The organism is Halomonas sp. ND22Bw (assembly GCF_003011945.1).
Lineage (GTDB): Bacteria > Pseudomonadota > Gammaproteobacteria > Pseudomonadales > Halomonadaceae > Halomonas > Halomonas halophila.
Genome location: NZ_PXWD01000018.1, coordinates 1 through 47,594 on the forward strand (window position 1 = coordinate 1; position 47,594 = coordinate 47,594).

Annotated in this window: 47 protein-coding genes and 1 rRNA gene; 30 read left to right on the forward strand and 18 right to left on the reverse strand. The window is 68.7% G+C overall.

Annotated features, from left to right (window positions below; translation table 11 throughout):
- Window positions 1-129: 129 nt before the first annotated feature.
- The 4 genes from rrf (at window position 130) to rlmM (ending at window position 4,046) form a co-directional block, all read left to right on the forward strand.
- Window positions 130-244: ribosomal RNA gene (gene rrf / locus CVH10_RS16000) — 5S ribosomal RNA — on the forward strand.
- A 517-nt stretch (window positions 245-761) separates the two neighbouring features.
- Complete coding sequence (locus CVH10_RS16005) at window positions 762-2,339, forward strand: BCCT family transporter (protein ID WP_106489225.1); 1,578 nt, start codon at window positions 762-764, stop codon at window positions 2,337-2,339.
- Between the two features lie 139 nt (window positions 2,340-2,478).
- A complete protein-coding gene (locus CVH10_RS16010) occupies window positions 2,479-2,931 on the forward strand; it encodes a DUF2721 domain-containing protein (RefSeq protein WP_035593072.1) in 453 nt (150 codons plus the stop codon).
- Between the two features lie 47 nt (window positions 2,932-2,978).
- Window positions 2,979-4,046 carry a 23S rRNA (cytidine(2498)-2'-O)-methyltransferase RlmM gene (gene rlmM / locus CVH10_RS16015; protein WP_106489226.1) on the forward strand — a complete coding sequence of 356 codons (1,068 nt, stop codon included), beginning with the start codon at window positions 2,979-2,981 and terminating at the stop codon, window positions 4,044-4,046.
- A gap of 4 nt (window positions 4,047-4,050) precedes the next feature.
- On the opposite strand, the gene CVH10_RS16020 is transcribed toward rlmM, so the two are convergent.
- Window positions 4,051-4,338: an antibiotic biosynthesis monooxygenase gene (locus tag CVH10_RS16020; protein WP_035593068.1), complete on the reverse strand. Its 288-nt coding sequence runs from the start codon at window positions 4,336-4,338 to the stop codon at window positions 4,051-4,053.
- 45 nt (window positions 4,339-4,383) lie between these two features.
- Between CVH10_RS16020 and tusA the strand changes: the two genes are divergently transcribed.
- Entirely contained in the window at window positions 4,384-4,635 is a 252-nt protein-coding gene (gene tusA / locus CVH10_RS16025) for a sulfurtransferase TusA (protein WP_035593066.1), read from the forward strand.
- 28 nt (window positions 4,636-4,663) lie between these two features.
- Here tusA and CVH10_RS16030 read toward each other — a convergent pair whose 3' ends face one another.
- From CVH10_RS16030 to CVH10_RS16040, 3 genes are all read right to left on the reverse strand, one after another.
- Window positions 4,664-5,380 (reverse strand): hypothetical protein, encoded by a 717-nt coding sequence (locus tag CVH10_RS16030; protein ID WP_046077826.1) that lies wholly within the window; start codon window positions 5,378-5,380, stop codon window positions 4,664-4,666.
- Window positions 5,381-5,498: 118 nt separating this feature from the next.
- The gene (locus tag CVH10_RS16035) at window positions 5,499-6,530 is read right to left on the reverse strand and encodes a DUF3080 family protein (protein WP_106489227.1); all 1,032 of its coding nucleotides are present in this window, start codon (window positions 6,528-6,530) and stop codon (window positions 5,499-5,501) included.
- Window positions 6,502-7,950, reverse strand: coding sequence for an MATE family efflux transporter (locus CVH10_RS16040; RefSeq protein WP_106489228.1), 1,449 nt, complete (start codon window positions 7,948-7,950; stop codon window positions 6,502-6,504). Before CVH10_RS16040 ends, CVH10_RS16035 begins: the two co-directional genes overlap by 29 nt.
- Before the next feature lie 270 nt (window positions 7,951-8,220).
- Between CVH10_RS16040 and CVH10_RS16045 the strand changes: the two genes are divergently transcribed.
- Together CVH10_RS16045 and CVH10_RS16050 are read left to right on the forward strand one after the other, a co-directional pair.
- Window positions 8,221-9,645 carry an FAD-binding oxidoreductase gene (locus tag CVH10_RS16045; RefSeq protein ID WP_219924717.1) on the forward strand — a complete coding sequence of 475 codons (1,425 nt, stop codon included), beginning with the start codon at window positions 8,221-8,223 and terminating at the stop codon, window positions 9,643-9,645.
- Window positions 9,646-9,779: 134 nt separating this feature from the next.
- Complete coding sequence (locus CVH10_RS16050; protein ID WP_106489229.1) at window positions 9,780-10,370, forward strand: elongation factor P hydroxylase; 591 nt, start codon at window positions 9,780-9,782, stop codon at window positions 10,368-10,370.
- A gap of 16 nt (window positions 10,371-10,386) precedes the next feature.
- Here the strand turns inward: CVH10_RS16050 and CVH10_RS16055 are convergent, their stop codons facing one another.
- Both CVH10_RS16055 and CVH10_RS16060 read right to left on the reverse strand, forming a co-directional pair.
- Window positions 10,387-10,869 (reverse strand): hypothetical protein, encoded by a 483-nt coding sequence (locus CVH10_RS16055; protein WP_035593054.1) that lies wholly within the window; start codon window positions 10,867-10,869, stop codon window positions 10,387-10,389.
- On the reverse strand, window positions 10,862-11,743 hold the full coding sequence (locus tag CVH10_RS16060) for a TatD family hydrolase (RefSeq protein ID WP_106489230.1): 882 nt from the start codon (window positions 11,741-11,743) through the stop codon (window positions 10,862-10,864). The genes CVH10_RS16055 and CVH10_RS16060 overlap by 8 nt, the downstream gene beginning before the upstream one ends.
- 136 nt (window positions 11,744-11,879) lie before the next feature.
- On the opposite strand from CVH10_RS16060, the gene CVH10_RS16065 reads away from it, so the two are divergent.
- Window positions 11,880-13,826 carry an ATP-binding cassette domain-containing protein gene (locus CVH10_RS16065; protein WP_106489231.1) on the forward strand — a complete coding sequence of 649 codons (1,947 nt, stop codon included), beginning with the start codon at window positions 11,880-11,882 and terminating at the stop codon, window positions 13,824-13,826.
- Between the two features lie 307 nt (window positions 13,827-14,133).
- Here CVH10_RS16065 and CVH10_RS16070 read toward each other — a convergent pair whose 3' ends face one another.
- Window positions 14,134-14,586: a universal stress protein gene (locus tag CVH10_RS16070; RefSeq protein WP_035595945.1), complete on the reverse strand. Its 453-nt coding sequence runs from the start codon at window positions 14,584-14,586 to the stop codon at window positions 14,134-14,136.
- A gap of 106 nt (window positions 14,587-14,692) precedes the next feature.
- Here CVH10_RS16070 and CVH10_RS16075 point away from each other — a divergent pair, with 106 nt between their 5' ends.
- Complete coding sequence (locus tag CVH10_RS16075; protein ID WP_035595943.1) at window positions 14,693-15,223, forward strand: hypothetical protein; 531 nt, start codon at window positions 14,693-14,695, stop codon at window positions 15,221-15,223.
- Window positions 15,224-15,281: 58 nt separating this feature from the next.
- On the opposite strand, the gene slyA is transcribed toward CVH10_RS16075, so the two are convergent.
- Both slyA and CVH10_RS16085 read right to left on the reverse strand, forming a co-directional pair.
- Window positions 15,282-15,722: a transcriptional regulator SlyA gene (gene slyA, locus CVH10_RS16080; protein ID WP_035595941.1), complete on the reverse strand. Its 441-nt coding sequence runs from the start codon at window positions 15,720-15,722 to the stop codon at window positions 15,282-15,284.
- A 72-nt stretch (window positions 15,723-15,794) separates the two neighbouring features.
- Complete coding sequence (locus tag CVH10_RS16085) at window positions 15,795-16,955, reverse strand: DUF5924 family protein (RefSeq protein WP_106489232.1); 1,161 nt, start codon at window positions 16,953-16,955, stop codon at window positions 15,795-15,797.
- Between the two features lie 146 nt (window positions 16,956-17,101).
- Between CVH10_RS16085 and fadB the strand changes: the two genes are divergently transcribed.
- Window positions 17,102-19,279 carry a fatty acid oxidation complex subunit alpha FadB gene (gene fadB / locus CVH10_RS16090; protein ID WP_106489233.1) on the forward strand — a complete coding sequence of 726 codons (2,178 nt, stop codon included), beginning with the start codon at window positions 17,102-17,104 and terminating at the stop codon, window positions 19,277-19,279.
- 20 nt (window positions 19,280-19,299) lie between these two features.
- Window positions 19,300-20,478, forward strand: a complete 1,179-nt coding sequence (gene fadA, locus CVH10_RS16095; RefSeq protein WP_106489234.1) for an acetyl-CoA C-acyltransferase FadA — start codon at window positions 19,300-19,302, stop codon at window positions 20,476-20,478.
- Window positions 20,479-20,549: 71 nt separating this feature from the next.
- Here the strand turns inward: fadA and CVH10_RS16100 are convergent, their stop codons facing one another.
- A complete protein-coding gene (locus tag CVH10_RS16100; RefSeq protein ID WP_016853931.1) occupies window positions 20,550-21,221 on the reverse strand; it encodes a GntR family transcriptional regulator in 672 nt (223 codons plus the stop codon).
- 134 nt (window positions 21,222-21,355) lie between these two features.
- Here CVH10_RS16100 and CVH10_RS16105 point away from each other — a divergent pair, with 134 nt between their 5' ends.
- Both CVH10_RS16105 and CVH10_RS16110 read left to right on the forward strand, forming a co-directional pair.
- On the forward strand, window positions 21,356-22,723 hold the full coding sequence (locus CVH10_RS16105) for a malonyl-CoA decarboxylase (RefSeq protein ID WP_181244429.1): 1,368 nt from the start codon (window positions 21,356-21,358) through the stop codon (window positions 22,721-22,723).
- Window positions 22,724-22,760: 37 nt separating this feature from the next.
- Window positions 22,761-24,311 (forward strand): malonyl-CoA synthase, encoded by a 1,551-nt coding sequence (locus CVH10_RS16110; protein ID WP_106489236.1) that lies wholly within the window; start codon window positions 22,761-22,763, stop codon window positions 24,309-24,311.
- 38 nt (window positions 24,312-24,349) lie between these two features.
- On the opposite strand, the gene CVH10_RS16115 is transcribed toward CVH10_RS16110, so the two are convergent.
- Complete coding sequence (locus tag CVH10_RS16115; RefSeq protein WP_106489237.1) at window positions 24,350-24,811, reverse strand: flavodoxin family protein; 462 nt, start codon at window positions 24,809-24,811, stop codon at window positions 24,350-24,352.
- 123 nt (window positions 24,812-24,934) lie between these two features.
- Between CVH10_RS16115 and CVH10_RS16120 the strand changes: the two genes are divergently transcribed.
- Window positions 24,935-25,411: a YbhB/YbcL family Raf kinase inhibitor-like protein gene (locus CVH10_RS16120; RefSeq protein ID WP_106489238.1), complete on the forward strand. Its 477-nt coding sequence runs from the start codon at window positions 24,935-24,937 to the stop codon at window positions 25,409-25,411.
- Between the two features lie 54 nt (window positions 25,412-25,465).
- On the opposite strand, the gene CVH10_RS16125 is transcribed toward CVH10_RS16120, so the two are convergent.
- Entirely contained in the window at window positions 25,466-26,365 is a 900-nt protein-coding gene (locus CVH10_RS16125) for a LysR family transcriptional regulator (protein WP_106489239.1), read from the reverse strand.
- A gap of 103 nt (window positions 26,366-26,468) precedes the next feature.
- Between CVH10_RS16125 and CVH10_RS16130 the strand changes: the two genes are divergently transcribed.
- The 6 genes from CVH10_RS16130 (at window position 26,469) to CVH10_RS16155 (ending at window position 34,020) form a co-directional block, all read left to right on the forward strand.
- Entirely contained in the window at window positions 26,469-27,353 is an 885-nt protein-coding gene (locus CVH10_RS16130) for a hypothetical protein (protein WP_106489240.1), read from the forward strand.
- Window positions 27,354-27,442: 89 nt separating this feature from the next.
- The gene (locus CVH10_RS16135) at window positions 27,443-28,726 is read left to right on the forward strand and encodes a Xaa-Pro peptidase family protein (protein ID WP_106489241.1); all 1,284 of its coding nucleotides are present in this window, start codon (window positions 27,443-27,445) and stop codon (window positions 28,724-28,726) included.
- A 217-nt stretch (window positions 28,727-28,943) separates the two neighbouring features.
- The gene (locus CVH10_RS16140) at window positions 28,944-30,434 is read left to right on the forward strand and encodes a CoA-acylating methylmalonate-semialdehyde dehydrogenase (RefSeq protein ID WP_106489242.1); all 1,491 of its coding nucleotides are present in this window, start codon (window positions 28,944-28,946) and stop codon (window positions 30,432-30,434) included.
- A gap of 198 nt (window positions 30,435-30,632) precedes the next feature.
- A complete protein-coding gene (locus tag CVH10_RS16145; protein ID WP_106489243.1) occupies window positions 30,633-32,216 on the forward strand; it encodes a thymidine phosphorylase family protein in 1,584 nt (527 codons plus the stop codon).
- A gap of 19 nt (window positions 32,217-32,235) precedes the next feature.
- Entirely contained in the window at window positions 32,236-33,153 is a 918-nt protein-coding gene (locus CVH10_RS16150; protein WP_106489244.1) for a ribose-phosphate diphosphokinase, read from the forward strand.
- A gap of 240 nt (window positions 33,154-33,393) precedes the next feature.
- Window positions 33,394-34,020 (forward strand): cell division protein ZipA C-terminal FtsZ-binding domain-containing protein, encoded by a 627-nt coding sequence (locus tag CVH10_RS16155; RefSeq protein ID WP_106489245.1) that lies wholly within the window; start codon window positions 33,394-33,396, stop codon window positions 34,018-34,020.
- 30 nt (window positions 34,021-34,050) lie between these two features.
- Here the strand turns inward: CVH10_RS16155 and CVH10_RS16160 are convergent, their stop codons facing one another.
- A complete protein-coding gene (locus CVH10_RS16160; protein WP_106489246.1) occupies window positions 34,051-34,989 on the reverse strand; it encodes a zinc metalloprotease HtpX in 939 nt (312 codons plus the stop codon).
- A gap of 377 nt (window positions 34,990-35,366) precedes the next feature.
- On the opposite strand from CVH10_RS16160, the gene CVH10_RS16165 reads away from it, so the two are divergent.
- The 4 genes from CVH10_RS16165 to CVH10_RS16180 all read left to right on the forward strand — a co-directional run bounded on the left by CVH10_RS16165 (window position 35,367) and on the right by CVH10_RS16180 (window position 37,422).
- On the forward strand, window positions 35,367-35,942 hold the full coding sequence (locus CVH10_RS16165; RefSeq protein WP_106489247.1) for a RimK/LysX family protein: 576 nt from the start codon (window positions 35,367-35,369) through the stop codon (window positions 35,940-35,942).
- 186 nt (window positions 35,943-36,128) lie between these two features.
- The gene (locus CVH10_RS16170) at window positions 36,129-36,605 is read left to right on the forward strand and encodes an O-methyltransferase (protein ID WP_369335831.1); all 477 of its coding nucleotides are present in this window, start codon (window positions 36,129-36,131) and stop codon (window positions 36,603-36,605) included.
- A 31-nt stretch (window positions 36,606-36,636) separates the two neighbouring features.
- Complete coding sequence (locus CVH10_RS16175) at window positions 36,637-37,002, forward strand: thiol-disulfide oxidoreductase DCC family protein (protein ID WP_106489249.1); 366 nt, start codon at window positions 36,637-36,639, stop codon at window positions 37,000-37,002.
- Window positions 37,003-37,023: 21 nt separating this feature from the next.
- Window positions 37,024-37,422, forward strand: a complete 399-nt coding sequence (locus tag CVH10_RS16180; protein WP_035595913.1) for an MAPEG family protein — start codon at window positions 37,024-37,026, stop codon at window positions 37,420-37,422.
- Between the two features lie 19 nt (window positions 37,423-37,441).
- On the opposite strand, the gene CVH10_RS16185 is transcribed toward CVH10_RS16180, so the two are convergent.
- The 3 genes from CVH10_RS16185 to CVH10_RS16195 all read right to left on the reverse strand — a co-directional run bounded on the left by CVH10_RS16185 (window position 37,442) and on the right by CVH10_RS16195 (window position 42,227).
- Window positions 37,442-38,023, reverse strand: coding sequence for an NADPH-dependent FMN reductase (locus CVH10_RS16185; RefSeq protein WP_035595910.1), 582 nt, complete (start codon window positions 38,021-38,023; stop codon window positions 37,442-37,444).
- Window positions 38,024-38,078: 55 nt separating this feature from the next.
- The gene (locus tag CVH10_RS16190; RefSeq protein ID WP_219924718.1) at window positions 38,079-40,502 is read right to left on the reverse strand and encodes a tetratricopeptide repeat protein; all 2,424 of its coding nucleotides are present in this window, start codon (window positions 40,500-40,502) and stop codon (window positions 38,079-38,081) included.
- A 135-nt stretch (window positions 40,503-40,637) separates the two neighbouring features.
- A complete protein-coding gene (locus CVH10_RS16195) occupies window positions 40,638-42,227 on the reverse strand; it encodes an arylsulfatase (protein ID WP_219924719.1) in 1,590 nt (529 codons plus the stop codon).
- Window positions 42,228-42,598: 371 nt separating this feature from the next.
- Here CVH10_RS16195 and CVH10_RS16200 point away from each other — a divergent pair, with 371 nt between their 5' ends.
- Entirely contained in the window at window positions 42,599-43,036 is a 438-nt protein-coding gene (locus CVH10_RS16200) for a nucleoside deaminase (RefSeq protein WP_035595908.1), read from the forward strand.
- A complete protein-coding gene (locus CVH10_RS16205; protein ID WP_369335832.1) occupies window positions 43,033-43,365 on the forward strand; it encodes an antibiotic biosynthesis monooxygenase in 333 nt (110 codons plus the stop codon). Before CVH10_RS16200 ends, CVH10_RS16205 begins: the two co-directional genes overlap by 4 nt.
- Before the next feature lie 7 nt (window positions 43,366-43,372).
- On the opposite strand, the gene CVH10_RS16210 is transcribed toward CVH10_RS16205, so the two are convergent.
- On the reverse strand, window positions 43,373-43,576 hold the full coding sequence (locus CVH10_RS16210) for a putative motility protein (RefSeq protein WP_035595906.1): 204 nt from the start codon (window positions 43,574-43,576) through the stop codon (window positions 43,373-43,375).
- A 131-nt stretch (window positions 43,577-43,707) separates the two neighbouring features.
- Here CVH10_RS16210 and CVH10_RS16215 point away from each other — a divergent pair, with 131 nt between their 5' ends.
- Window positions 43,708-44,046 carry a zinc ribbon domain-containing protein YjdM gene (locus CVH10_RS16215; RefSeq protein ID WP_035595904.1) on the forward strand — a complete coding sequence of 113 codons (339 nt, stop codon included), beginning with the start codon at window positions 43,708-43,710 and terminating at the stop codon, window positions 44,044-44,046.
- A 40-nt stretch (window positions 44,047-44,086) separates the two neighbouring features.
- Here CVH10_RS16215 and CVH10_RS16220 read toward each other — a convergent pair whose 3' ends face one another.
- Window positions 44,087-44,992: a complex I NDUFA9 subunit family protein gene (locus CVH10_RS16220; RefSeq protein WP_106489251.1), complete on the reverse strand. Its 906-nt coding sequence runs from the start codon at window positions 44,990-44,992 to the stop codon at window positions 44,087-44,089.
- 197 nt (window positions 44,993-45,189) lie between these two features.
- Between CVH10_RS16220 and CVH10_RS16225 the strand changes: the two genes are divergently transcribed.
- The 3 genes from CVH10_RS16225 to CVH10_RS16235 form a co-directional block, all read left to right on the forward strand.
- Window positions 45,190-45,993: a FadR/GntR family transcriptional regulator gene (locus CVH10_RS16225; RefSeq protein ID WP_035595947.1), complete on the forward strand. Its 804-nt coding sequence runs from the start codon at window positions 45,190-45,192 to the stop codon at window positions 45,991-45,993.
- Window positions 45,990-47,009, forward strand: a complete 1,020-nt coding sequence (locus CVH10_RS16230; RefSeq protein ID WP_035595900.1) for a TRAP transporter substrate-binding protein — start codon at window positions 45,990-45,992, stop codon at window positions 47,007-47,009. Before CVH10_RS16225 ends, CVH10_RS16230 begins: the two co-directional genes overlap by 4 nt.
- Before the next feature lie 82 nt (window positions 47,010-47,091).
- Window positions 47,092-47,594, forward strand: a 503-nt coding sequence (locus CVH10_RS16235; protein ID WP_106489252.1) for a TRAP transporter small permease subunit, incomplete at its 3' end; no start/stop codon positions are given.

The window sequence follows — 47,594 nt, forward strand, 5'->3', positions numbered from 1 at the left end:
TTGAGCTAACCGATACTAATGGCCCGTGAGGCTTGACCATATAACACCCAAGTGGTCTGTGACTGACAACAGACGACAGCGGATACGCGAGAGACGATCTCGTCAGCATGATTCGCATTGCCTTTTTCGCCTGACGACCATAGCGTGCGGGAACCACCTGATCCCATGCCGAACTCAGCAGTGAAACCGCTCAGCGCCGATGGTAGTGTGGGAGTTCCCATGCGAGAGTAGGTCATCGTCAGGCACTTATACCGGAAAAGCCCCGACCTCAGATGAGGTTGGGGCTTTTCTCATTGGCGTCACGGCATCGCGTTTCGTTCAATGGTAGAGGTGCTAGGGGCAAGGGGAGTTCCCATGGAGAGTCGCGAGAGCCGCCCTGGCCATCGTCAGGCACTTATACCGAGAAAACCCCGAGCCCCAAAGGCTCGGGGTTTTTCTTATTGTCCCGTTTGCTCCGATGAGCGCTCCCCGCCTTTCCGCCGTACTGCCAAACGCATGTCGGCGCCGAGATATTGCCTCTTCACCGGAAAGGCCGTCGACATCCCGATTCATCGCCATATGGCATCAGCGTCTTCGCGGGCGGCGATACCGCTATCCACAGCCCCACCGGTCCAAGACGGGGCCAAACGTTCCACAAGCTCTTTTTCGATACATGTCCTTCGCTGAGAAGGCGTCTATCGCGCTTTCGGCATGACTGCCGACATACCCTGTTTCGATACACCACAAAGGAGAGAGCGGCCCACTTCGGCCGACAGCATTGCATGAGTGAATCTCAAGCCTACGCGACGAGTTCCACGCCTTCCGCCGTCAGGCGGCTGGGAGATCCGGTCGTGCTCGGCGTCAGCATCGGCTTCATCCTGGGCTTCATCGCCCTGTCGCTGTATGACGTCAACATGGTGGCCGACGGCATCGCCGCCGGTTTCGCCTGGACCGCCAGCACGCTGGGCAGCTATTTCCAATGGCTGCTGCTGCTGACCTTCCTGGTGGCGATGGGGCTGGTCTTTTCACCGGCGGCCAGCGCCAAGGTCGGTAACCTGGACGCGCCCGAGATGAGCACCTTCAAGTGGCTGTCGATCATCATGTGCACGCTGCTGGCCGGGGGCGGAGTGTTCTTCGCCGCTGGCGAACCGGTCTATCACTTCGTGGTCACGCCACCGGCCTTCGACACCGAGGCCGGCACCGCCGAGGCCATCGCCGGCGCTCTGGCGCAGTCCTTCATGCACTGGGGCTTTCTGGGCTGGGCGGTGCTGGGCTCGCTGACCGCCGTGGTCCTGGCCCATGCTCACTACGTGCGCGGCCTGCCCCTGCAGCCACGCACCCTGCTGACGCCTGTGCTCGGCGAGCGTGTGATGCGTGGCTGGTTCGGCGGCGTGGTGGATGGCCTGTGCGTGATCGCCGTGGTAGCGGGCACCGTGGGGCCGATCGGCTTCCTGGCGACCCAGGTGAGCTTCGGCCTGCACGAGCTGTTCGGGCTGCCGGAAGGCTATGGCACCCAGCTGGTGATCCTGATCGGGCTGGGCGCGGTCTACGTGAGTTCGGCCATGACCGGCGTCCATCGCGGCATCCAGTGGCTGAGCCGGTTCAACGTGATCCTGGCGCTGGTCATCGCGGCGGTCATCTTCCTGTTCGGTCCGACCCGGTTCCTGGTCAACGCCTTCACCCAGGGCTTTGGCGAGTATCTGAATGCGTTCTTCCCCATGGCCACCATGACCACCCAGACCGCACCGGCCTGGTGGATGCAGTGGTGGACGGTGTTTTTCTTCGCCTGGTTCATCGGCTACGGCCCGCTGATGGCGATCTTCGTGGCGCGCATCTCGCGCGGCCGCACCATCCGGCAGATGATCCTGGCCGTGGCCGTGATGGCACCCATCGCCACCACGATCTGGTTCACCCTGCTGGGGGGCTCGGGGATTCACTACCAGCTCACCGGAGCCATCGACCTCACCTCGGCGCTCAACGACTTTCAGTTCGACGTCGCCACCCTGACCGTGGCCCAGGCCTTGCCGGGCGGATCGCTGATGGCGCTGGCGATTCTGGTGCTGACGACCATCTTCGTCGCCACTACCGGCGATTCCATGAGCTACGCGATCTCGGTGGTCGGCGCCGGGCATGATGCGCCGAACGTCTTCGTGCGGGCCTTCTGGGGCATCGCCATGGCGCTGATGGCGGCGATTCTGCTGTACATGGGAGCCGGTCAGATCAGCGCGCTGCAGCAATTCATCGTCATCACCGCGATTCCGGTCTCGCTGGTGCTGCTGCCCTCGCTGTGGACGGGCCCCCAGGCGGCCATGGCCATGGCGAGGGAGCAGGGCATCGTCGCCGACCCGCGGCGTACCTGACGCTCGACGACACGCCTGCCGCCAGACGCATCGGCCCCCGCGCATCATCGCTCGGGGGCCGATTCGCTTTCAGGGGTCGGCCATGCGCCCTGGATGCCGTATAATGCGACTAAAGTCTAATAATGATGGAGTTCGTTTCTTGACGCTGACCACACCGGCCCTGCTGTTTCCGGCCATTTCCCTGCTGCTGCTGGCCTATACCAATCGCTTCCTGACCCTGGCACAGCTGATTCGCAAGCTCGCCGAGGAGGATCGGGATACCCACCATGAGGTGGCCGCCCGTCAGATCCTGATGCTGCGCAAGCGCATCACCCTGACCAAACGCATGCAGATGGCAGGGGTGTCGAGTTTCCTGCTGTGCACACTGTCGATGTTCGCGCTGTTCCTGTCGCTCACCCTGCTGGGCATGGTGCTGTTCGGCATCAGCCTGATCACGCTCTCGGTCTCGTTGTGCTTCTCCCTGTGGGAGGTGAAGATCTCGACCAATGCCCTGAACGTTCAGCTCCAGGACCTGGAAGTCCTCAATCGTCATCGCGCCTCCGGCGCGGCCGGCAAGCGTGACGACAGCGACGATACGCCGCGCGACTTGTGAGTCCAGCAGGGGCCCGGCTAGACTGTCGGGCCTTCACAGGAGGCCCCATGATCCCCCAGCAGTTGCTGTTCTATTGCCGCCCCGGCTTCGAGTCCGACCTGGCCGCCGAGATCGCCACCAAGGCGGCCGCCCTCGGCTGGCAGGGCTACCCCCTGGCCCAGCCGCAGTCCGGTCATGTCCGCTTCGTGCTGACCGACGAACGTCCCGCCAACGCCCTGCATCGCGACCTGCCGCTGGCGTCGCTGGTCTTTGCCCGCCAGAGCCTGGTGGCGCTGGCGCCGCTGGAGGGGCTGTCCCGGGAGGATCGCCTCTCGCCGATCATCGAGCAGGTGGTGGCCAGCGGCTGGAACTTCGAGTCGCTGTGGCAGGAAACGCCTGACACCAACGACGCCAAGGCGCTGGCCGGGCTGATCAAGGCGCTTCAGCGTCCGCTGGAATCGATCCTCAAGAAGCGCGGCGCCCTGCGCCGCAAGGCGGGCGGTCGACGCCTGCATCTGCTGTGGACCGACGGCGACCGGGTGCAGCTGGGCATGAGCTTCCCCGGTAACCGCAGCGAGCAGCCGGGTGGCATCCGCCGCCTGCGCTTTCCCCACGATGCGCCCAGCCGCTCGACCCTCAAGCTCGAGGAGGCCTGGCACGAGTTCGTGCCGCGGGACCAGTGGGAGACGCGCCTGGCCGAGGGCATGCAGGCGGCGGATCTCGGCGCGGCACCGGGCGGCTGGACCTGGCAGCTGGTGCAGCGCGGCATGCAGGTCTATGCCATCGACAACGGCCCCATGGACCGCGGTCTGATGGCGACCGGACTGGTCGAGCACCTGCGCGAGGACGGTTTCGTCTGGGCCCCGCCGATGCGTCTGGACTGGCTGGTCTGTGACATCGTCGACAAACCGGCGAGGGTGATCGACATGGTCGAGCGCTGGCTGGTGAAGCGCTGGTGTCGCGAGGCGGTGTTCAACCTGAAGCTGCCGATGAAGCGGCGCTGGGAGGCGGTGTCGGAGGGACTGGCCCGTCTCGATCGCTCACTGGCGGAGGCAGGGGTGCGCGCCGAGATCGCGTGCCGCCACCTCTATCACGATCGCGAAGAGGTGACGGTCCACGTCCGGCTGCTCAACTGAGGCGTCAGTAGCTGAGGGTATAGAGGCGAATGCGTTCCTCCTCGGTGAGCAGCGGGTAGAGGTCCTGCATGACCCGGGCGCGCTGTTCGCTGTCGCGCCACTCCTGCCAGGCGCGCAGGTCGCGCCACTTGGTGATCACCATACGCCTGTCCTCATGGCCCATCTCGACCAGGCTTTCGCCGCCGCCAAAGCCCGGGGCGCCTAGCACCTGACGCATGGCTTCGCGGGCGACCTGCTCGTATTCTTCCTCCAGCCCGGGCATGATACGGCGCTCGATAATGATCTTGATCATCCCGCTATTCTCCCTTTCATTCCGTATTACGAGGCGAGGTCATCGATGGTTGATTCCCCGGACTCCCTGCCAACCTGCCAGGCCGAACTGGACACCACCGGGCTCTACTGCCCCGAGCCCATCATGCTGATGCACAACAAGGTGCGGGACATGGCGTCGGGCGAGGTGCTCAAGGTGGTGGCCAGCGATCCGGCAACCACCCGGGACGTACCCAAGTTCTGCAGCTTCCTGGGCCACGAGCTGCTGGCCCAGGAAGAGCGCGACGGCCACTATCTCTACTACATCCGCCTGGGCTGATCGTTCGGATCGAGCCCCGACGCTGCCCTCACGTCTCGTCGCCGCGCTCCGGCGTGTCGGGCATCACCATCAGCGCCAGGGCTTCCAGCGTCTCCGGGTCCTCGCGCCGGATGCGATTGGCGATCTGACGTTGAAAGAAGTAGACCACCTGATGGCGGCTGTGGCCGGGATACAGACAGGCATCGCCCGGCAAGATCGGGGTCGTCTCGACGTAGCGTTCGTCGGCCAGCAGGGCCTCCACGGCGCCGTCGCTGTAGAGTCGCCAGCCGAACACCTGCTTGAGCTGCCAGGGCGTGTCCCCCTCGTCCATGCACAGGGCATGGGTGCCCTGGGTCTCGGGCAGCTGCTGGATCAGCGTCGGTGATTCGGTTTCTTCATAGTCGAAGTAGGCGGCGGCCTGCTCGAGCTCCAGCACCTTGTGCTCCGGCGGCAGCTCGAACAGCTCTTCGGTTTCCGGGTCCCGGTAGCCGATGAAGTGGCCATGTTCCGGGTCGTCGAGCGCCTGGCAGGGCGTCAGGCGCTCCATCCAGGGCACGAGGCCGACGACGTCTCCGTCGTCACGCAGTCCCCAGGCGAGCAGGGGCATGCCGTAGTAGGCCTCGGGTTCGTCGGGCAGTTGGTACACCATCTCCAGGCCATCGAGCTCGGGCGCGAGGCGAATCAGGCGCTTGCGAGCCTGCTGGCGTTGGCGCATGGTCTCCAGGTCGATGACCCGGGCGGGGCGAGATGACAGCGGGATACCCATGAAGTCCCTCCAGCGGCGGCTTGATCACGGCATTGGCCCTCGGGCCGGTCGGCAGCGCACGACGTCACTGTCATCCCATCAATAGCACAGACCGATGACCGAGGTTAAGCCCCGGTGGTCAGCGGCAGCGTCGTGCCAGCTCGGCGCGCAGCGCCTGGTGATGCCGGCGAGCCGCCTGCAGGGCGGGCCAGGGCGCTCCGGGCGTTTCCCGCGACAGCCAGCGCTCCCGGTAGCGTTCGATGGCCGGGCGTGGCGCCACCTTCTGGGCCTCCAGCAGGCGTTGAATGGCCGTGAGCCAGTGTCGGGAGGCCTGCGTCAGGCTATCGAGCCAGCTTGTCAGGGAACGAGGCATCGATGCCTCGAAGGCACCGGCCGCCGGGGCAGGGCAGTGGTCGTCGGCCAGTGCCGTCTCCAGCAGGTCGGAGCCTTCCGTCAGGCGTCGTTCCGCGAGCATCAGGGCGCGCAGCAGCTCGGCGGTCAACGGCCGGTCACGCAGCGTCTTGAGATGCCCTTCCAGGGTGGCGGAATCCGGCACCCAGTCGCGATCGAACTGGTGCAGGGTGGTCTCGCGCAGGTAGGCAAGTGCCGGCAGCTGGGCATCGACCTCGTCCAGAGACTCCGGCGGCAGCGGCGAGCTGGCCCGGGAGAAACTGTCGATCCACTCCTCCGAGGCGAACAGGGCGTTCCAGCTGGCCCGGGGCAGCTGCCCGGTCTTGAGCCGGGTGAGCCGCTCCAGCCGGGCCCGGTGGTCGTCGCCGAGCGTTTGTGGCACCTCGGTGTTCCAGCAGCCGCTCAGGCGGCGCCACAGAGCCAGCTCGTAGAGCCAGCGCTGGCTGGGGGCGGCCACCTTGCCCAGCTGGTTGTTGCGTTCGGCGACCAGGTTGGCGATATGGCAGCCGCGCAGGGCGAAGACGTCGAGCATCCCCTCGCGGGTCTCGGGGATCTCGAACAATCGCGCCTCGGGGCCGGGGAAGTCGCCGATATTGTCGGGCGCGGTGCGCTCCGGCGGCGGCAGATCGAGCGACTCGGCCAGCCCCCGCTGGTAGTCGGCGAGCCGCGTCTCGGCGGGCCCTTCGCCGCAGCCGGCGAGGGCCACAAGGCCGATCAGCAGCGCGCCGAGGCTAGGCCGGTCGGGGCGTGGAATCCTCATCGATGACTGCCTTGCTCCGTCGTCTCAGGCGTTCGCCCAGCAGCATGGCGGCGACCGTCAGCCCGGCCACCAGCCCGATCCAGTAACCATAGACCCCGAGCGGCTCCACCAGACCGAACAGGCCATGGTCGCCGAGCCAGTGGCCGCCGCCGAGACCGACCAGCCAGAAGGCGACCAGGGTGATCACCATGATGATCCTGGTGTCCTTGTAGCCACGCAGCGCGCCGGCCAGGTTGGCCTGCAGCGAGTCCGAGATCTGGTAGATCATGGCCAGGCCCACCAGCGACAGGGTCAGCCGCGCGACGGCCGGGTCGTGGGTGTAGAGGCCGATCACCGGCTCGGCGGTGAACCACAGCAGCAGACAGTTGAACAGCGCCACCGCGAGGGCGATCAGCATGCCATTCCATGCCACCAGGCGCGCGGCCTCGGGACGTCCCTGACCCAGGACGTTGCCGACCCGCACCGTCAATGCCATGCCCAGCGACAGCGGCAGCATGAACAGCAGGCCGGTGTAGTTCAGGGCCACCTGGTGCGCCGCCACCACGACCTCGCCGAGGCTGGCGATGAACAGCGCGATCAGCGTGAACAGCGTCACCTCCATGAAGATCGCCAGGCCGATCGGCACGCCCACGTAGAGCAGCTCCAGGATCGACCGCCACCGCGGTGGCGTCGGCGAGTGCCACAGCTCGACGTCGCCATAGGCTCGGCTGCGCCGGGTGTAGGCGACCATGGCCAGGCACATCACCCACATCGACAGCGCGGTGGCGATGCCGCAGCCCACCGCCCCCAGTGCCGGCAGGGCCGTGATCGGTGCCGGCAGCCAGCCGCCCAGCAGGGCTTCGAGCCCCGGGCCACCGTAGATCAGCAGGTAGTTGCTGGGGACGTTGACGGCGAGCCCCAGCAGGCTGATCCACAGCGCCGGGCGGGTATGGTTCATGCCGTCGGAGAAGGCGCGTAACGCCATGAACAGCCCCACCGCCGGCAGCCCCAGGGCCACGGCGCCCAGATAGCCCGCGGCTCGCTCGGCGACCGCCTCGGGCACCTCCATCAGGTGAAATACCGGCATCACCGCCGTCCACAGGAGCACCGCCGCGATCACGCCCATCACCAGGCCGATCCACAGCGCCTGGTGCACCTGCAGGCGAATGCCGTCCCGGCGTTCGGCGCCGAGCAGCTGCGCTACCACCGGGGTCAGGCCCATGAGGGTGCCGGTCATCAGCAGCATCAGCGGCATCCACAGGCTGGAACCCACCGAGACGGCGGCCAGGTCGGTGGCGCTGAGCCGCCCGGTCATCATCACGTCCACCGTGCTCATGGCGGCCTGGGCGAGCTGGGCGCCGCAGATCGGCAGCGCCAGGCGAATCAGCGGGCGGGTTTCCGTGCGTGTGGTGGCGAGCAGCCGAGGAATGAACTGGGCCAAGAATCATGCTCCATGGAAAGGTCGGCTCCGTGCTCCATGCAATCGGGGAGAGCGCGCTAGTCTAGCAGCCCCCTCGGCACCTCGCCGCCGCGGCGTAGAGGCGTAGAGGCGTAGAGGCGTCGCCATGCTCCTTGCGGCGATCGGGGCTATACCTAGAGAAGAGGCGCGTGAAGGAAAGAGGGACACGAAGCAGCGGAGGATAAAAGGTAAGGGGCCGTCAACACGGCCGTCATCCACCATCCGCAGGCGCGAGACGCCGGGAGGTGCGAGATGTCAGATCACGATATGGCGGCGTCGGGGCCAGTCGAGCCGGCGCACATCGAAGCCGCCGCCGAGGCGCTGGCGTCGCGCGTGCGGGGGCGTCTGATTCGCCCCGGCGACGCGAGCTACGAGCAGGCGCGGCACGTCTACAACGCCCAGCACGATCGCCATCCGGCGCTGATCGTTCAGGCGGCGGATAAGGCCGACGTGACGGCCACGCTGGCGGCCGTCCGCGACACTGGGATGGCGCTGGCGGTGCGTGGAGGTGGCCACAGTGTGGCGGGATACGGCACCTGCGACGCTGGTCTGGTGCTCGACCTCGGCGGCCTGAACGACTGCCGGGTCGATCCCGAGGCGCGCACCCTGCGCGCCGGCGGCGGCGCGACCTGGGCCGATCTCAACCGGGCCGCGGCGGCCTTCGGCTTGGCGACGCCGGGCGGCATCGTGTCCACCACCGGCATCGCCGGGCTGACGCTGGGTGGCGGGCTCGGCTATCTGAACCGGCGCTTCGGCCTCGCCTGCGACAACCTGATCGCCGCCGATGTCGTCACCGCGGACGGCGAATGCCTGACCTGCCGCGAGGACGCCCATGCCGATCTGTTCTGGGCGCTGCGCGGCGGCGGCGGGAACTTTGGCGTGGTGACGGCCTTCGAGTATCGCCTGCACGAGGTGCCGGACATCCTCGGTGGCCCGACCTTCTATCCGCTCGACGGTGAGGTGATCCGCCGCTACCGGGAGCGGATCTGTGAGGCACCCGAGGCCCTGGGCGCGCTGCTGGCCATCACGCCGGGGCCGCCGCTGCCGTTTCTGCCCGAAGACTGGCACGGTCGGCCGATGGCGGCGGTGCTGAGCTGCTGGAGCGGGCCGGAGGCGGAAGACGCCCGGATCGGCGAGTGGCTGGCCGACCTCGGCGAGATTCAGGGGCAGGCGCTGCGGCGCATGCCGTACCCGACCATCAACACCCTGCTCGACGAGCTGCTGCCGCCGGGGCTGCATCATTACTGGAAGGGATGCTTCTCCGGGCCGCCCACGGACGAGGCGATCGCGGTGCACCTGGACTTCGGGGCCCGGCTGCCCAGCGCGGAAACGGCGACCCTGCTGTTCCCCCTCGACGGGGCCAGCGGCCGGGTCGAGGCCGGGGCCACCGCCTTCGCCTATCGCGATGCCGGCTTCGCCACGGCACTGGGCCCGAGCTGGTCCGACCCCGCAGACAGCGAGCGCAACATCGCCTGGGGGCGGGACTACTATCGTGCCCTGCGGCCCTACACCGACGGCGGCGGCTACGTGAACTTCATGGCCGACGACGACGGCCATCGGGTCGCCGACAACTATCGCCAGCACTACGACCGTCTGGCCCGCCTCAAGGCCCGCGTCGACCCCGGCAACCTGTTTCGGTTGAACCACAACATCCCGCCGGCCGACCGGGTCGCATGAGGGGAAATGGCGGCCGCGAGAGATGGGTGAAGGCGAAGCGCACGCAGCATGGCAGGCACCTGACCTGGCGGTTTTCGCCGCCGGGCCGGCCTCGCTATACTGTGCCGCCCATTCACGACCCCGCCGGAGCCCGCGTGAGCCACCGCCTCGAGGATGTCATCGCCCTGTTCGACGGCCTCTTCCTGCCCGCCTGCAACACCCGTCTGGTGCGCGGCGGCGACGAGCCGCTGTACCTGCCCGCCGATGCCGAGACGCCCTGGCATCGGGTGATCTTCGCCCGCGGCTTCTACGCCAGCGCGCTGCACGAGATCAGCCACTGGTGCATCGCCGGCGCGCGGCGCCGCGAGCTCGAGGACTACGGCTACTGGTACCTGCCCGACGGCCGCGACGCCGACCAGCAGCGCGACTTCGAGGCGGTGGAGGTGGCGCCCCAGGCGCTGGAGAGTCTGTTCGCCGCCGCCTGCGGCCATCGCTTCCAGGTCAGCGTGGACAACCTGGGCGAGGTGGAGGTCGACCGGGAAGGCTTCGCCGAGCGGGTCGCGGCGCGGGCGGCGCGCTACGAGCGGGAAGGCCTGCCGGCCCGGGCCGAGGCCTTTCGCACCGCGCTGTCGGTCTTCTACGGCCAGGGCTGGGAGGAAGGCGAGGGCGCGACGCTTGAGGCGGCGCTGGCGGCGGGCCGGGCGTGTCTCGAATGCCGGGAAGCGGCCGCCGCCGCGCCCGCCTGACGGTCTCGTCGCTGTCTCAGAGCTCGGCGTTGCCGAGCCGCTGATGCAGCGTCAGCATCACCTGGATCTCCTCCTCGGGGCGCAGCGGTTCGAGCCCCAGCTCGCCGAACAGCTCGCCGCGGGCGCGGGACCAGTCGCCGGGCGCCAGCTCGGCATAGAGGCTCTCGGCCGGGGCCAGCTCGACGAACGGGTCCAGCCCGTAGGTCTCGAACAGCCGCGACAGCGCCGCCTCGTCGTCGCCGACGCCGGCGGTGTAGAGGGTGGCGTTGAAGTGGTCGGTCTCCAGCTCGCGGATCACGTCCAGCGGGCTCACGCCCATGCTGGAGAGCTCCTCCAGGCTGTAGGCGCCCAGCGAGACCAGCTCGTCGTCCAGCCACTCGTCGTCGGGCTGTATCAGGGTGTGCTTGACGCGGCCATCGGGCAGGGTCCAGGCGATGGACAGCGGCAGGTCGCCGTCGTCGCCGGTCTCGATGGCGATGAACGCAGGCAGATCATCCATTCTGTTGCCCCTCCTCGCGGGCAGGCTCGTCGAGGCCGAAGAAGGCCCGGGCGGTGGCGGTGGTGGTGCGGGCCAGGTCGGCTTCCGTGTCGCCGCGCCAGTGGGCGATCTCGCGCACGATCCAGGGCAGCAGCGCCGGCTCGTGGCGTCTGCCCTTGAGTTTGGCAGGTAAATTGCGCGGCAGCAGGTAGGGGCAGTCGGTTTCCACCATCAGCCGCTCGGCGGGAATCGCCCCCACCAGCTCGCGCAGGTGATGGCCGCGGCGCTCGTCGCACAGCCAGCCGGTCAGGCCGATGTGCAGGTCGAGGTCCAGGTAGCCGTAAAGGGTGTCGCGGTCGGCGGTGAAGCAGTGCACCACCGCCTTCGAGATGTCGTCGCGCCAGGCGTGCAGCATCTCGCGCATGCGCGGCCCGGCGTCGCGCTCGTGGAGGAACAGCGGCAGGCCGCTCTCGGCGGCGAGCGTGAGCTGCGCCTCGAAGGCGTGCTGCTGCTCGGCCGGCGTCGAGAAGTTGCGATTGAAGTCCAGGCCGCATTCGCCCACCGACACGACCTCCGGCTGGCGGTGGAGCTCGCGCATCGCGGTCTCGAGCTCGGCGTTCCAGCGGCTGGCATCATGAGGATGCACCCCGGCGGTGGCATACAGCCCCGGGTAGCGGCGGGCCAGGGCCACGGCCTGCTCGGCGTGCTCGCGGTCGGTGCCGGTGAGGATCAGGGTGTCGACGCCGGCGGCGCGAGCGCGCTGGATCGTCGCCTCGAGGTCGCGGGCGAAGCTCTCGTGGGTCAGGTTGGCGCCGATGTCCACCAGCGGGGCCGGCGAACGGAATCTCAGCGCCTCGGGCAGCGCGTCGTCGAAGGGGGGCGTGGCGTCGGCCAAGGCGAAGCTCTCCTCTGGGCGGTTCGTCTAGCGCGCGGGAAACGGGCGCGCATTGTACCCGTGGAGGGTGGGGTGGGGCCACGTCGGGGCGGGCATACGTTACACTGGCGGCTTGATCGAACGATGAGGTGAATGCGTGACCCTGCTACGTCTGGAACAGCTGCAACTGGCCTACGGCACCCATGTGCTTCTCGACGGCGCCGATCTGGTGCTGGAGAAGGGCGAGCGTCTGGCGCTGGTGGGCCGCAACGGAACCGGCAAGTCGACCCTGCTCAAGCTGGTGTCGGGCGAGAACCTGCCCGACGGCGGCGCCATCTGGCGCGCGCCCGGCCTCAAGATCGGCGTGCTCGCCCAGGACCTGCCCGCCGCCTCCGGCGAGACCATCTTCGACGTGGTCGCCCAGGGCCTGCCCGAGGCCGGCGAGCTGCTGTCCGAATATCACCATCTGGTGCAGCAGGCCGAGCCCGACATGGCGCGCATGGCCCAGCTGCAGACCCGCCTCGAGGCCATCGACGGCTGGTCGTTCCACCAGCGCATCGACGTGGTGCTGACGCGCCTGGGGCTGCCGGCGGATGCCGCCATGGCGGATCTCTCCGGCGGCTGGCGGCGGCGTGTGGCGCTGGCGCGGGCGCTGGTGGTCGAGCCCGACCTGCTGCTGCTCGACGAGCCCACCAACCACCTGGATCTCGACACCATCGCCTGGCTGGAGGAGCAGCTGTCCGCCTTCAACGGCGCGGTGCTGTTCATCACCCACGACCGCGCCTTCCTGTCGCGGCTGGCCACCAACATCCTCGAGCTCGACCGCGGCCGCCTGGGGCGCTATCCCGGCGACTACGCCAGGTACCAGGAGCAGAAGACCCACGAACTCGAGGTCGAGGCCCGCGAGAACGCCGAGTTCGACAAGAAGCTGGCCCAGGAAGAGGCGTGGATCCGCCAGGGCATCAAGGCTCGCCGGACCCGCAACGAGGGCCGCGTGCGCGCCCTGCAGCAGATGCGTCGCGACCGCGGCGAGCGTCGCGAGCGCCAGGGCCGCGCCAGCCTCTCGGTGGACACCGGCGAGCGCAGTGGCAAGCGGGTGGTGGAGCTGTCTCACGTCACCCAGTACTACGACGGCGAGGCGGTCATTCGCGACCTCAACCTCGAGATTCAGCGTGGCGACCGCATCGGCCTGATCGGCCGCAACGGCGCCGGCAAGACGACCCTGCTCAAGATCCTGCTTGGCGAGCTCGAGCCCAGCGAGGGGCAGGTGCGGATGGGCACCAAGCTGCAGGTGGCCTACTTCGACCAGCTGCGCGCCGGCCTCGAGCCGGAGAAGACCGTCTACGACAACGTCGCCCAGGGCAGTGACCGGCTCACCGTGGGCGGCCGTGATCGCCACGTGATGAGCTACCTGCAGGACTTCCTGTTTACCCCGGAGCGCGTGCGCCAGCCGGTCAAGGCGCTGTCCGGCGGCGAGTCCAACCGCCTGCTGCTGGCCAAGCTGTTCACCCAGCCGGCCAACGTGCTGGTGCTCGACGAGCCGACCAACGACCTGGACGTGGAGACCCTGGAGCTGCTCGAGGAGCTGCTGCTCGACTTCGACGGCACTCTGCTGCTGGTGTCCCACGACCGCGCCTTCATGGACAACGTGGTGACCAGCGTGCTGGCCTTCGAGGGCCAGGGCTGCGTGCGCGAGTACGTGGGCGGCTACCACGACTGGGTGCGTCAGGGCGGCAAGCTGCCGCCGGCGCCCTGGGAAGGCGCGGCCCGCCAGGCGGCGGAGCCGGTGGCCGACGAGGCGCCGGCCGCGAGCGAGTCGGCCTCACCGGCCAGCGAGAGCGCGGCGCCGGCCAAGGCGGTGCCCAAGCGCGCCAAGCTGTCCTACAAGCTGCAGCGCGAGCTCGATGGCCTGCCGGCGGAGATCGAGCGCCTGGAAGCGGCGGTGGCCGACTTCGAGGCGCAGGTCGGCGATCCGGCCTTCTATCAGCAGGACAACGACACGGTGACCGCGACCCTGCAGGCCCTGAGCGACCGGCAGGCCGAACTCGAGACCGCCATGGAGCGGTGGATGGAGCTGGAAGCGATGGCGGCCGGCGAAGCCTGAGGGATTCGCTATTGCGCTCGACGATCCACAGGGATGTGGGAAGTGCGTAGGTTTGTCGGGAACAAGCCTGGCGATCTTGACCGCCGGCGGTGCCGGGGCGCCGATCCGATCGGAATCCTGATGTGGCAGGCTGCCTTCCGGTTGACTCGGAACCTTCGCTCGATGCTGCGCTCCGGCAGCGGTCAACCTATCTTCGCTCATGACGCGAACCTTGGACATTGCCCAGCGAACACAGTGGAGTGTCTGCTAAAGCAGAAAGGCGCCCCTGGGGCGCCTTTCGTATGCATCGTGCGATGTACGGAGAGGCTTACTCCTCGGATTCACCGTCCTTGCCGACCCGCACCGCCAGCACGTCGCACTGGGCGCCATGCAGGACGCCGGTGGAGGTGGAGCCCAGCAGCAGGGCGAAACCGTGGCGACCGTGGGAACCGACCACGATCAGGTCGACGTCCTGCTCCTCGGCGAAGCGGTGGATCTCGGTGTCGGGCATGCCCACCACCACGTGCTGGTTCTCCTTGGCCACGTGGGCATCGGCGATCTCGGACAGGCGCTGCTTGGCGTGCTCGTCGAGCTGGTCCTGGATACTGGTGAGATCCATGGGAATGTCGCCGCCGTAGGCGAAGCCGAGAGGCTCGAGGGTATGCATGATGGAGAGCTTGGCCTCGTTGCGGTCGGCGATCTGCATCGCCCGCTCCAGCACCTTGTGGGAATCCTTGGTCAGGTCGACGGCGACCAGGACGTGACGATACTCGTTGCTCATGGCATTGCCTCCGGCGGATGGTCCAGGGTAGGTGGCTGCCTCCCACTCTAGGACGCACGGTGAGACAAGACAACGACTTGCATCAAGAGAGGAGCGGAAAACGCTTATGGTCTGGTTGATCATTGCCGCCGTCGTCGGGCTGGTGTTCGCGCCGGCGATGTGGCTTCGCCCGAGCCCCCGGGAGCAGCGCGCCACGACGCTGCGCGAGGCGGCCAGACAGGCCGGGATCCAGGTGCGTCTCGACCCGTCGCCGCTGCACCAGGACGACCGGCGGCGTCCCGCCTATCGCTGGGTCTATCCGCCCCGTGGGCGAGGCCCCGACTTCCTGCTGCTGCGCGACGCCGAGGCCAGCGATGCCCTGAAGCCCTTCATCGAGGGCTGGCGCTGGCGCAAGGAACCGCTGCATGCGTTGCCGGCCGCCGTGCGGGGCCGTTTCGAGGCGCTGCTGGCACGCCTGCCCGCGGACGCGGTAGCGGTGGAGTCGAGCGCCGAGGCGCTGATCCTGTGGTGGGATGAATCGCTGGGGACGGAGGCCTTCGCGGCCATGGCCGCCGACATGGCCGAGCTGCGCGATGGCCTCGCGGGGCGGCCGGACCGCCCCGAACGGCAGCCCGATCTTGGATCACCGCGCGGCTAGCGCGGTGCCTGGGCATCGTCCGTCCAGGGCGGAGACGGCGCCTGGACGGGGAGCGGCGTCAGCCTTCTTCCCGGGCCTGGATGGCTAGCCCGTTGGCCTCGATGCGGCCCAGCAGGTCGCCCAGCTGTTCGACCTCCTCGTCGGACAGGCCCGCCAGCATCTCTTCCCGGATCTCGCTGACCACGTTGTCGATGCGCTCGAGCAGCGGCATCGCCTCGTCGGTGAGCATGATGCGCTTGGTGCGCCGGTCCTTGTCGCAGGGGCAGCGTTTGACCAGCCCCTGCTCGGCGAGCTGGTCGAGGGTACGCACCAGCGACGGCGCCTCGACCCCGATGGTCCGCGCCAGGTCGCACTGGGGCTGGTCATCGCCCATCTGCCACAGATGGTAGAGCGTGACCCAGCGTGTCTGGGTCAGCCCCTCGGGGGCCAGACGACGATCGATGACCGCGCGCCACAGGCGCGGCAGTCGAGCAAGAGTGAAACCGATGTTCTGTTGCATGAGTGTCTGCACAAACGATGAATCTGATGGGATTGTCCGGAGCTCCGGAGTGTAATGCAAGCCGTTAGCACTCTACGGTGCTTCCGCCGGCCGGGCGATGAGGCGCCGCAGGTCGAGCCCCGGCAGCCCGACCGGCAGGCGGATACGACCATCGGCTAAGGTCGCCTGTTCCGGCGTGTCGCTGACCCGGAAACGCAGCACGCCGATCCGCTGGCCGCTGGCGGTCATCACGTCCACTCGCCAGCGGCCCGACGCTTCCTCCGGGAAGTGACGCTTGTGCGTCCAGGCCCGGTAGCCTGCCTCGCGGCCGCCCTGAATCTGCAGCGGGATGCGATCGATCAGCCGGCCTTCATGGCGCCATTCGTGCACGACCTTCTCCTCCAGGCCGCGTGGCGCGTGGATCGCCGTATAGGCGTAGAGCCCGTGAGTGGCCAGCGCCTGCGGGGTGAGCCGCAGGCCGCCCTCTGGCGTGCGGGTCTGTTCGTCGAAGCCGGGCGACAGCGCATGGCCCGAGAGCCACAGGCTGGCCGGCGGCACCCAGGCGCGCCCCAGCCAGCCGAGGCCGGCCAGCAGCGGCAGCAGCACCAGCATGGCCAGCCAGCGGGCGGTGTTCATCGGCCGCAGCAGCTGCATCAGGCTCGGCAGGCTGAAGACCATCATGGCGATCAGCGCGATGATCAGGCTCTCGCCGGTGGTCAGGTGCAGCACCGTCGGCAGCGTCACCAGCACCACCAGGAACACGCACTGGGCGTGGAAGGCGAAGTAGAGCCAGCGGTGGCGGGCGGCCAGGCGGTAGTAGAGCGGGTCGAGGATCGACAGCAGCGCGAGCCCCACCATCAGCGCCGTGAACAGCGCCTGGCCGCTGGTCCAGACGGTCGTCGCCAGCAGGAACGGCAGGGTGAAGAACAGCGTCTCCTGGTGGACCATCTGGGCGATGAAGGTGGTGATGCCGCGCGGCAGGGCGGGATAGCCCCGGTGGGTCAGCCAGCGGGCGATCAGGCTCTCCGTGAGCAGCAGCACCCAGGCCACCAGCATGCCCAGCGCCAGGGCGGCCCCCAGCCACTGCTGGCGCTCCACCAGGAAGAAGCTCGCCGCGCCGGCCGCGAAGGCCACCGGCGGCCACAGCCAGTGCCAGCGGCGGGCGCGTTCCGCCACGCGGGTGAAGCGGTGGTGCCAGCCCTCGAGGCGGGAGGCACGGGAATCGGGGGGCGGTGGCAGGCGGTCGGCAGTCATGGGCGCATCCTAGCAGGGTGCCGCCAGTGGCGGGAGTCGCCGGGAAGCGACGCCGATCGCCTCGAACAGGGCTTGACGCTCCTCGTGGACTGGCCCAAGCTGATGGAATCAAACGGCCGTATGAATTTCTGCACGGAGATTCGTGGATGATCTACCAAGGCAATGCCATCACCGTGGCGCGTGACGATGACGCCGTCGCCACCCTGACCCTCGACCACCGCGACGAGTCGGTCAACACCCTGTCGTCGACGGTGGTCGGCGAGCTCGCCGAGGCGGTGGAGGCGCTCCGCGCCGAATCCGGCCTCGAAGGGCTGATCGTGACCAGCGCCAAGGAGGCCTTCGTCGTCGGCGCCGACATCACCGAGTTCCATGGCCTGTTCGAGCGCGGGGAAGACGAGATCCGCACCATGCTCGAGCGAGTGCACGGCATCTTCAATGCCATCGAGGATCTGCCGTTTCCCACCGTCACCGCCCTCAACGGCCTGGCGCTGGGTGGCGGCTGCGAGCTGGCCTTGACCACGGACTTTCGGGTGATGAGCGATTCGGCCCAGCTCGGCCTGCCGGAAACCAAGCTGGGCATCCTGCCGGGCTGGGGCGGCTGCGTGCGCCTGCCGCGACTGATCGGTGCCGACAACGCCATCGAGTGGATCGCCGGCGGGACCCAGAACAAGGCCGACGAGGCGCTTCGTATGGGCGCCGTGGATGCCGTGGTGCCCGGCGAGTCGCTGCAGGAGGCGGCCCGCGATCTGCTCGACCGCGCCCGCCGCGGCGAGCTCGACCACGAGGCCCGGCGCACCGAGAAGCGCTCGCCCCTCAAGCTCGACGCCATCGAGCAGATGATGGTCTTCGAGACCGCCAAGGGCTACGTGGCCGGCAAGGCCGGGCCGCACTACCCGGCGCCGATCGAGGCGATCAAGGTGATCCAGAAGGGCGCCGGCGAGAACCGCGAGCGCGCCCAGGCGATCGAGGCCGCGTCCTTCGCCAAACTGGCGAAGACCGACGTCTGCTACAACCTGGTGGGGCTGTTCCTCAACGACCAGGCGGTCAAGAAGGCCGGCGGACGCTATGCCAAGCAGGCGCGCCCCGTCGAGCATGCCGCGGTGCTGGGCGCCGGCATCATGGGCGGCGGCATCGCCTACCAGAGCGCCTCCAAGGGCACGCCGATCCTGATGAAGGACATCAAGGCCGAGGCCATCGACCTCGGCCTCAAGGAGGCCCGCAAGCTGTTCGCCAAGCAGGTCGAGCGCAAGAAATTCACCACCGAGCAGATGGCCGAGCGGCTGACTCACATCCGCCCGACGCTGTCCTACGGCGACTTCGGCGAGGTCGACCTGGTGGTCGAGGCCGTGGTGGAGAACCCCAAGGTCAAGGGCGCGGTGCTGGCCGAGGCCGAGGCGGCGCTGGGCGACGATGCCATCCTCGCCTCCAATACCTCGACCATCTCCATCACCCGGCTGGCCGAGCACCTGACGCGTCCCGAACAGTTCTGCGGCATGCACTTCTTCAACCCGGTGCACCGCATGCCGCTGGTCGAGGTGATCCGCGGCGAGAAGACCGGTGACGCCGCCGTGGCGGCCACCGTCGCCTACGCCCGCCAGATGGGCAAGACGCCGATCGTGGTCAACGACTGCCCGGGGTTTCTGGTCAACCGCATCCTGTTCCCCTACTTCGGCGGCTTCAGCGCCCTGGTGGCCCAGGGCGCCGACTTCCGCCGGGTCGACAAGGTGATGGAGCGCTTCGGCTGGCCGATGGGGCCGGCCTACCTGCTCGACGTGGTGGGCATGGATACCGCGCTGCACGCCGGCGAGGTGATGGCCGAAGGCTTCCCCGATCGCATGGGCGGCCTGGGGGGCAAGGATGGCGGCGGCGTGATCCCGCTGATGGTCGAACACGAGCGCCTCGGCCAGAAGAGCGGCAAGGGCTTCTACGCCTACGAGGAAGACCGGAAGGGCAAGCCGCAGAAGGTCGAGGACGACGAGGCACTCGAGCTCGTCAGGCAGGTGGCCGAGGGCGAACAGGAGTTCTCCGACGAGGCGATCATCGCGCGGATGATGGTGCCGCTGTGCCTGGAGGCGGTGCGCTGCCTCGAGGACGGCATCGTCGGCAGTGCCGCCGAGGCCGACATGGCGCTGATCTACGGCATCGGCTTCCCGCCGTTCCGCGGCGGGGCGCTGCGCTACATCGATGCCATGGGGGCGGAGGCCTTCGTCGCCCAGGCGGACGAGCTCGCCGCCGAGCTGGGGCCGCTCTACGCGCCCACCGACGGGCTGCGCGAGATGGCGCGCAGCGGCCAGCGCTTTCACCGCGACGCCGACCCGGCCTGATTCACAGGGAGACAGTATCGATGAGTTTGCATCCGAGAGACATCGTGGTGGTCGACGGCGTGCGCACCGCCATGGCCAAGGCCAGGAACGGCGCCTTCCGCCACGTGCGCGCCGAGAACCTGTCCGCCGCCGTCATGCAGGCGCTGTTCGACCGCAACCCGGGGCTCGACCCGAAGGAGGTCGACGACGTCATCTGGGGCTGCGTGAACCAGACCCTGGAGCAGGCCATGAACATCGCCCGTAACGCGGCGATCATGACCGGCATCCCGCGCAGCGTGCCCGCCCAGACCGTCAACCGGCTGTGCGGCTCCTCGATGAGCGCGCTGCACATTGCCGCGGCCAACATCCGCGCCGGCATGGGCGACGTCTACGTGATCGGCGGCGTCGAGCACATGGAGCACGTGCCCATGACCCACGGCATCGACGTCAATCCGGCGGCCAGCAAGCACGCCGCCAAGGCGGCGATGATGATGGGCCTGACCGCCGAGCTGCTGGGCAAGATGCATGGCATCTCGCGCGAGGAGCAGGACGCCTTCGGCGTGCGCTCCCACCGGCTGGCCAGGGAGGCGCGGGACGGTGGCGGTTTCGACCGCGAGATCGTCGGCGTCGAGGGCCATGATTCGCGCGGCTACCGGGTGCGGGTCGACCGTGACGAGGTGATCCGCGACGACGCCAGCCTCGAGGCGATGGCCGAGCTCAAGCCGGCCTTCGACCCGAAGAACGGCACCGTCACCGCCGGCACCTCCTCGGCGCTGTCGGTGGGCGCCAGCGGCATGGCGGTGATGAGCGCCGAGCGGGCCGAGGCGCTGGGCCTCGAGCCCATCGCCCGGGTGCTCTCCACCGGGGTGGCGGGCTGCGATGCCTCGATCATGGGCTACGGTCCGGTGCCGGCCTCGAAGAAGGCGCTGAAGGCGGCGGGGCTGACCATGGACGACATCCAGACCGTGGAGCTCAACGAGGCCTTCGCCGCCCAGTCGCTGCCGGTGCTCAAGGACCTGGGCCTGCGCGACCGCATGGACGAAGCGGTCAACCTGCACGGCGGCGCCATCGCCCTGGGCCACCCGCTGGGCTGCTCCGGGGCGCGCATCTGCACCACCCTGCTCAACGTGATGCGCGAGCAGGACACCAGCCTGGGCCTGGCGACCATGTGCATCGGCATGGGGCAGGGCGTGGCCACGGTGTTCGAGCGCCTCCGCTGACGACGGCAGCGCGTCCGCGAAGTGGCTCTCCATGACGACGGCACCCCGCGGGGTGCCGTCGTCGTTGGTGCTCAGTCGTTGCCGGTCTGCTGGAGCTGCTGCACCGAGGCGACCAGGTCATTGAAGCGCTCGCCCTGGACCTGGACGTGGGACTCGATCTCGGCCTCGGCGCGCCGCTCGTCGCCGGCGGCGATGGCATCCAGCACCGCTTCGTGCTCCGCCAGCGAGCGCTCCGGGCGGTGGCGCAGGTGCAGCTGCATGCGCCGGTAGGGCTGCAGCACCGCGTGCAGTCGCGTGGCCTCCTGGGCCAGGAAGGCGTTGTGGCTGGCCTCGTAGATGCGCTGGTGGAAGACGCTGTTCTCGTAGTAGTAGCCGTTGGCGTCGCCGGCCTCGGCCATGCGCCGGCAGGCCTCGTGGGCCTCGCGCAGCGCCTCCAGTTCCTCGGCGCCGATGCGCCGCGCCGCCAGCCGCGCGCACATGCCTTCCAGTTCGGCCATCACCTCGAACCGCTCCACCAGCTCGGCCACGCTGAGCTGGGTCACGAAGGTGCCGCGCTTCGGCACCACCTTCACCATGCCCGACATCGCCAGCTGCTGGATCGCCTCGCGGACCGGCGTGCGCGAGCAGTCGTACTCCCGCTCCAGGGCCTCCGGATCGAGGCGTGCCCCGGGCGGGTAGCGCCCCTTGATGATGGCGTCTTCCAGCAGGTCGCGCAGTCGCTGCGCCTGGGAAACCTTGCTCATTTGCTGTCCTCCCGCTTGACACAACTATATCTTGAACCTACCTGTTATATATAACAACTCGGCATCATGTATTCCATGTGCCGAATCAACGCCACCGCAAGACGGCCCTGGTCTCTGGAGGACGCGGCATGAAGATGAACATGGATTTCCTGGAAGGCCTGCTGTCGAGCGTCGCCCGTCGGGCCCGCCAGCGCCCGGGGCGGGAGCGCGGCGTCAGCGGAGAGCAGGGGGCGGCGACGCCCGGTCTCGACGAGCTCACCTCGGCCTGCGACGCCCTGCTGGCCGGAGGTGGCGGCGAGGCCTCGCAGATCCTGGTCGCCCGGCGGGTGCTCGACGGCTATGCCGGCCTGGAGGCCGAGGCGCGTCGTGACTTCCTGACCCGGCTCGCCGAGCGCCACGGCGCGCGCCCCGAGGCGATCCATGCCGCCTATGCGGCCTATCGCGAGGGCGAGGACGAGGCCGGTCTGCGGGCGCTGATCGAGGCCTGCGAGCCGCCGCGCCAGGAGCTGCTGCGCCGGCTCAACCTGTGCCCCGGCGGCACCTTCGAGCTGGTCAAGATGCGCGCCGACCTGCAGGGGCATCTCGGCGAGGCGCCGGCGCTGGCCGGCCTCGACGAGGACTTCGCGCACCTGTTCGCGTCCTGGTTCAACCGCGGCTTCCTGGTGCTCCGGAGCATCGACTGGAACACCCCGGCGGCGGTGCTCGAGAAGCTGATCCGCTACGAGGCGGTGCACGAGATTCAGGACTGGAACGATCTGCGTCGGCGCCTCGATCCCGAGGATCGGCGCTGCTACGCCTTCTTCCATCCGGCCATCGGCGACGAGCCGCTGATCTTCGTCGAGGTGGCGCTGTGTCGCGGCATTCCCGGCAATATCCAGACGCTGCTGGCCGGCGGCGACGAGGTGGCGCCCCAGGACGCCGACACCGCGGTGTTCTACAGCATCAGCAACTGCCAGGCCGGCCTGAAGGGCATTTCCTTCGGCAACTTCCTGATCAAGCAGGTGGTACAGGAGCTCCAGCGCGAGCTGCCAGAGCTCGCCAACTTCATGACCCTGTCGCCGGTGCCGGGCTTCGCCAGGTGGCTTTCGGAGCGCCGCGAGGCCGGCGAGTGCCGGCTGTCGCCCGAGAGCGCCGATGCGCTCGACGCCACCGCCTGGCGCGACGATCCGGCGGCCCGCGAGGCGCTCGAGCCCGCGCTCACGGCGCTGGCCGCCCACTATCTCACCGAGGCCAAGCATCGCCACGGCCTGCCCCGGGATCCGGTGGCGCGCTTTCACCTGGGCAACGGGGCGAGCCTGCATCGCCTGAACTGGCCCGCCGACATCTCCGCCAAGGGCTGCCGTCAGGCCCATGGCCTGATGGTCAACTACCGCTACGAGCCGGACCGCATCGAGCAGAACCACGAGGCCTACAGCCGCGAGGGCAGCGTGGTCTGCGCCGGCGACATCCAGCGCCAGGCCCGGCGTGCCCAGCCGCTGCTGGTCGCGCCGGCCGATGCCTGATGCCCCCGATTTCCCCACGATCACGAGGACGACTGCCATGCACCATCACAATCTGTTCCTGCAGTTCGAGGCCCACTTCCGCCAGACGCCGGACAAGACGCTGATCGATACCCCCGAGGGGCGGCGCTACTCGTATGCCGAGATGCTCGAGACCTCGCAGCGCCTGGCCGGGGTGCTGCAGTCCCTCGACGTGCAGCCCGGCGATCGGGTGGCGGTGCAGGTCGACAAGAGCCCCGAGGCGATCATGCTCTACCTGGCCTGCCTGCAGGCCGGCGCGGTCTACCTGCCGCTCAACACCGGCTATACCGGCGCCGAGATCGCGTACTTCCTGGGCGACGCCGCGCCGCAGCTCTACGTGTGCCCGCCGGCGCGGGCGTCGGACGCCAATCGCTTCTACCAGGAGGGGCTGGTGGTCCACGTGGAGAGCCTGGGCACGGCCGGCGACGGCAGCCTGATGGAGCGTGCCGCCGACGCCGAGCCGATGACCGAGATCGCCTGCCTCGAGGCCGATGACCTGGCGGCGATCCTCTACACCTCCGGCACCACCGGGCGTTCCAAGGGGGCGATGCTCAGCCACGCCAACCTGGCCTCCAACAGCCGGGCGCTGGCCGAGGCCTGGCGCTTCACCGCCGACGACCACCTGCTGCATGCGCTGCCGATCTTTCATACCCACGGGCTGTTCGTGGCCTGCAACATCGTACTGACGGTGGGCGCCTCGATGACCTTCCTGCCCAGGCTCGACGTCGAGCAGCTGCTCGACCTGATGCCCCGGGCCACGGTGCTGATGGGCGTGCCGACCTTCTACACCCGGCTGCTGCAGTCGCCGCGGCTGGATCGCGATGCCGTGGCCAACATGCGGCTGTTCGTCTCCGGCTCGGCGCCGCTGCTGGCCGAGACGCATGATCAATTCCGAGAGCAAACCGGCCATGTCATCCTCGAACGCTACGGCATGACCGAGACCAACATGAACACCTCCAATCCCTACGACGGCGAGCGGCGCCCCGGCACGGTCGGCTTCCCGCTGCCGGGCAGCGAGGTGCGCATCACCGACCGCGACAGCGGCGCCGAGCTGCCCCGGGGCGAGACCGGGCTGGTGGAGGTGCGCGGCGACAACGTCTTCCGGGGCTACTGGCAGATGCCGGAGAAGACCCGCAGCGAGTTCCGCGACGATGGCTTCTTCATCACCGGCGACCTGGGGCGGATCGACGCCGACGGCTATCTGCACATCGTCGGCCGCGACAAGGACCTGGTGATCTCCGGCGGCTACAACGTCTATCCGAAGGAGGTCGAGCAGCTGATCGACGAGCTGCCGGGCGTCGCCGAGTCCGCGGTGTTCGGCGTTCGGCATCCGGATCTCGGCGAGGGCGTCACCGCGGTGATCGTGGCCCGCGAGGGCGAAACCGCCCCCGACGAGGCGGCCGTTCAGGCGGCGCTCGCCGACCGGCTGGCGCGCTACAAGCAGCCCAAGCGGGTGTTCACCATCGAGGCGCTGCCGCGCAACGTGATGGGCAAGGTGCAGAAGAACCAGCTGCGCGACGCCTACGCCGACCTCTACGCCGTGAAAGAGGCGGCCGCCACGGCAGGATGAGGGAGCACCATGCCCGGCCCGTCGGCGGTGGCCGGGGCTTACAGCACGCCCGCCTCGAGCCCTGCCGCCATCGCCATGCCGAGCTCCTCCACCCGGGCCTCGAAGGCGTCCTGCCATTCGCCGTGCAGCGTCAGCGGGGCCTGCGCCCACTTCCAGCCGAGCCCGGTGACGATGCCTTCCACGGCGCGCCGGGTGCCGGTGCCGTCGTGGCCGGCGCGGATGAAGAGCGCACAGGGCAGGCCGCGGGTGTCATCCAGTACGGCGTAGTAGCTGCGGTCGAAGAAGTCCTTCAGCGCGCCGCTCATGTATCCCAGGTTCTCGGGCGTGCCGAGCAGGATGGCGTCGCAGGCACGCACGTCGTCGGGGCCGGCCTCCAGCGGCGGCCTGACGACCACCTCGATGGCCTCGATATCGGGATGACGGGCGCCGCGCTCGGCGGCCTCGCGCAGCCGGCGGGTGTTGGGGGAGGGCGCATGGGCCACGATCAACAGTCGCTTCATGGGAGCCTGCCCGGTTGAAGAGTGTCCGGCCCGCCATCATACAGGGGGCAGCGGCGTTGACAGGCACCACCGACTTGCCGACGCTGAATTCGGCACTCATGACCCCATCAGGGAGGACACGCCATGGCCTTTGCCCTTTCGAAGATGCAGGTGACCAGCTCCGCCTTCGAGAACTTTCAAGCCATGCCCGGGCGGCATGCGGCGGACGGTGACGATCTTTCGCCGCCCCTGGCCTGGGAGAACCCGCCGGAAGGCACCAAGGGCTATGCGGTGATCTGCCACGATCCGGATGCGCCGCTGGTGCAGCACGGTCAGCAGGGCTTCGTGCACTGGCTGCTCTACAACCTGCCGGGCTCGGTCACCTCGCTGGACGAAGCCACCGCCGTGGGCACCCGCGGGCACAACGACTTCCAGCGTAACGGCTATGGCGGCCCCATGCCGCCGGAAAGCCACGGCACGCATCTGTACTACTTCTGGGTGCTGGCGCTGGACAAGCCCACGGCGCTGCCGGAAGGGCTCTCCATGCCCGAACTGCTCAAGCAGCTCGAGCCGCACCTGCTGGGCATGAACCGGCTGATCGGTACGTATCAGCGAGGCTGATCACCGCCCGACAGGCAGCAAGCGTCAGTTTTCGAGCCCCGCCATCGGCGGGGCTCAGCCGTTGCTGGCCTCGTCCGTCGCCTCGCCCGCTTGGGGGGCGGCGATGGCGTCGTTTTCGGTGACGATGCGTTCGAGTTCCTCGCAGAAGGCGTCCAGCGCCTCGCGGGTGTGGCCCGGGCGGCGATGCAGCTCGATCTCGACCTGCCCCAGCGTCGGCAGGCCCTCGGCCTCGCCGACGATCCGGCAGCCCGCCGGCACGCTGCGCGGCGTCTTCACCGTCATCGCCAGGCCCGCCTGGACCGGCAGGTTGATGCCGGTGGGCGAAGTGCTGGCGTAGCGGATCTCCCAGCGCCGCTCGTCGCGGCCCAGCGCCGACAGCGCATGGGCGCGGAAGGTGCAGCCCTCCGGGTTGAGCGCCAGCGGCAGCACGTCCCACTCTTCCAGCCGGCAGTCCTCTGCGACCACCCACACCATCGGCTCCCAGCCCAGCAGCTGCCCCGACTGCGTCGGCACGTGGCGGATCGACAGCACCACGTCCAGCAGGCCCTCCTGAAACTGGCCGACCAGCGCCGCGCTCATGTCGCAGGTGATGTTGAGGCGCGTGTCCGGAAAGCGCCGGGCGTAGCGCTCCATAAGCTCGGGCAGGTAGGCGCTGGCCTGTTCCTCGGAGGTGGCGAAACGGATCAGCTCGCCGCGCTGGCGCTCGCCCAGGGCCTCACGGGCCTCGTCCTCGAGGGTCAGCATGTGCCGGGCGTAGGGCAGCAGCCGCTCGCCGTGGCGGGTCAGCAACACGCTGCGGCTGGTGCGCTCGAACAGCGACTGTCGCATCTGTTCCTCGAGGCGCTTGATCTGCAGGCTCACCGCCGACTGGGTGCGATGCAGCACCTTGCCGGCGGCGCTGAACCCCTGGCACTCGGCCACGGTGACGAAGGCGCGGAGCAGGTCCGTATCCATAAATTAATGAGCCTTTGAAATTGGTTGTATCTCAATGATTCATTTTTATTATGGAGATGCCGTCTCTAGGCTGTCCAGCATGCACACGACAGCGGAGACAACCATGCCTGTGGAACCCTCGGTCGATACCCCCGCCACCGCCCTCGACGGCCTCATCGATCTGCAACGCTATCCCCTCGACGATCTCGACGGCGACACCGGACGTGCGCTGATCGATCGCTGCCGCCGCCAGCTGGAGGATGACGGCTGCGTGGTGCTCAAGCACTTCGTGCCCGACGAGGCGCTCGAGCGCCTGGAGCGCGAGACCGAGCGCCTGTCGCCCGAGGCGCACTACAACCAGACCGAGACCAATCCCTACAACAGCGACGCCGATCCCTCGAAGCCGGCCAGCCACCCGCTGAACCGCTTCGGCGACCGCACCAACGGCTTCGTCGCCGGCGACCGCATCGACGGTGACACCATCATTCGCCAGGTCTACCAGAACGCCGATTTCCAGCGTTTCATCGCCACCGTGGTCGGCATGGAGGAGATCCACCAGTACGCCGACCCGCTGGCCGACCTGGTGGTCAACGTGCTGCGCGAGGGCTGCCAGCATCCGTGGCACTACGACACCAACGAGTTCATCGTCACCATGATGACCCGCCAGTCCCACGGCGGCGGCCGCTTCGAGTATGCCCCGGGCATCCGCAGCCCCGAGGGCGAGAACTTCGACGAGGTCGAGGAGGTCATCGACGGCGACCGCTCGCGGCTCAAGTCGCTGGATCTTCAGCCCGGCGATCTGCAGATCTTCTTCGGCCGCTACTCCCTGCACCGGGTCACCCCGGTCGAGGGCGACAAGGAGCGCCACACGGTGATCTTCGCCTACGCCAAGGAGCCGGGCTTCATCGGTCGCCCCGAACGCGCCCGCCGCATCTTCGGCCGCATGGCGCCGGTTCACGAGCGGCTGCTCGACGAGGGCATGCAGCGCAGCGACGCCCTGGTCGACTGATCGCGCCTGCCGATCGTCATGCCCCTGGCGCCGGTCCGGCAGGCGCCATCCAGACCGACACTCAATAACGACTCTCCGAGAGACCTGACATGAGCATCGTGGATTTCGAGAAGCTGACCGACAACGAACCGGACCAGATCCCGGTGATTCCCTCGGCCCCCATGGCCAACGGCGACAGCATCCCCACCGCCTTCGACCCGAAGCAGCTGCGGGCCGGCCGCCTCGCGCGCCTGCGCGCCATGATGGCCGAGCAGGGTTATGCCGCCGTGGTGCTGTTCGACCCGTACAACCAGCGCTATGCCACCGGCTCGCGGAACATGTTCGGCTACTTCCTGCGCAACTCCACTCGCTACATTTACGTGCCGCTCGACGGCCCGGTGATCCTCTTCGAGTACCCGGGCAGCGCCCACGTCTCCACCTGGCTGGAGACCATCGACGAGTCGCGCACCTCCAAGGTGGTGTGGTCGGCGGTCAACCAGCGCGACAACCTGTCCTCCGATCCCTTCGGCGTCGAGATCGCCGAGCTGATCGAGGCGCACGGCCGCGGCAACAGGAAGATCGGCCTGGATCGCTGCGCCCTGAACCTGGCGCGCTCGCTGGAGGCCCAGGGCCTGGAGGTCTTCGACTGCATGCAGGACACCCTGCACTGCCGTCGCATCAAGACCCGCGAGGAGATCGCCTGCCTGGCCCAGTCCATGGCCGGCAGCGAGGCCGCGGTGGCCGAGGTCGAGGCCGCCATCAAGCCCGGCGTCACCGAGAACGAGCTGTTCGCCATCATGTATGGCGACGTCATCCGCCAGGGCGGCGAGTTCATCGAGACCCGGCTGCTGTCCTCCGGGCCGCGCACCAACCCCTGGTTCAACGAGGCCAGCGACCGGGTGATCCGCCCCGGCGAGCTGGTGGCGCTGGACACCGATACCATCGGCTGCCACGGCTACTACTCCGACTTCTCGCGTACCTTCCACGTCGGCCCGGGCAAGCCCAGCGCCTACCAGAAGAGCCTCTATCGCATGGCCTATGACCAGGTGCACCACAACATGGGCATCCTCAAGCCGGGCATGAGCTACCGCGAGATCGCCGAGCAGGCGTGGAAGATTCCCGAGCGCTTCCTCGACCGCCGCTATCCCTCGGTCATCCACGGCGTGGGCATGCACGGCGAGACGCCGCTGGTCGCCCACCACATGGACTTCGACCGCTTCTCCAAGGACGGCATCCTGGAGCCCGGCATGGTCGTCTCGGTGGAGAGCTACATCGGCGAGGTCGGCGCCGCCGACGGCGTCAAGCTGGAGGAGGAGGTGCTGGTCACCGACACCGGCATCGAGAAGCTGTCGCGCTATCCGTTCGACGAGGCCCTGCTCGACCGGGAAGTGTGAGTACTGCCCGACTGACGATTAGCTAGATGAGCGCCGGGGACAAGACCAAGCGAGGGTCTTTTGCCATGGATGGCAAAAGTAGCGCCCAGGGAAGGGTTTACAGCGCCCTCGCGGGGCTTGGGCCCGGAAAAGCTCATCGCTTTTGCCAGTCAATTGAGAAGGTCGCTCCAGAAAGGAGCGTGGCTTCTGGTCTGCCCAAACAATGAAGAGAGCCCCCATGACCGATGTGAACCACTGGATCGCCGGCGAGCGCCCGGCCGGCGACCGTACGCTCGACGTCTTCAACCCCGCCACCGGCGAGGCCGTGCGCCGCGTGACGCTGGGCGATACCGCCACCGTGGAGCGCGCCATCGAGGCCGCTCGCGAGGCCCAGCCGGCCTGGCGCGATCTGCCGCCGGCCAAGCGCGCCCAGGTGATGTACCGCTTCAAGACGCTGCTCGAGCGCGACGCTGACGAGATCTGCCGGCTGGTCGCCGAGGAGCACGGAAAGGTGCTCGAGGACGCCATGGGCGAGCTCAAGCGCGGGATCGAGAACGTCGAGTATGCCTGCGGCGTGCCGGAGCTGCTCAAGGGCGAGTACTCCCACAACGCCGGGCCGGGCATCGATACCTGGTCCAATCACCAGCCGCTGGGCATCGTGGCCGGCATCACGCCGTTCAACTTCCCGGCCATGGTGCCGCTGTGGATGTACCCGATGGCCATCGCCTGCGGCAACGCCTTCATCCTCAAGCCGTCCGAGCAGGTGCCCTCGACCGCGATCAAGATGGCTGAGCTGCTCGACGAGGCCGGGCTGCCGCGGGGCCTCTTCAGCGTGGTCCACGGCGACCGCGAGGCCGTGGAGGCGCTGATCGACGCGCCGGACGTGAAGGCGCTGTCGTTCGTCGGCTCCACGCCGGTGGCCAAGAGCATCTATCGTCGCGGCGCCGAGAACGGCAAGCGCGTGCAGGCCCTGGGCGGGGCCAAGAACCACGCCATCGTGCTGCCCGACGCCGACCTGGGCAACGCCGCCAGCACCCTGATCGGGGCGGCCTTCGGCAGCGCCGGCGAGCGCTGCATGGCGATCTCGGTGGCGGTCTGCGTGGGCGACGAGACCGCCGATGCCCTGGTCGGCAAGCTCGCCGACCAGGCCCGCACCCTGAAGATCGGCCCCGGCACCGAGAAGGGGCTGGACATGGGCGCGCTGGTCAATGCCGGCCATCGCGACAAGGTCGCCGGCTATATCGAGCGTGGCGAGCAGGCCGGCGCCGAGCTGGTGGTCGACGGCCGCGAGCATCCGCTGGTCGAGGGATCAAAGGGCTACTTCCTGGGCGCGACCCTGTTCGACAGGGTGACGCCGGCGATGGACATCTACCGCGACGAGATCTTCGGCCCGTTGCTGTGCGTGGTGCGCGTCGAGACCTTCGAGGAGGCCATCGCGCTGATCAACGCCCACCAGTACGGCAACGGCACCTGCGTGTTCACCCGTGACGGCGAGGCCGGGCGCCGTTTCAGTGATGCCATCGAGGTCGGCATGGTCGGCATCAACGTGCCGCTGCCGGTGCCGGTGGCCTTCCACAGCTTCGGCGGCTGGAAGGAATCGCTGTTCGGTGACCTGCACGCCTACGGCCCCGACGCGGTGCGCTTCTACACTCGCCGCAAGGCCGTGTCCCAGCGCTGGCCGCAGCGTTCCCAGCAGGAGAGCGCCCAGTTCAACTTCCCGTCGAACTGACCGTGTCGAACTGACCGTCTCTCACCGAGCGTGACGAACGGTCCGTCCCGCTCCGATCCCGCCCGCCCCGTTGCCGAAACGAGGGCGGACGCGCCGCGTTCTGCCGGCGGCTTGCCCGGCGTCATGGGAGTAGGGTTCGAGGCGCTGCTAGGCTGTCGTCATGAGACCGACACCGCCGCACCACGCCGGGAGTCGCCGATGACGCGCGGCTCAGATATCGACCCCGCCGCCCGCGAGGAGGCGCTGACGCCGCTGACGCTCAAGCGCGTCGGCATCGACACCTATCGCGAGAACGTGGCCTACATGCACCGCGAGTGCGACCGCTACCGGGCTGAGGGCTTCCAGGCACTGGCCAAGGTGGAGGTGCGCGCTGATGGCCGGCGCATCCTGGCCACGCTCAACGTGGTCGACGACGCGGCCATCGTCGGCTGTGGCGAGCTCGGCCTCTCTGAAGACGCCTTCGCTTCGCTGGACGCGGCGGAGGGCTGCCCGGTCAGCATCCGCCAGGCCGAGCCGCCGGCCTCGATTCCCGCCATGCATCGCAAGCTCGCCGGCGAGCGCCTGACCCGCGACGACTTCCGCGGCATCATCCGCGACATCGCCGAACGGCGCTATTCCAAGATCGAGCTCACCGCCTTCGTGGTGGCCTGCGACCTGGGCGAGCTCGACCGCGAGGAAGTGTTCTACCTCAGCGACGCCATGAGCCGGGTAGGGCGGCGGCTGGACTGGCACGAGCAGCCGGTGGTCGACAAGCACTGCATCGGCGGCGTGCCCGGCAATCGCACCTCGATGCTGCTGGTGCCGATCGTCGCCGCCCACGGCCTGCTGTGCCCCAAGACCTCGTCCCGGGCGATCACCTCGCCCTCCGGCACCGCCGATACCATGGAGGTGCTGGCGCGGGTCGACATGCCCTTCGACGAGCTGGGTGAGCTGGTGCGTACTCACCGCGGATGCCTGGCCTGGGGCGGCACCAGCGAGCTGTCGCCCGCCGATGACGTGCTGATCTCGGTGGAGCGACCGCTGTCGGTGGACTCGCCGGGCCAGATGGTGGCCTCGATCCTGTCCAAGAAGATCGCCGCCGGCTCGACCCATCTGCTGCTCGACCTGCCCATCGGGCCCCACGCCAAGGTGCGCTCCATGCCCGAGGCCCATCGGCTGCGCAAGCTGTTCGAGTTCGTCGCCCGGCGCCTGGGCCTGACCCTGGACGTGGTGATCACCGATGGCAGCCAGCCGGTGGGGCGCGGCATCGGCCCCGCCCTGGAGGCTCGGGACGTGATGCGAGTGCTCACCAACCACGCCGAGGCGCCCATGGACCTGCGCCAGAAGGCGCTGCGCCTGGCCGGGCGGATGCTGGAGTTCGACCCCGACGTGCGCGGCGGCGACGGCTTCGGGCTGGCCCGCGACATCCTCGACGACGGCCGCGCCCTGAACAGGATGCGGGCCATCATCCAGGCCCAGGGCGCGCACGCCTTCGATCCCGAGCATCCGCCGCTGGCGCCGCATACCCTGGAAGTGACCGCTCACTGCGACGGTGCCGTGACCGCCCTGGACAATCTGCAGCTGGCGCGCATCGCCCGGCTGGCCGGGGCGCCGCGGGCGATCGGTGCCGGCGTCGATCTGGCGGTGCGCATCGGCGACGCGGTGTGCGCCGGCCAGCCGCTGTATCGCCTCTATGCCGCCTCACCCAACGAGCTGACCTTCGCCCGCCAGGCCTGTGAGCGCGATCGTGGCGTCGCCATCGGCTCGCCCGACGGCATCGTGCGGCTCAACGTGGAAGGGTAGCGGGAGGGATGACACGCCCATGAGCATCATGCAGCTCTACCTAGACGACGAGGCCGGGCCGGCCCGGCGGCTGGCCGAGGCCGCCGGCCTCGAGGCCCGGGCCGTGGTGGAGCACCGCTTCCCCGACCGCGAGCTGCGCCTGACGCTGCCCTTCGCCGGCACCGTCGAATCCCCCGAGTCGATGCCGGAGACCCTGGTGGTCTACCGCAGCCTCGACCGGCCCAACGACAAGCTGGTCGAGCTGCTGCTGATCGCTCGCCACGCCCGCCGGCATGGCGTTCGCCGGCTGGTGCTTGTGGCGCCCTATCTGGCCTACATGCGTCAGGACATCGCCTTTCATCCCGGCGAGATCGTCAGCCAGACGCTGGTCGGCGCCTTCCTGGCCGAGCTGTTCGACGCCGTGATCACCGTCGACCCGCACCTGCATCGCATCGACCGCCTGGACCAGGCGATCCCGCTCGAGCAGGCCGTCGCGCTGTCGGGCGCCGTCCGTCTCGGCGAGCTGATCGCCGAGCAGCGCGATGAGGCGCTGCTGATCGGCCCCGATGCGGAATCCCGACAGTGGGTGCAGCAGGCCGCCAGCGCCACGGGATTCGCCTTCGGTGTCTGCCACAAGACCCGCCACGGCGATCGTGAGGTGGCCATCGCGCTGCCCGAGATGGCGCTGCGCGGCCGTCGCGTGGTGCTGATGGACGATGTGGCCAGCACCGGCCACACCGTGGCCCGGGCCGCCGAGGCGCTGCTGGCCGCCGGCGCGGCCTCGGTGGATCTGGCCGTGACCCATGCGCTGTTCGCCGACGATGCCCTGGCGGTGATCGAGGCCGCCGGGGTGGGGGAGGTGTGGAGCACTGACTGCATCGTCCATGCCAGCAACGCCATTCCCATGGCGCCGCTGCTGGCGCCGGCGCTGGCGAAGGTGCTGGGTGCTCTGTACTAGCTGGCGGCGCCCTTGATGAGCTGGCGGCGCCCCGATGAGCGGACGGGACTCGATCAGCGTGCGGCGAAGGTGCCGGGGTGGCGCTTATTTTTCCTGGCAAAGCAGTACGTTACGAAGCCTCGCTGGCAAAGCCGAAAAATGCCGTGATTTCCGGGGGATGCTTCCGGCATGGAAGCGTTGTGCCGCGGCCGTGGGCATGTTTCTTTCAGGGAAATGACGGTTCGATGGGGATAGAGGGCGATGGACATGATGAGCGGTGCCATGCTGATGGCCGTGGTGGCACTGGCCATGGGCGTCTCGGCCCTGGGGGTTTTCTGGTATCTGCGCCGAGACCGCGCCGAGACATCCGGCGAGCCGACGCCCGCGCCGGCGGCCAAGCCCGAGCCGCCGCCTGAACCCGCTCCGGCATCCAGTGGCCCGACGCTCCCCGAGCCCGAGCAGGTGGCCGAGCGCTTCCGCGTCGCCAAGGGCGCTGAGGTGCGCCAGTGCCTGTTCGTGGTGCTCGACTGGCCGGGGCTCGATACCAATCGACGTCTCCGGCGCAAGCTGGAGGAGGTCGGGGCGGCCTACGACCCGAAGCAGCGGGTCTACAACGTCCATCCGCCGCGCACCGGCTATCGCATGGTGATCGCCAACAGCACGCCGCCCGGGGCGCTGCCGCCGCTGCACGAGGACGGTGAGCATCCGGTGGTCGACGGCATCTCCATCCTGGTGCATTTCCGCAACAAGCGGCGGGTCGCTCACAGTCCCGATGCGCTGATCGACTTCACCCGCTCGGTGGCCGCGCTGGGCGGCAAGATCCTCGATGCCGAGCGTCAGGAAGTCGGCGACGAGGAGTTCGAACAGCTGCGACGCGCCGCTCCCTGAGGTCTTGCCCTGCCCGTTCGGCTCGCCCTGTCACCGTCCTCGATGCCAGCGGCGCGTGCCGTGCCGGGGAGTCGGACGACGCGGCGCGCCGTCGTGCTCGTCGAACGGAGAGGTGTGCGGGCCGTCGCCGAACTCGGCCAGCCGGCGGATGCGCGCCTCGGTGGCGGGGTGCGTGCGCAGCCAGGTGGCCTCCTCCGGCGGTCGGCGCCCGAGCAGGCCCGACAGCCAGCGGCCGCGGCGACGCTCCAGCACCACCAGTGCCGAGGCCAGCCCCGCCGGGTCGCCGGTCAGCGCCACGGCCTCCAGGTCGGCGGTGTACTCCCGGTTGCGCGACAGGGCCAGTGACAGCAGCACGCTGAGCGTGGGCGCGATGGCGATCGCCAGCAGGGCGAGCCAGGGCAGGGGGCGCTCGCCGGATAGCAGCATCGGCAGGCTGAGCAGGATACCCAGCTGTACCACCGTGGTCAGCCACAGGGTCATGCGCGTCATGGTCGCGGCGATCGACATCACGCGGGTATCGCCGCGTCGCAGGTGGCTGACCTCGTGCGCCAGTACGCCGCCCAACTCGCGCGGCGTCAGCGAGCGCAGCAGCCCGTCGGTGACGACGATGACACCGTCGTGAGCGCCGCCCACGGCGAAGGCGTTGAGTGCCGGTGTGGGGGCGACATACAGCCGCGGGGCGATCGTCAGGCCGGCACCCGCATAGAGGCGCTCGAGCAGGGCATGCAGCTCCGGTGCCTGAGGTGGCCTCAGCGGGTCGGCGCCGGCCCGGGCCAGGATCATCCTGGCGGGCATACAGCTCGCCAGCAGGGCCGCCACGACCACCGTCGACAGGCTCATCAGCACGCCGCCCATCCCGGCCAGCAGATAGCCGGGCAGCGACAGCGTCAGCGTCAGCCCGCCCAGGATCAGCATCGTCTGAAGCCCGTTGAACAGTCGATGCCGGCCGAGTTCGTGTTCCAGCACCATGCCGTTTCCCCATCGCTGCCCCTTTCCTACAAGGCTAGTTCCGACGCCGCGAGACGCGAGTGCCGAAGCGACGCAAACCTTGACCGGCGTCATCGAGGTGAGCGAACGCTCGCCCAGGCTTCAACATGCGATCGGCAGCGCGGTCGCTTGCCTGCCGGCGAGGTGTATCGGTGTGAGCTCTCGCGCGCAGCGTGCTGTGTATCGTGGAGCGCTCCTGCGACATCGACGCCGGCTGGACATCACCGGGTGACGGCGTCGGGCCGACGGGGAGGCTCGGACTGGGCGGGAACCCTGGACGCGGCGGGCTTGTCACAGGACACTCGAGCAGGCCGGGCCTGACCCGGCCTCATTCCCCGTGCCGCTTCGAAGGAGAGAACATGCACAAGTCCCTGTCGCGAGCCCTGATGCCCCTGCTGGGGGTCGGCCTGCTGTCCGGCACCGCCCTGGCCAGTGATGCCGAGGCGCCGGAAGTCTACGGCTGGGTGGAGAAGACCCTGATCGACCCGAGCTGGGGTGTGGAAGTGAAGGCCAAGCTCGACAGCGGCGCCCTGACGTCCTCCATGCAGGCGGAGAACATCGAGGAGTTCGAGCGCGACGGCGAGGACTGGGTGCGCTTCGAGGTCGAGGTCGAGGACGAGGAGAGCGGCGAGATCGTCAGCCACGAATTCGAGCGTCAGCTCTATCGCGACCTTACCGTGGTCGGTGCCGGCGGCCGGGATCACCGCCCGGTGGTGCTGATGACGATCTGCATGGGCGACGAACGCTTCGAGGAGCAGTTCAGCCTCGAGGACCGCAGCGACATGAACTATCCGGTGCTGCTGGGACGCCGCACCATCCAGAGCCTCGGCCATCTCGACGTCACCGAGACCTTCCTGCAGTCGCCGAGCTGCGATGACGAGTCGACGCTGCATCGTCATGCCGACAAGGAATACGAGGACAAGATCGGCGTCTGAGGGCCGCCAGCCGCGAGCACGACGATCACGAGACGACACGCCAGAGGATATGGCCATGGAACACGCCACGCCCTTCGGGCCCTGCTGGCCGAGCTGGAGAGTCTCGGCGAGCACCACGACCGGAGCGTCACGACGCCGGACGAGCGACTGCGCAACATCACCCGCGATACCGGCGAGTTTCTCGCCGTGCTGGTCCGGGCGACCGGGGCGCGGCGCATCCTCGAGATCGGTACCTCCAACGGCTACTCCACCCTGTGGCTGGCCGAGGCGGCCCGGGCGCTCGGCGGCCGGGTCACCACGGTGGAGTGGGCCGCCGGACGCTGGAGCATGGCCGGCGAACACTTCGCCCGGGCCGGGCTGGCGGACGTGATCGAATCGCTGCATGCCGAGGCCGGCCGGGTGCTCGACCGCGAGGCCCCGGCCTCGCGGGACCTGGTGTTCCTCGATGCCGACCGCGAGCGCTACGTCGACTGGTGGCCCGTGGTGCGCGAGACCCTGGCGCCGGGCGGGCTGCTGGTGGTGGACAACGCCACCTCCCACGCCGACGAGCTGGCGCCGTTCATCGATCTGGTGGAGGCGGACGACGACTTCACCACCAGCCTGGTGCCGGTGGGCAAGGGCGAGTTCCTGGCGACCCGGACCCCGGCGTCCGCGACCGCCTGACCCACCGCGCGCGTCGCACGATGAGGTTGCCATGCCAGAGGAACCGACGCTCAGGGTCTACTACGATGCGGTCTGCCCGAAATGTCGCCGCGATCGGCGCCGCTACGAGCGAATAGCCAGTGAGGCGTCGGCGGTGGAATGGGTCGACGTCACCGCCAACCAGGCGCGGCTGCGCGAACGCGGCATCGATCCGAATGATGCCCTGCATTCCCTTCACGTCGAGGACGAGCACGGCCGGCTGTGTGACGGTCTCGACGCCTACATCCTGCTGATGCGGCGGGTGCCGCGGCTGCGCCCGCTGGCGTGGCTGATCGGCCTGCCGCCGATCAAGCCGGTGCTCGCCGTGGCCTATCGCCACTGGGTGCGCCGCCGCCTGCGTCGTCAGGGGCGGCGTTAACGCCTTCGGCAAGGGATTCTCATGCCTGATCTTCTGCTGGTGCTGTTCGTCGTCTCCCTGCTGCCGATCCTGCTGGCCTGGATCGGCGCCCTGTGTCGCGTCCGTCAGTTCGGCCACCTGGATAACCATCATCCCCGCGACCAGCAGTCCGAGCTGACCGGCGTGGGGGCGAGGCTGCAGGCCGCCCAGGCCAATGCCTGGGAATCGTTGGCGGTCTTCGTTGCCGTGTGCGTGATCGCCGTGGGCGCCGAGGCGGACCTCGCCTCGCTGGCGCCTGCGGCCTGGGGCTTCCTGGCCTGCCGGCTGCTGCATCCGCTGTGCTACGTGGCCAACCTCGCCTGGTGGCGTTCCGGGATTTATGCCTTGGGCATGGCCGCTTGCCTGGCCATCGTCTGGCAGTCGCTGAGCGGGGCCGGCTGAGGGCGCCGCATCGCCGAGATCAGCCGTGCAGGCGCTCCAGATCCTCGACCAGCCGGCGGCAGATGCCGTCGAGGCTCTTGCGCTGGCCTTCCTGGACCAGCCGTCCCTCTTCGTCGAAGGCATCGCCGGCACCGGCCACGGCGAGCTGGTCCGGCAGTACCGTGACGCCGATGTTGCCGAGCAGCTGGCGGATCAATGCCAGGCCGCGCAGTCCGCCGAGCCCGCCCGGTGAGGCGGCCACCACGGCCGCCAGCCGACCCTGGAACAGCGCCAGGCCGCTGTCGCCCTGATGGGGGCGGGTCAGCCAGTCGATGGTGTTCTTGAGCAGCGGCGTGATGAAGCCGTTGTATTCCGGCGAGGCGATCAGCAGGCCCTGGTGCTCGGCGAGCTGCTCGCGCAGGGCCAGCGCCGACTCGGGCAGGCCGCTGGTCTCTTCCAGGTCACCGTCGTAGAGCGGCATCGGGTAGTCGGCCAGGTCGATGAGGGTCGGCCGGCCGCCGTGGGCCTCGATGCGTTCGGCGGCCAGCTTGGCCAGGCGCTTGTTGAACGAGCCCCGGCGGGCGCTGCCGGCGAAGACCAGGATGCGGGGGGACTGACTCATGGAAGACTCCTTCTGTGGGCATGTCTCAAGATAGGCGGCGTCGCCGGCCGCCTCGTCAACGGGCGCGCAGCTGACGTTCGAGCTGCTGCAGGCGCGGGTCGTTCGGGCGCTGGCGACGCAGCCGCTCCAGGGCCGACAGCGCCTGGGGAATCCGCCCCGCCGCGGCGTTCAGGTAGACGGCGGCGTAGAGCAGGTCCGGCGAGTCCGGTGCCAGTCGCAGGCCCTGTTCCAGCGCCGCCAGGGCCTGGGGCTTGTGGCCCAGGCGATCGAGGATCAGGGCGCGGTTGTAGTGGGTTCGCACGTGCCCGGGGCGCCACTCGGCGGCCTTCGACAGCCACTCCAGGGCCTCGTCGAACTGCTGCGTCTCCGCCAGCGACAGGGCCAGCAGGTAGGCCAGGTGGCCGCGGTCGGTGAGGGGCATGTCGTCGAGGGCCAGCCCGTCCTCCAGCAGCCGGCGTGATGCCGCCGTGTCGCCGCCGCGCGAGTGGAGCGTGACCAGGTTGACCCGAGCCGGCAGGAAGTAGGGATCCATCGCCAGGGCCGCGCGGTACTGGTCGATGGCGTCGTCGCGCTCTCCGCTGCGCTCGAGCAGCACCGCCAGGCTCAGGCGGTTGCCCGGCAGGTCCGCATTGGCGCGCAGGCGGCGTTCGGTGTCCTCGCGGGCGGCGCGGTAGGCCTCGCGCCGATCCTCGGGCAGTGCCGCCAGCGAGATGCCGGCCAGGGCCCGGACGGCTTCGTCCCGGACCGCCCGCCGCGGATCGTCCAGCAGTGGCAGCAGGCGTTCCACCCGGAGTGCGTCCGGGGCGCTGGCGAAGGCGGGGGCGGCGGCCGCGCGCACCAGGCCGCTGGCGTCCTCCAGCGCGGCCTCGAGGGTGGGCAGCGCCGGCGGACCGAGCTCGGCCAGGGCGTCGATGGCCGTGGCGCGCACGATATCCGGCGTGTCGTCGTCCGCGACCAGCCGCTGCAGGGGGCGAAGGACGCCGTCCTGACCCTGACGCGCGGCGGCCAAGACCTCGCCGTAGTGAGTCCCGCCTTGCTCGGCGCGGGCCAGGTCGCCGAACCACTCCTTGATGCTGCCGGCGGCGCGGTCGGGAGACATGCCGTCGTGGCAGCGGGTGCAGGCGTCCGGACTGCCCGTGGCCTCGTTCAGGTCCGGGCGGGGCACGCGGAAGGAGTGATCGCGGCGTGGGTCCACCACCATGTAGGTGGTCTCCGGCATGTGGCAGTTCACGCACTGGGCGCCTTCGCTGCCGGGCGTGTGATGGTGGTGTTCGACGCTGTCGTAGTCGCCGGGTTCGAGCGCCGGGAAGCGGGGCGATTGAGCAGTGTTGTGGCACTGGGTGCAGAGTCCGTTGCCTTCGACCCGCACGCGGTTGGTGTGCGGGTCGTGGCAGTCGGTGCAGGTCACGCCCGCCTGGTACATCTTGCTCTGGGCGAAGGAGCCGTAGACGTAGACCTCGCCCTGGATCTGGCCGTCGGCATGATAGAGCCCCTCCGTCAGCAGGCTGGGCAACGCGCTGTCGAGCAGCGGCTCGCCGTGGGCCGGGCCTGCCCCCAGAGTCGTGCGCCGGCTGTGGCAGCGGGCGCACTGGCCGACCATCTCCTGGCCGGACATGTCGGCGAGGTCCACGCCCAGGCCGATGTCCTCGGCGCTGTTCGACGTGCCCGGCGTGTCGCTGGAGGCGGCGCTCGGTTCGGCGCTCGGGGCGGCCGCCGATGCGTCGTCCTGTGCCCAGGGCACGTCCTGGGCCCAGTCGAGGTGCGCCTGGCTCGGGCCGTGGCAGCTCTGGCAGCCGACGCTCTGCTCGTGCCAGGTGGTGTCGAAGACGTCCTCCACCGGGTCATAGCCCTTCTGCAGGTTGGTGGAGTGGCAGTCGGCGCACATGGCGTTCCAGTTCTGGTAGCGGCCCTGCCAGTGCAGGGGATCGTCCGGGGTGAAGGTCTGGCCGGGATAGAGCGAAAACCAGCGCTGGCCCCCTTCCGCCGCCGAACGAGAGTCCCAGGCGATGGTCAGGCTCTGCAGCCGGCCGCCCGGCATCGCGATCAGGTACTGCTGGAGGGGGAAATAGCCGAAGGTGTAGGCGATCTCGTGGGTGGCCTCGGGCTCGCCGGGGCCCTTGAGGGTGACCAGGAAGCGCTCGTCCTCGCGGTGGAACCGGGCCGAGACCTCGCCTTCCTCCCCGCTATCGGTGAAGCGGGCGTCGGCGAAGTCGCCGAGCACGTTGTCCGGCGTGGCGGGGCGCATGGCCCAGCCGTGGTCGGAATCCTTCCAGGCGTCATGTTCGGCCTGATGACAGCCGGCGCAGCTGCCTTCCGGCGCGTAGCCGTCGCCCTCGCTGGCCAGTCGCGGCGAGGTGGCCTGGGCGGCGCCTGCCATCAACAGGGTCAGCAGGCCGGTCAGCAGAAGGGCCGCCGCGGCGCTCGGGCGCAGGCAGCGATGGACGAAGAGAGCGGTACGGGATGAGGCCTGGGTATTCAATGCGATGACATTCCCTGTGTCGTGGCGCCCCGGTGGCCAGCCACTGTGATCATCCTGTCGTGTCGGCAGCGTGACGTCCAGACGCGACACCGCCATGGCCACCCGAGGGTGGCCATGGCGGCAAGCGGGCCTGGATTACTGGATGGCCTTGTTCAAGAACTCATCGACCACATTGGACATGTCGAAGGAAGCGCCACCCTGCACCGGGGGATACTCGGCCAGCGAGGCCAGGTGTTCCTGCATCAGCACCGACATGGGCTGGAACAGCCAGGAGACCTTCTGCGTCAGGTGGCCGTAGCTGTCCGGCGAGTCGTAGCTCTCGTAGGGATCCATGCGGATGTTGAAGATCAACGGCATGGTCCGAGGCACCAGGTTGTCGTAATAGTGCTCCTTGGTGGAGAAGTGGAACTTCCAGGGGCCCATGCGCACCGCGGTAAGCTTGTTCTCGTAGTAGTGGAAGATATGGTCACGCGCGGACTGGTCGCGTTCGCCCATCCAGTAGGGCAGGTTGTTGACGCCGTCGATGTACTGGTCCTTCTCCGTCATCACGCGCTCGGCAGGGTCCTCGATGCCGGCTGCGGCCGCCAGGCTGGTGAACATGTCCTGGTGGCCCTGGATGCCGTTCAGCACGCTGCCGGCGGCGATGTGATCGGGCCAGCGGATCATTGACGGAACCCGGATGCCGCCCTCGTAGGTGGTCATCTTCTCGCCGCGGAAGGGCGTGGTACCACCGTGCGGCCAGGAGCTGTGCTCGGGGCCGTTGTCGGTGGAGTACCAGACGATGGTGTTATCGGCCAGTCCCTGCTCGTCCAGCCAGTCCAGCACCGTGCCGATGTCGTGATCGTGCTGCAGCATCCCCGAGCCATGGATATCGGCCTCGGACGTGTGTTCCTCCGCGGCGTAGCGCCATTCCTCGTCGAGGTGGGTATACAGGTGCATGCGGCTGGTGTTCAGCCACACGAAGAAGGGATCGCCGTCGCTGCTGGCTTCCTCCATGAAGTCCAATGCCAGGGGGATCACCTCGTCGGAGTCGAAATTCTCCATGCGCTTGCGGGTCAGCGGGCCGGTGTCCTCGATGGTCTGGGCGCCGACCACGCCGAAGCGCGGCATCTCCGTGTCATCGAATGCTTCCGTGGCGAAGGTGTGGAGCACCCCGCGGGTACCGAACCGTTCCTCGTAGGCCTCCAGCGACCCGGAGAAGGCCTCGCCGAAGCGCTGATAGTCCCGCTGTTCCGCCTCTTCCTGAGTGTTCAGGTGGTAGAGATTGCCGAAGAACTCGTCGAAGCCATGTACCGTGGGCAGATGCTCATTGCGATCGCCCAGGTGGTTCTTGCCGAACTGGCCGGTACGATAGCCTTCCGCCTTCAGCACCTCGGCGAGGCTCGGCGATTCTGCCTGGAGCCCCAGGGCGGAGCCGGGCTGACCCACCGTGGTCATGCCCGAGCGGATCGGATACTGCCCGGTGAGGAAGGCGGCGCGCCCTGCGGTGCAGGACGGCTGGGCATAGTGGTCCGTGAACAGGGCGCCTTCATCGGCGATCCGGTCGATGTTAGGGGTCGAGTAGCCCATCACCGAGTGCTCGTAGGCCGAGAGGTTGCTCCAGCCGATGTCGTCGCCCCAGATCACCAGGATATTCGGAGGGCCCTCGCTGCCCTGTGACTCCTGGGAAGCGTCTTCCTGTGCCGAGACCGTGCCGGCCATGGAGATCGCGAGTCCCGCTGCCACTATCCCTGACGTCGTATGCTTCATGTGTCCTCCCACCCCTTGTGGTCTTCCCTTGTGACATTGTCCCCCTGCGGCTCGGGCATCGTTCCTTGCGAATGCGTCGGCCACCAGGGTAAAGCTAGTTGAATATGGGGCCCCCGCAAGGCGGATGATCGGCGTCAGTTTTTCATGGATGCATAATGTCAACACATTGATGGATGGCGCTTTCCTCGTTCCTGCTCGCACTGGCTCGGTGGTGAAGGGGGCGTGTCGCCCGGACGCGTGAGCACGGCCAGCGAGGCGGCGCTGGTCGAACCGCCGGGAGAGGGGATAGGCTGTCGTCACCGGCCGGCGCTTGGCCGTTCCGGGCATCGTGACAGGGAGCATCAGCCATGGAGCATTTCATGAGGGCGGCGCTGGAGGCCGCGCGGAACAGCCGTGACGAAGGCGGCATCCCGATCGGGTCGGCACTGGTGCATCGCGGGGTGATCCTCGGCACCGGCCACAACCAGCGCGTGCAGCTCGGCAGCACCGTGCTGCACGGCGAGATGGACGCCCTGGAGAACGCCGGGCGGCAGTCGGCCGATATCTATCGCGAGTCGACCCTCTTCACCACGCTGTCACCCTGCGCGATGTGCACCGGGGCGATCCTGCTCTACGGCATCCCGCGGGTGGTGATCGGCGAGAATCGCACCTTCCTCGGCGAGGAGGCGCTGCTGCGGGAGCGGGGCGTCGAGGTCGAGGTGCTGCAGGATCCGGACTGCATCGCCCTGATGGAGGCCTTCATCGCCGAGAAGCCCGCGCTCTGGCATGAGGACATCGGCGAATGAGTGACATGGAGGCCGGCATGCTGGCCGAGACGCCCCAGTCACCTTACTACGCCGTGATCTTCACCTCGCTGCGCCACGAGCATGACGAGGGCTATGCCGCCATGGCCGAGCGCATGCTGGCGCTGGCCGCCGGACAGCCGGGGTTCCTGGGCGTGGAGTCGGCCCGGGAGGACGTGGGCATCACCGTGTCCTACTGGTCGGACCCGGAGGCGATTCGAGGCTGGAAGGCACAGGTGGAACACCGCGAGGCGCAGCGGCTGGGGCGGGAGGTCTGGTACTCGCGCTACCGGGTACGCGTGGCGCGGGTGGAGCGCGAGTACGGCCTCTAGCCGCGGATCAGGCGTAGGTGTTGACCTGGGTGCCGAGGCTGCCGTCCCGGGCCAGCTGGGGCTGGGCGGCGGCGGATTCCAGCAGTGAGGTGACCTGCTGCTGCTGGGTGTCGAGGGCTTCCTTGAACACCTGCATCTGGGCCTGCTGGGCCGTCTGATAGTGCGCCAGCATCTGCGACTGGGCGACGACGTTGTTGACGGATGTGTCCATCGCTGTCTCCTGCATAAGAGAATGTCGGTCTCACCCTAGCAGGATCCTGACCGGGTGCAACGGCGACATGGAGTTCGAGTGGCCAACGGTGTAGGCTTGCGCGCTCTCCGAATTCCCCTGAGGTCTTTTTCATGAGCGACATGCCCCAGTGCCCCCAGTGCGCCTCCGAGTTCACCTATCACGACGGCCTGCAGTACGTGTGCCCCGAGTGTGCCCATGAGTGGACCGATGCGGCCCCGGAGGTGGAAGACGACGCCCCGGTGATCCGCGATGCCAACGGCAACGCGCTGGCCGACGGCGACACCGTCACCGTGATCAAGGACCTCAAGGTCAAGGGCTCGTCCTCGGTGGTGAAGGTGGGCACCAAGGTGAAGGGCATTCGCCTGGTCGATGGCGATCACGACATCGACTGCAAGATCGACGGCATCGGCCCGATGAAGCTGAAGTCGGCGTTCGTCAAGAAGGCTTGAGCCTCGCCCGCCGCCGTGCGGCGGGCTCGTCGAGCGGGGCTCAGCGGGCAGGCGACGCCAGGCTGTCCGGCAGGCCCTCGCGCAGCGAGCGCGGCCGGAGTCCCAGGTCGTCGAAGGTGCCGACACCGTCGGCGACCACGTTGTCGCGCTGCATGAGGATGATCTGGTCGCGGGTCAGCGGCGGATTCGGCAGCCGCGAGAGCCCGCCGGCCAGGGCCCGCCACAGCCAGAAGGGAACCGGCACCAGCGGACGATCACGGCCGAGTCGGGCCATCACCTGCTCGACGATCTCCCGATAGCGCAGCACGTCGCCGCCGCCGAGCTCGAACAGTCGCCGGACCGGCGCCTCGGGGCCGGTCAGGCGGGCGAGGGCGCGCGCCACGTCGACCACGTGGACCGGCTGCAGGCGGGTCTCGCCGCGTCCGAACAGCGGGATCGCCGGCAGCCGGACGAGCCGCGCCAGTCCGACGAGAAAGGCGTCATTCGGCCCGAACAGCACGCTCGGTCGCACGATGATCGCCTTGGGCATGGCCGCCAGCACTGCAGCCTCGCCCCGTGCCCGGGCGCGCACATAGGGCGAGGGCGAGGTCGCCTCGGCGCCGATGCCCGAGAGCTGCACCAGCCGGTCGATGCCGGCCCCCCTCGTCAGCCGCGCCAGTCGGCCGGCTCCTTCCACATGAATCGCCTCGAAGCCGAGCTCGCGGGTCTCCACGTAGAGGCTCACCGCGTTGACCACCGCCGCCGCCCCGTCCAGCGCCGCGGCCACCTCGTCCTCGCGGCGTATGTCCGCTGTGACCGGCTCCAGCGGATCGCCGCTCTCGGCCCAGTCCGGCCAGGCCGGATGGCGAGCCACCAGACGCACCGGCCGCCCGGCCTCCACCAGTTCGCGCACCAGGGCGTCGCCGAGAAAGCCGCTGCCGCCGAAGACGACGATCGGTCGCGTCATATCGTTCCTTGCCGCTGCTCAGGGTTCATGGAGGCATTGTGCCTGACGTCCGCGGGGTCGCAAGCGTCGGGCGCGATGCGCTGCGGCAGAGAAAGAAGACCAAAGTCTAAAGGCGTCGAGTCCGATTTTATCCGAGCCTATGTCCGACATAACGAGAATGGAGTCCGACAGGGCTCCGGAACAGTGGAATGCCGAACATGTCCCACGCCGCCGACTCCACGCGCCGCGCCGCGCGCCCCGACATCGCCGATGTGCTCGCCGAGGACATCTTCAGCGGCCATTACGGCCCGGGCGACTTCGTGCCCAAGGAGCTGGATCTCTGCGAGCGCTTCGGCGTCAGTCGCAGCACCGTGCGCAGCGCCCTGCAGACGCTGGTCACGGCGGGCCTGCTGACGCGCATCTCCGGCCAGGGCACCCGGGTGCGGGCGCTGACCGAGTGGCATCTCCTCGATCCCCGGGTGAGCGGCTGGATGGCGCGTTTCGCCCAGCCCAATCCGCGCATCCAGCGCGAGATCTTCGCCTTCCGGGTCGCCGTGGAGCCCTTTGTCGCCCGGCTGGCCGCGGAGCACGCCACCGCCGCCGACCTGCTGGCCATCGAGTCCGCCTACGAGGGCATGATCCGCGCGCTGGAACATGACGATCTGCACTGGCAGGGCATCTCCCACGACGACTACGACGTGGCCTTTCACGAGGCCATCTTCGCGGCGTCGCACAACCTGGTCTGGGCCCAGATCAGCCATGTGCTGAAGCCGGCCATCGCGCTGCTGGTAGAGCGCTCGAACCATAGTGCCGACGAGCTCCATGACAGCATGGAACGTCATCGCCGGATGATGGAGGCGATTCGCCTGCGTCAGCCGGAGCAGGCCGCTGCGGCGGCCCTCAAGGTGCTGGAACGCACCGGCCGGGATCTGGGCCTCGAGGCCATGCTGCCGGCCCTTCCCACCCTCGATGTTTCGACATCTGACGTTTCTAAAACAAGCAGCGATAAGGAAGCCTCATGATCACACGCATGCCTCTCAAGACTCTGACCGCCGCCGTGCTCGGTGCCATGGCCTTCAACGCCCAGGCCGCCGACTACGAGTGGACCTTCCAGACGTCCGAGACCTCCGGCGAGCCGCAGTTCGAGATGAAGAAGGCCTGGGCCGACAACGTCGAGCAGATGTCCGATGGCCGCATCAGCATCGAGATCCTGCCGGTGAACGCGGTCGTCCAGGCCAACCAGACCCTGCAGGCGGTGCAGTCCGGTATCCTCCAGGGCCACCTGACCGACCCGAGCTACTTCACCGGCCAGAACCCGGCCTTCGGCATGATCGGCAACCTGGTTGGCGCCTGGAGCGATCCCTACGACTTCCTCGACTACATGAACAACGCCGGTGGCGAAGAGCTCTACAACGAGCTCGTCGAGCCCTACGGCCTGCACCTGATCGGCGCTGCCGCCACCGGCCTCGAGTCGCTGCCGTCCACCAAGCCGATTCGCTCCATCGAGGACATGCAGGGGCTCAAGCTGCGTGCCCCCGAGGGCATGGTCTACAACATCTTCGAGGCCGCCGGCGCGACGCCGGTCAACCTGCCGGGCTCCGAGGTCTACACCGGCCTGGAGAAGGGCGTGATCGACGCCGCCGACTACACGGTGTTCGCCACCAACCAGGCCCAGGGCCTGCACGAGTTCGCGCCGTATCCGCTGTATCCGGGCTTCCACTCCCTGCCGATGGTCTCGGTCTCGCTGAACAAGGACATCTGGGATGGCCTGCCGGACGACCTGAAGGCGATCCTCGAGACCTCCGTGGACCAGCTGGCGTATGAAATGGTCGCCGAGCTCAAGACCCGCGACCTCGAGGCCGTGCGCGAGGCGCGCCAGAACCCGGACATCGAGATCATCGACCTGCCGGCCGAGGAACGCGTCAAGTTCCGCAACATCGCCAAGGAAGAGTGGGCCAGCTGGGCCGAGAAGAACGAGATCACCGCCGAGTTCTACGACTCCGTGGTCGGCTACCTGGAAAACCACAACCTGCTGTAATCCACCCGCCGGCGCCGGGCGGCGCCGGCCATCCTGACGGCGGGCCACCCTGTGTGGCCCGCTCCTGTATCGAGGAAGTTCCATGACTCAAGCGTCTCGTCGTCCGGAGGGCGACCCGGCCGCCGCCGAGGCGAGCCCGCCCGATCCGGCTCGCAACGCCTTCGACCGCGCCATCATGGGGGGCGGCCGAGTAGCCGCCTGGCTGGTGCTGATCGCCATGGCGATCAGCGTCTACGAGGTCATCATGCGCTACGGCTTCGGCTCCCCCACCTCCTGGGTCCACGAGAGCGTGGTGATGCTGGTGGCGGTGAGCTTCGCCCTGGGCGGGCCGGCGACGCTGGCCTGCAACCGCCACATTCGCGTGCGGGTGATCTACGACAGCGCCGGGCCGCGCCTCAGGCTGTGGCTCGATCGCTTCAACGACCTGGTGACCTTCGGCTTCTGCCTGGCCATGAGCTACGCCGCCTTCGTGATGTTCTGGGGCGCCTCCCACAACCCGCTGGGCGAATGGCAGCTGGAGCGTTCCGGCACCTCCTGGAACCCGCCGTTCCCGGCGCTGGTGAAGGGCGTGATCCTGCTGGCGCT

What these genes read in the sequence shown, in the direction of transcription:
- CVH10_RS16045 (WP_219924717.1), top strand. Translation starts at nt 8,221, where the DNA reads ATGTCAGATCACGATATGGCGGCGTCGGGGCCAGTCGAGCCGGCGCAC.
- CVH10_RS16220 (WP_106489251.1), bottom strand. Translation starts at nt 44,992, where the DNA reads ATGACGCGACCGATCGTCGTCTTCGGCGGCAGCGGCTTTCTCGGCGAC.
- slyA (WP_035595941.1), bottom strand. Translation starts at nt 15,722, where the DNA reads ATGCAACAGAACATCGGTTTCACTCTTGCTCGACTGCCGCGCCTGTGG.
- CVH10_RS16115 (WP_106489237.1), bottom strand. Translation starts at nt 24,811, where the DNA reads ATGAAGCGACTGTTGATCGTGGCCCATGCGCCCTCCCCCAACACCCGC.
- CVH10_RS16175 (WP_106489249.1), top strand. Translation starts at nt 36,637, where the DNA reads ATGCCAGAGGAACCGACGCTCAGGGTCTACTACGATGCGGTCTGCCCG.
- rlmM (WP_106489226.1), top strand. Translation starts at nt 2,979, where the DNA reads ATGATCCCCCAGCAGTTGCTGTTCTATTGCCGCCCCGGCTTCGAGTCC.
- CVH10_RS16035 (WP_106489227.1), bottom strand. Translation starts at nt 6,530, where the DNA reads ATGAGGATTCCACGCCCCGACCGGCCTAGCCTCGGCGCGCTGCTGATC.
- fadA (WP_106489234.1), top strand. Translation starts at nt 19,300, where the DNA reads ATGAGTTTGCATCCGAGAGACATCGTGGTGGTCGACGGCGTGCGCACC.
- CVH10_RS16215 (WP_035595904.1), top strand. Translation starts at nt 43,708, where the DNA reads ATGAGCGACATGCCCCAGTGCCCCCAGTGCGCCTCCGAGTTCACCTAT.
- fadB (WP_106489233.1), top strand. Translation starts at nt 17,102, where the DNA reads ATGATCTACCAAGGCAATGCCATCACCGTGGCGCGTGACGATGACGCC.
- CVH10_RS16205 (WP_369335832.1), top strand. Translation starts at nt 43,033, where the DNA reads ATGAGTGACATGGAGGCCGGCATGCTGGCCGAGACGCCCCAGTCACCT.
- CVH10_RS16140 (WP_106489242.1), top strand. Translation starts at nt 28,944, where the DNA reads ATGACCGATGTGAACCACTGGATCGCCGGCGAGCGCCCGGCCGGCGAC.
- CVH10_RS16230 (WP_035595900.1), top strand. Translation starts at nt 45,990, where the DNA reads ATGATCACACGCATGCCTCTCAAGACTCTGACCGCCGCCGTGCTCGGT.
- CVH10_RS16020 (WP_035593068.1), bottom strand. Translation starts at nt 4,338, where the DNA reads ATGATCAAGATCATTATCGAGCGCCGTATCATGCCCGGGCTGGAGGAA.
- CVH10_RS16055 (WP_035593054.1), bottom strand. Translation starts at nt 10,869, where the DNA reads ATGGATGATCTGCCTGCGTTCATCGCCATCGAGACCGGCGACGACGGC.
- CVH10_RS16160 (WP_106489246.1), bottom strand. Translation starts at nt 34,989, where the DNA reads ATGGTGCTGGAACACGAACTCGGCCGGCATCGACTGTTCAACGGGCTT.
- tusA (WP_035593066.1), top strand. Translation starts at nt 4,384, where the DNA reads ATGGTTGATTCCCCGGACTCCCTGCCAACCTGCCAGGCCGAACTGGAC.
- CVH10_RS16185 (WP_035595910.1), bottom strand. Translation starts at nt 38,023, where the DNA reads ATGAGTCAGTCCCCCCGCATCCTGGTCTTCGCCGGCAGCGCCCGCCGG.
- CVH10_RS16165 (WP_106489247.1), top strand. Translation starts at nt 35,367, where the DNA reads ATGCACAAGTCCCTGTCGCGAGCCCTGATGCCCCTGCTGGGGGTCGGC.
- CVH10_RS16210 (WP_035595906.1), bottom strand. Translation starts at nt 43,576, where the DNA reads ATGGACACATCCGTCAACAACGTCGTCGCCCAGTCGCAGATGCTGGCG.
- CVH10_RS16100 (WP_016853931.1), bottom strand. Translation starts at nt 21,221, where the DNA reads ATGAGCAAGGTTTCCCAGGCGCAGCGACTGCGCGACCTGCTGGAAGAC.
- CVH10_RS16180 (WP_035595913.1), top strand. Translation starts at nt 37,024, where the DNA reads ATGCCTGATCTTCTGCTGGTGCTGTTCGTCGTCTCCCTGCTGCCGATC.
- CVH10_RS16150 (WP_106489244.1), top strand. Translation starts at nt 32,236, where the DNA reads ATGAGCATCATGCAGCTCTACCTAGACGACGAGGCCGGGCCGGCCCGG.
- CVH10_RS16225 (WP_035595947.1), top strand. Translation starts at nt 45,190, where the DNA reads ATGTCCCACGCCGCCGACTCCACGCGCCGCGCCGCGCGCCCCGACATC.
- CVH10_RS16145 (WP_106489243.1), top strand. Translation starts at nt 30,633, where the DNA reads ATGACGCGCGGCTCAGATATCGACCCCGCCGCCCGCGAGGAGGCGCTG.
- CVH10_RS16130 (WP_106489240.1), top strand. Translation starts at nt 26,469, where the DNA reads ATGCCTGTGGAACCCTCGGTCGATACCCCCGCCACCGCCCTCGACGGC.
- CVH10_RS16155 (WP_106489245.1), top strand. Translation starts at nt 33,394, where the DNA reads ATGGACATGATGAGCGGTGCCATGCTGATGGCCGTGGTGGCACTGGCC.
- CVH10_RS16200 (WP_035595908.1), top strand. Translation starts at nt 42,599, where the DNA reads ATGGAGCATTTCATGAGGGCGGCGCTGGAGGCCGCGCGGAACAGCCGT.
- CVH10_RS16075 (WP_035595943.1), top strand. Translation starts at nt 14,693, where the DNA reads ATGGTCTGGTTGATCATTGCCGCCGTCGTCGGGCTGGTGTTCGCGCCG.
- CVH10_RS16105 (WP_181244429.1), top strand. Translation starts at nt 21,356, where the DNA reads ATGAACATGGATTTCCTGGAAGGCCTGCTGTCGAGCGTCGCCCGTCGG.
- CVH10_RS16030 (WP_046077826.1), bottom strand. Translation starts at nt 5,380, where the DNA reads ATGGGTATCCCGCTGTCATCTCGCCCCGCCCGGGTCATCGACCTGGAG.
- CVH10_RS16005 (WP_106489225.1), top strand. Translation starts at nt 762, where the DNA reads ATGAGTGAATCTCAAGCCTACGCGACGAGTTCCACGCCTTCCGCCGTC.
- CVH10_RS16110 (WP_106489236.1), top strand. Translation starts at nt 22,761, where the DNA reads ATGCACCATCACAATCTGTTCCTGCAGTTCGAGGCCCACTTCCGCCAG.
- CVH10_RS16135 (WP_106489241.1), top strand. Translation starts at nt 27,443, where the DNA reads ATGAGCATCGTGGATTTCGAGAAGCTGACCGACAACGAACCGGACCAG.
- CVH10_RS16125 (WP_106489239.1), bottom strand. Translation starts at nt 26,365, where the DNA reads ATGGATACGGACCTGCTCCGCGCCTTCGTCACCGTGGCCGAGTGCCAG.
- CVH10_RS16070 (WP_035595945.1), bottom strand. Translation starts at nt 14,586, where the DNA reads ATGAGCAACGAGTATCGTCACGTCCTGGTCGCCGTCGACCTGACCAAG.
- CVH10_RS16120 (WP_106489238.1), top strand. Translation starts at nt 24,935, where the DNA reads ATGGCCTTTGCCCTTTCGAAGATGCAGGTGACCAGCTCCGCCTTCGAG.
- CVH10_RS16085 (WP_106489232.1), bottom strand. Translation starts at nt 16,955, where the DNA reads ATGACTGCCGACCGCCTGCCACCGCCCCCCGATTCCCGTGCCTCCCGC.